The 57,671-nt window shown below is 63.2% G+C and carries 42 protein-coding genes (1 of these 42 running past the window's edge); 37 read left to right on the plus strand and 5 right to left on the minus strand.

The window, feature by feature from the left end; translation table 11 throughout:
• From D9V34_RS09310 to D9V34_RS17535, 12 genes are all read left to right on the plus strand, one after another.
• On the plus strand, positions 1-576 hold a 576-nt coding region (locus D9V34_RS09310; RefSeq protein WP_425454449.1), incomplete at its 5' end, for a methionyl-tRNA formyltransferase.
• Positions 573-2,258 (plus strand): RsmB/NOP family class I SAM-dependent RNA methyltransferase, encoded by a 1,686-nt coding sequence (locus D9V34_RS09315; protein WP_121688570.1) that lies wholly within the window; start codon positions 573-575, stop codon positions 2,256-2,258. The genes D9V34_RS09310 and D9V34_RS09315, both read left to right, overlap by 4 nt.
• Before the next feature lie 87 nt (positions 2,259-2,345).
• Complete coding sequence (locus D9V34_RS09320) at positions 2,346-4,595, plus strand: immunoglobulin domain-containing protein (RefSeq protein ID WP_147441668.1); 2,250 nt, start codon at positions 2,346-2,348, stop codon at positions 4,593-4,595.
• 427 nt (positions 4,596-5,022) lie between these two features.
• A complete protein-coding gene (locus tag D9V34_RS09325; RefSeq protein WP_121688572.1) occupies positions 5,023-6,105 on the plus strand; it encodes a BMP family lipoprotein in 1,083 nt (360 codons plus the stop codon).
• 128 nt (positions 6,106-6,233) lie between these two features.
• Complete coding sequence (locus D9V34_RS09330; protein ID WP_121688573.1) at positions 6,234-7,769, plus strand: ABC transporter ATP-binding protein; 1,536 nt, start codon at positions 6,234-6,236, stop codon at positions 7,767-7,769.
• Entirely contained in the window at positions 7,766-9,274 is a 1,509-nt protein-coding gene (locus D9V34_RS09335; RefSeq protein WP_245991985.1) for an ABC transporter permease, read from the plus strand. Before D9V34_RS09330 ends, D9V34_RS09335 begins: the two co-directional genes overlap by 4 nt.
• Positions 9,271-10,602 carry an ABC transporter permease gene (locus D9V34_RS09340; RefSeq protein ID WP_121688575.1) on the plus strand — a complete coding sequence of 444 codons (1,332 nt, stop codon included), beginning with the start codon at positions 9,271-9,273 and terminating at the stop codon, positions 10,600-10,602. Before D9V34_RS09335 ends, D9V34_RS09340 begins: the two co-directional genes overlap by 4 nt.
• Positions 10,603-10,604: 2 nt before the next feature.
• Entirely contained in the window at positions 10,605-11,012 is a 408-nt protein-coding gene (locus D9V34_RS09345) for a cytidine deaminase (protein WP_121688576.1), read from the plus strand.
• 111 nt (positions 11,013-11,123) lie between these two features.
• Entirely contained in the window at positions 11,124-12,428 is a 1,305-nt protein-coding gene (locus tag D9V34_RS09350; protein ID WP_121688577.1) for a thymidine phosphorylase, read from the plus strand.
• A 310-nt stretch (positions 12,429-12,738) separates the two neighbouring features.
• Entirely contained in the window at positions 12,739-13,290 is a 552-nt protein-coding gene (locus D9V34_RS09355) for an FHA domain-containing protein (protein WP_121688578.1), read from the plus strand.
• A 216-nt stretch (positions 13,291-13,506) separates the two neighbouring features.
• Positions 13,507-14,181, plus strand: coding sequence for a DUF4352 domain-containing protein (locus D9V34_RS09360; RefSeq protein ID WP_183091933.1), 675 nt, complete (start codon positions 13,507-13,509; stop codon positions 14,179-14,181).
• Between the two features lie 203 nt (positions 14,182-14,384).
• Entirely contained in the window at positions 14,385-15,167 is a 783-nt protein-coding gene (locus D9V34_RS17535; protein ID WP_147441669.1) for a DUF4190 domain-containing protein, read from the plus strand.
• Positions 15,168-16,243: 1,076 nt separating this feature from the next.
• Here the strand turns inward: D9V34_RS17535 and D9V34_RS09370 are convergent.
• Both D9V34_RS09370 and D9V34_RS09375 read right to left on the minus strand, forming a co-directional pair.
• Positions 16,244-16,654 (minus strand): hypothetical protein, encoded by a 411-nt coding sequence (locus D9V34_RS09370; RefSeq protein WP_121688581.1) that lies wholly within the window; start codon positions 16,652-16,654, stop codon positions 16,244-16,246.
• 62 nt (positions 16,655-16,716) lie between these two features.
• Entirely contained in the window at positions 16,717-18,033 is a 1,317-nt protein-coding gene (locus D9V34_RS09375) for a hypothetical protein (RefSeq protein WP_121688582.1), read from the minus strand.
• A gap of 299 nt (positions 18,034-18,332) precedes the next feature.
• Here D9V34_RS09375 and D9V34_RS09380 point away from each other — a divergent pair, with 299 nt between their 5' ends.
• The 9 genes from D9V34_RS09380 (at position 18,333) to D9V34_RS09420 (ending at position 34,366) form a co-directional block, all read left to right on the plus strand.
• Positions 18,333-19,451, plus strand: coding sequence for an adenosine deaminase (locus D9V34_RS09380; protein ID WP_121688583.1), 1,119 nt, complete (start codon positions 18,333-18,335; stop codon positions 19,449-19,451).
• 201 nt (positions 19,452-19,652) lie between these two features.
• Positions 19,653-20,804, plus strand: coding sequence for a serine/threonine-protein kinase (locus D9V34_RS09385; protein WP_121688584.1), 1,152 nt, complete (start codon positions 19,653-19,655; stop codon positions 20,802-20,804).
• The gene (locus D9V34_RS09390) at positions 20,804-26,965 is read left to right on the plus strand and encodes an Ig-like domain-containing protein (RefSeq protein WP_121688585.1); all 6,162 of its coding nucleotides are present in this window, start codon (positions 20,804-20,806) and stop codon (positions 26,963-26,965) included. Before D9V34_RS09385 ends, D9V34_RS09390 begins: the two co-directional genes overlap by 1 nt.
• Complete coding sequence (locus tag D9V34_RS09395) at positions 26,962-27,933, plus strand: AAA family ATPase (RefSeq protein ID WP_121688586.1); 972 nt, start codon at positions 26,962-26,964, stop codon at positions 27,931-27,933. Before D9V34_RS09390 ends, D9V34_RS09395 begins: the two co-directional genes overlap by 4 nt.
• Entirely contained in the window at positions 27,933-29,303 is a 1,371-nt protein-coding gene (locus tag D9V34_RS09400) for a DUF58 domain-containing protein (protein ID WP_121688587.1), read from the plus strand. The genes D9V34_RS09395 and D9V34_RS09400 overlap by 1 nt, the downstream gene beginning before the upstream one ends.
• On the plus strand, positions 29,300-32,071 hold the full coding sequence (locus D9V34_RS09405; protein WP_121688588.1) for a transglutaminase domain-containing protein: 2,772 nt from the start codon (positions 29,300-29,302) through the stop codon (positions 32,069-32,071). The genes D9V34_RS09400 and D9V34_RS09405 overlap by 4 nt, the downstream gene beginning before the upstream one ends.
• Positions 32,068-32,643 (plus strand): FHA domain-containing protein, encoded by a 576-nt coding sequence (locus D9V34_RS09410; protein ID WP_121688589.1) that lies wholly within the window; start codon positions 32,068-32,070, stop codon positions 32,641-32,643. Before D9V34_RS09405 ends, D9V34_RS09410 begins: the two co-directional genes overlap by 4 nt.
• A gap of 17 nt (positions 32,644-32,660) precedes the next feature.
• Entirely contained in the window at positions 32,661-33,521 is an 861-nt protein-coding gene (locus D9V34_RS09415) for a PP2C family protein-serine/threonine phosphatase (protein ID WP_121688590.1), read from the plus strand.
• On the plus strand, positions 33,518-34,366 hold the full coding sequence (locus D9V34_RS09420; protein ID WP_121688591.1) for a hypothetical protein: 849 nt from the start codon (positions 33,518-33,520) through the stop codon (positions 34,364-34,366). Before D9V34_RS09415 ends, D9V34_RS09420 begins: the two co-directional genes overlap by 4 nt.
• On the opposite strand, the gene D9V34_RS09425 is transcribed toward D9V34_RS09420, so the two are convergent.
• From D9V34_RS09425 to eccD, 3 genes are all read right to left on the minus strand, one after another.
• Positions 34,335-35,459 carry a S8 family serine peptidase gene (locus D9V34_RS09425; protein WP_183091934.1) on the minus strand — a complete coding sequence of 375 codons (1,125 nt, stop codon included), beginning with the start codon at positions 35,457-35,459 and terminating at the stop codon, positions 34,335-34,337. The genes D9V34_RS09420 and D9V34_RS09425 overlap by 32 nt on opposite strands.
• Before the next feature lie 266 nt (positions 35,460-35,725).
• The gene (gene eccB, locus D9V34_RS09430; protein ID WP_121688593.1) at positions 35,726-37,060 is read right to left on the minus strand and encodes a type VII secretion protein EccB; all 1,335 of its coding nucleotides are present in this window, start codon (positions 37,058-37,060) and stop codon (positions 35,726-35,728) included.
• Between the two features lie 2 nt (positions 37,061-37,062).
• The gene (eccD, locus tag D9V34_RS09435; protein WP_121688594.1) at positions 37,063-38,403 is read right to left on the minus strand and encodes a type VII secretion integral membrane protein EccD; all 1,341 of its coding nucleotides are present in this window, start codon (positions 38,401-38,403) and stop codon (positions 37,063-37,065) included.
• Between the two features lie 227 nt (positions 38,404-38,630).
• Here eccD and D9V34_RS09440 point away from each other — a divergent pair, with 227 nt between their 5' ends.
• The 16 genes from D9V34_RS09440 to eccCa form a co-directional block, all read left to right on the plus strand.
• Entirely contained in the window at positions 38,631-38,945 is a 315-nt protein-coding gene (locus tag D9V34_RS09440; RefSeq protein ID WP_121688595.1) for a WXG100 family type VII secretion target, read from the plus strand.
• Positions 38,946-38,977: 32 nt separating this feature from the next.
• Positions 38,978-39,271, plus strand: a complete 294-nt coding sequence (locus D9V34_RS09445; RefSeq protein ID WP_245991986.1) for a WXG100 family type VII secretion target — start codon at positions 38,978-38,980, stop codon at positions 39,269-39,271.
• A gap of 451 nt (positions 39,272-39,722) precedes the next feature.
• Complete coding sequence (locus tag D9V34_RS17540; RefSeq protein ID WP_147441670.1) at positions 39,723-40,208, plus strand: hypothetical protein; 486 nt, start codon at positions 39,723-39,725, stop codon at positions 40,206-40,208.
• The gene (locus D9V34_RS09450) at positions 40,209-41,636 is read left to right on the plus strand and encodes a S8 family peptidase (protein ID WP_121688596.1); all 1,428 of its coding nucleotides are present in this window, start codon (positions 40,209-40,211) and stop codon (positions 41,634-41,636) included. It abuts the gene before it with no gap.
• Between the two features lie 31 nt (positions 41,637-41,667).
• On the plus strand, positions 41,668-43,119 hold the full coding sequence (locus tag D9V34_RS17545; RefSeq protein WP_147441671.1) for a hypothetical protein: 1,452 nt from the start codon (positions 41,668-41,670) through the stop codon (positions 43,117-43,119).
• A 635-nt stretch (positions 43,120-43,754) separates the two neighbouring features.
• Entirely contained in the window at positions 43,755-45,404 is a 1,650-nt protein-coding gene (locus D9V34_RS09465) for a S8 family peptidase (RefSeq protein ID WP_147441672.1), read from the plus strand.
• On the plus strand, positions 45,404-46,051 hold the full coding sequence (locus D9V34_RS17550; protein WP_147441673.1) for a hypothetical protein: 648 nt from the start codon (positions 45,404-45,406) through the stop codon (positions 46,049-46,051). Before D9V34_RS09465 ends, D9V34_RS17550 begins: the two co-directional genes overlap by 1 nt.
• A 4-nt stretch (positions 46,052-46,055) precedes the next feature.
• Positions 46,056-47,681 carry a S8 family peptidase gene (locus tag D9V34_RS09470; protein ID WP_183091935.1) on the plus strand — a complete coding sequence of 542 codons (1,626 nt, stop codon included), beginning with the start codon at positions 46,056-46,058 and terminating at the stop codon, positions 47,679-47,681.
• A 157-nt stretch (positions 47,682-47,838) separates the two neighbouring features.
• Positions 47,839-48,030: a hypothetical protein gene (locus D9V34_RS17555; protein WP_147441674.1), complete on the plus strand. Its 192-nt coding sequence runs from the start codon at positions 47,839-47,841 to the stop codon at positions 48,028-48,030.
• Between the two features lie 30 nt (positions 48,031-48,060).
• Positions 48,061-49,269, plus strand: a complete 1,209-nt coding sequence (locus tag D9V34_RS09475; protein ID WP_121688601.1) for a S8 family peptidase — start codon at positions 48,061-48,063, stop codon at positions 49,267-49,269.
• Between the two features lie 357 nt (positions 49,270-49,626).
• The gene (locus tag D9V34_RS17810; RefSeq protein ID WP_183091936.1) at positions 49,627-50,817 is read left to right on the plus strand and encodes a hypothetical protein; all 1,191 of its coding nucleotides are present in this window, start codon (positions 49,627-49,629) and stop codon (positions 50,815-50,817) included.
• Positions 50,814-51,599 (plus strand): hypothetical protein, encoded by a 786-nt coding sequence (locus D9V34_RS09490; protein ID WP_121688603.1) that lies wholly within the window; start codon positions 50,814-50,816, stop codon positions 51,597-51,599. Before D9V34_RS17810 ends, D9V34_RS09490 begins: the two co-directional genes overlap by 4 nt.
• A gap of 58 nt (positions 51,600-51,657) precedes the next feature.
• Positions 51,658-52,062, plus strand: coding sequence for a hypothetical protein (locus tag D9V34_RS09495; RefSeq protein WP_121688604.1), 405 nt, complete (start codon positions 51,658-51,660; stop codon positions 52,060-52,062).
• Between the two features lie 87 nt (positions 52,063-52,149).
• Positions 52,150-53,508, plus strand: coding sequence for a hypothetical protein (locus D9V34_RS09500; RefSeq protein WP_121688605.1), 1,359 nt, complete (start codon positions 52,150-52,152; stop codon positions 53,506-53,508).
• A gap of 91 nt (positions 53,509-53,599) precedes the next feature.
• Positions 53,600-55,591 carry an RDD family protein gene (locus tag D9V34_RS09505; RefSeq protein WP_121688606.1) on the plus strand — a complete coding sequence of 664 codons (1,992 nt, stop codon included), beginning with the start codon at positions 53,600-53,602 and terminating at the stop codon, positions 55,589-55,591.
• Positions 55,584-57,671, plus strand: the 5' portion of a protein-coding gene (gene eccCa, locus D9V34_RS09510; RefSeq protein ID WP_121688607.1) for a type VII secretion protein EccCa. 1,899 nt of this gene lie beyond the right edge of the window; 2,088 of the gene's 3,987 nt are visible here — the first part of the coding sequence; the start codon lies at positions 55,584-55,586; its stop codon lies off the right edge, out of view. The genes D9V34_RS09505 and eccCa overlap by 8 nt, the downstream gene beginning before the upstream one ends.

Raw genomic sequence — 57,671 nt, forward strand, 5'->3', positions numbered from 1 at the left:
GGCACCGACATCTTTAAACTCGTCGCAGAACTCGACGCGGGCGAGATCATCTCCATCGAGGTGCACCCGGTGGATCCCGACATCACCGCCGGCGAGCTGCTGGCGGCCCTCGCCGAGACCGGCGCCGCCCAGCTGGCGCGCACGGTTGATGCCATCGCCGACGGTAGCGCGACCTCCGCGGTCCAGCAGGGCGAGCCGAGCTTTGCCGGCAAGCTCGGCCTGGACGATGCGCTGCTGACCTTCGATACTCCGGCGCACGAACTTTACAACCGCTATCGCGGGGTCACTCCCGAGCCCGGCGCCTACACCCTGGTGGATGGCGCACGCTTCAAGATCCTGCGCGCGGCCCGGGCCACCGAAACCGCCCTGGACGCCGGAGTTATCCGCCTGGTCGGCAAGCGCGTGCTGGTGGGTACCCTCGACGGTGCCCTGGAACTGCTGCGGGTCCAGCCCGCCGGGAAACAGGCGATGGACGCGGGCTCCTGGTGGCGCGGCCTCGGTGCCGATCCCACACCGCGCGCAGCGCTTTCCTCAGACCTTTCTGCAACCACTTCTACCGAGGGGGAAACCCGATGAGCGAGTACGACGGACGCCCAGGCTCCACCCCCGAGGGCCGCGGCCCCGAGCGACGCGGACCCCGCGGCACCGGGCCCGCCCGCCGCGGGCCGAATTCCGGCAAGCCCACCCGTGCGGGGGAGGGCAGTGGCAACGGTTCCGGTTCCGGCGAGCGTCGCGGACCCGTTCGTGAATCCGGTTCCGGCGGCGAGCGTCGCGGATCGAGTACCGGTGAGCGTGGCGGAGAGCGTCGCGGACCCCGCGGCGGCGGCCAGCGTCGCCCCGGGCACGCACCGGCCCGCGATGAGCGCGCCGGGGACGCCGTCCAGCCCGCCCGCCGGGTCGCCTATGACGTGATCGTGGCCGTGCGCTCGGATGACGCGTACGCCAACCTGTTGCTGCCCGTGGCGATTCGCCGCGCGGCCCTCAGCTCGGCCGACGCGGGCCTCGCGACCGAACTCTGCTACGGCAGCCTGCGCCTGCGCGGCTACTACGACCGGGTGATCGAGCTTGCGGCCAACCGTGCGGCCGACCAGATCGATCCCGAAATCCTCGACGTGCTGCGCCTGGGTGTGCACCAGATCCTCGGCACCCGCGTGGCCGCCCACGCGGCGGTCAACGAGTCGGTGTCGCTGGCTCGCGAGGTCGGTTCACGCTCCTCCACCGGATTTGTTAACGGCGTACTGCGCGGGATCACCCGCACCTCGCCCGAGGAGTGGCGTGAGCGCGTGGCCGCGTCGGCCACCAGCGAGGATGAGCGCCTGAGCCTGCTGCACTCGCACCCCGAGTGGATCGTGCGTGCGCTGCGCCAGTCGCTGCGCGCCGAGGGTCGGGTCGACGAGCTGGAGGCGGCCCTGGCCGCCGACAATGAGGCCCCGAAGGTCACCTATATTGCGCTGCCCGAGCGGGTCGAGAAGCCGGCCGAGGCCGAGCCCGCCGCCTACTCGCCGCTGGCGTTTACGCTGGGCGGGGGAGATCCCGAGGCCGTGATTCGTGCCGCCGCCGGGCTGATCCGGGTTCAGGATGAGGGCTCGCAGCTCGCGGCCCTGACCCTGACCCGGACGCGCGAGATCGCCGCCGGGGAAACGTGGAGTGACCTGTGTGCCGGGCCCGGAGGCAAGGCCGTGCTGCTGGCCACCGAGGCCTTGAACGCCGGCGCAACGCTGATTGCCAACGAGGTGGTGCCCGCCCGCGCCGACCTCGTGCGCCGTGCCCTCTCGGTGCTCCCCGAAGAGGTTGAGGTTAGCCGTTCGGATGCCCGCGACTGGGGTGAGCGTCACCCGCAGGGCTTCGATCGCATCCTGGTGGATGCCCCGTGTACCGGACTCGGCGCGCTGCGTCGTCGTCCCGAGGCGCGTTGGCGCAAGACCCCCAAGGACCTCGCCGAACTCGGCGTGATCCAGCTGGACCTGGTGAATTCCGCGGTGGCCGGTACCAAGCCCGGCGGCCTGCTGGCCTATGTGACCTGCTCGCCGCACATCGCCGAAACCCGCGGTGTGGTCACCGAGATCCTGCGTCGCCACCCGGAGGTCACCCTGCTGGACACCCAGGCGCTGCTCAACGGTGTGACCAACACCCCGCTGGACCTCGGCGAGGGGCTGATCGTGGGTGACGGATCGACCGTGCAGCTCTGGCCGCACCGCCACGGAACCGACGCGATGTTCATCGCACTGTTCCGCGTGGGGGAGTCTTACACCGCCTAGCAGCAACACGGTATCGTTCCGAGTCGATTAACAGGGTTAGGTTAGGCTACGCTTAACCGTCCCCCGTTATTTGACCCGGAAGTTACCGTGCCAATTTCTCGTACACTTTCCGCGTGGAGCGCCGCCGGCGTTACCCTCGCGCTGCTTGCCGGAGGCGTGGGTGCCGCACCGGCCCTCGCCGCCCCCGGCGAGGAAACCCCCATTACCACCGCAACCTTCGAGTGGGGCGTCAACGCCGTCTCTCAGGGCACCAGCAACAGCGGTGCCTGCTCGTACTTCGTTGCGGGCATTGCCGACGGCACCGATGCCGACTATCGCACCACCGAGGGCAACGTGACCCTGCTTAAGCGTGCGGCAAACGGCGATGCGCTGAAGGTCACCCGCGATAACCGCTGCCTGCCGATGGTGGGCGATGACTCGCGCCAGCGTGCGCTGTTCACCGGCGGAACCGGCCAGCACAACACCGCGACGGGCGAGGCGCACATCGCCTGGACCGGCGCATTTACGATCTACTCCTACGGCGGCCTGGTGCCGTGGTACATCCAGGATCCGGTGCTCGATGTGGATGCCACCGGACACGGCGTGATCCGGGCAACCCTGGGTGGCTCGGCCGGTGACCCCGGAGGGTCCGGTGCGATCACCCCGCTGACCCCGGTGAAAAACGCGACGATCCTGGAGCTTGACGGCGTGAGCATCTCGGGCAATGAGATCCGCTCGATCCCGCACTATGCGGGCACCGACTACTTCCCGTTGACCGATCCGAAAAACCCGGCGTCCCCGCGTAGTAAGGACTCGGCAATCTCCCCGGCAACCAAGGCCGCGAACCCGACCGGCTGGGGATCCTGGCCCACGGACCTGGTGGACTTCCACTACCGGTCGGGCCTCACCACCTACTGGCACTCCAGCGGTGGATCGGGGGATGCCAAGAAGGTTCCCTATGGCGTGACCCTGAGCTTGGCCGGGGGAGTCCCCGACTATGTCGACATCCAGCCGATCAAAATCACTCAGCAGCCGAGTGGCGTGCAGGCGCTGCCCGGCGACACCGTGACCCTCACCGGCGCGGCCACAACCAACATTCCGATGACCTACCAGTGGCAGCGTGCCGACAGCTGGCGCGGTCCCTGGAAAAACGTCGAGGGTGCCACCGAGGCCAGCCTGGTGCTGGCCGATCGCAAGGTCGGAGATGCCGGTTACTATCGCCTGAGCGTGCAGGCGGGATCACTCTCCGCCAACACCTACGACGCGTTCGTGGATGTACAGGCACTCGTGCTGCCCTGGGAGGACTCCAAGCCGCGTAACCGCGTCGTCTACGCCGGCTCTCAGGCGTTTGTCACCTCGGGCTTCACCGGCTACCCCGAGCCCGTCTACGTGCCGCAGCTCAGCCGTGACGGTGGAAAGTCCTGGGCCAATGTCCTGCCCGGCGACGGACTCCTGAACTCGCGTTCGATGGTGGTGGATGCCGTGCCCGCCGACTGGGATGGCGCACAGTACCGGACCCTGGCCCGCAACGGGCACGGTCCCGACGTGGTGAGCAGTATCGGTCACTTCACCGTGCTCCCCGCCCCGACCACACCCACCCTGCGTTTGAACGTCGAGAGCCACCCCGCGGGCACCCGGTTCGACGTGACCAAGAACAACGATATCGACGTGCTCGGGGGCGGTTTTGGCACCCCCAAGACCAACCTGATCTACGGCATCGTGCCCACCGCGAGCTGGAACGCGCGCGGCGCGGACTACCTCGCCGAAGATGCGGTCACTAAGGTCGAGATTGAGCCGGGCTGGAACCTGCGCAACGGGTTCTTTGACCGCTCGGTGCGGCCGTCCGCGGGCACCATGAAGCCCGGTGTGGACTACTCCGTCGTCCTGCTCAGTGCGACGCCGGGGGACCGCAGCCTGGATGCGGCTCTGCCGCTGCCGCTGGTGGCGGCCGTCCCGGACCCGGATCCGTCAACCGAGCCGTCCCCGCAGCCGAGCACAGATCCGAGCACCGACCCGACTACCGAACCGTCCCCGCAGCCAAGCACAAATCCGAGCACCGATCCGTCTACCGATCCGACTATCGACCCGTCCCCGCAGCCGAGCACGGACCCGAGCCTCGAGCCCTCCACGACTCCGACCGGGACCGCCGCTCCGAGTGCCGCGCCTGGAACCGACGGCAAGTCGGGCTCCGGCTCTTCCACGGCCGTCGCCGGAACGACCGTCGGTGACCCGGCGGGGAAGGCCGGCGGACTCGCTCACACCGGGGCCTCGCCTCTCCTTGCACTTGGGGGTGCCGGGCTGCTCCTGGCACTGGGGGCCGTGATGGCTCTGCGCGCCCGGCGTCGGAACATGATCTAGTCTGACCGATCCGCCACCTGACCCGCCGCCCGGCACCCGAGCGGTATCGGACACCTCGCGTGCACCCCGCGACATCCGCCCCGCGTCTCGACCTGGTTCGAGGCGCGGGGCGCCGCTGTCACTACGACCCGCGCTTCCCGAAAGCCCGCTGGGATTGCCCCGAGAATCGGGTGGGTCAAACGAGCCTGTGGATGCGCTCATAACCTGGCGACACGCCGAGAAGTCCCAGATTCGTTCAATGAGGTCGCGTTAAGGGTTTAACGCGCAAAAGTCCCGAAAATTCGCCGCACGGCTACCCACCGTCCATAGCACGGATGTAACACTTGTGTTTCGGCCGCGTGGGGGAAGGCCCAGGGGCCCGAAACATTAGGTAACGTTTGGCACAGACCCTCGCGATCGGCGAGGACGCATTCTGGAGGTCTAACCCGTGACTATTTCCGTTCGTAAGGCGGCCGCCGCCGGTATCGCCGGGCTCGGCGTTATCGCGCTTTTGGCTGGCTGTGGCCAGGCACCCACCAAGCCTGCTGAGGGCGGTGCTGCCGACAGCAAGTTCCTGCCCTGCATCGTTTCCGACTCCGGTGGATTCGACGACAAGTCGTTCAACCAGTCGAGCTTCGAGGGCCTGACTGAGGCTGCGAAGAAGCTGGGCGTGAAGTACAAGGACGTACAGTCGGACAAGGACGACGACTACGCACCCAACATGACCAGCCTGGTTGATCAGAACTGCTCGATCATCTTCTCCGTTGGCTTCAAGCTGTCGGACGCCACCAAGGTTGCCGCTACCGCTAACCCCAAGACCCACTTCGTGACCCTTGACGACAACCAGGTTGACCTGCCCAACGTCAAGCACATGATCTATGACACCGCCGAGGCTTCCTTCCTCGCCGGCTACACCGCCGCCTCCTACTCGAAGACCGGCGTTGTCGGCACCTTCGGTGGTATGCAGCTGCCGACCGTGACCATCTTCATGGATGGCTTCGCCGATGGCGTGAAGTACTTCAACGAGCAGAAGGGCAAGGACGTTCAGGTCCGCGGCTGGAACGTTGACACCCAGAACGGTTCGTTCACCGGTGACTTCGCCGCTAACGACACCGCCAAGCAGGTTGCTGCCGGCCTGATCGAGCAGAACGTCGACGTCATCATGCCCGTGGGTGGCCCGGTCTTCCAGTCCGCAATCACCGCGATCAAGGACTCGAAGAAGGACGTCGCCATGATCGGTGTCGACGCGGACCTCTACGAGACCGCTCCGGCCGACAAGGACCTGTACCTGACCTCGGTGCTGAAGCAGATGAAGTCGGGAACCGATGACATCGTGACCCAGGCCGGTAAGGGCAAGTTCGACGCTACCGCCTACATCGGTACCCTGGAGAACAACGGCGTTGGCCTGGCTCCGTTCCACGACTTCGCCAGCAAGGTTGACCCCAAGCTGCAGGACGAGCTGGACACCATCAAGAAGGGCATCATCGACGGCTCGATCGTCGTGAAGTCCCCCTCGTCGCCGAAGAAGTAATTTTCGGCACGTAGTACAGCCGCGTCCGGGGGAGCGAAACACCATTCGTTCCCCCGGACGCGTGCCCCGTTATTCGACCAGACCCCGGTCGAATTCGCTTTGTACCCCGCTGTACTGAGAAGGACAGAATGAAACTCGAACTTCGCGGGATCACCAAGAAATTTGGTGCCTTTACCGCAAACGACCGGATCGACCTGGTGGTTGAGCCCGGTCAGATTCACTGCTTGCTCGGCGAAAATGGCGCCGGCAAGTCCACCCTGATGAACGTGCTCTACGGCCTGTATCAGGCCGATGGTGGCGAAATCCTGCTGGACGATGAGGTTCAGCAGTTTGCCGGTCCCGGTGACGCCATGCGCGCCGGCATCGGCATGGTGCACCAGCACTTCATGCTGGTGCCGGTCTTCACCGTCGCCGAGAACGTCATCCTGGGTCACGAGCAGGCCGGGTTCGCCGGTGTGCTCAAGATGAAGGAGGCGCGCGCCCGCGTGCGCGAGATCTCCGCTCGCTTCGGATTCGATGTGGACCCCGACGCCCGAGTGGGAGACCTCCCGGTTGGTGTGCAGCAGCGTGTGGAAATCATCAAGGCACTCTCCCAGGACGCCCGCGTGCTGGTCTTCGATGAGCCCACGGCCGTGCTGACCCCGCAGGAAACCGACGAGCTCATGGCGATCATGCAGCAGCTGCGTGCCGAGGGACGCTCGATCGTGTTCATCACCCACAAGCTGCGCGAGGTGCGCGAGGTGGCCGACGCTATCACCGTGATCCGCCTCGGCAAGATCGTGGGCGAGGCGGACCCGACCGCGAGCAACGCCGAGCTGGCCGCGCTGATGGTGGGCCGTTCGGTGGACCTCACCGTGCACAAGGAGCCCGCCAAGCCGGGCAACGAGGTGCTCAAGATTTCCGGCCTGACCGTGCTGGACGAGAACGGACTCAAGGTTGTCAACGACGTGTCCTTCTCGCTGCGTCAGGGCGAGATCCTCGCCATCGCCGGCGTGCAGGGCAACGGCCAGACCGAGCTCACCGAGGCACTGCTGGGCCTCCAGAACAAGGTGTCCGGCAGCATCACGCTGAACGGCAGCGAGATCCTGGGCAGCAGCGTGCGCAGCATCCTGGATGCCGGCGTGGGCTTTGTCCCCGAGGACCGCAACCGGGATGGCCTGATCGCCGAGTTCACGATCGCCGAAAACCTGATGCTTGACCGCTCCACCGGTGCCCCCTTTGTGAAGGCCGGCAACGTGCAGCGCGAATTCCGCGATGCCTTCGCGACCGAGAAGCGCACCGAGTTTGATATCCGTTCGGGCAGCATCACCTCGTTTGCGAGCGAGCTGTCCGGTGGTAACCAGCAGAAGGTTGTGCTGGCGCGCGAGCTCAGCCGCGACCTGGCCCTGTTTGTGGCCGCGCAGCCGACCCGCGGTATCGACGTGGGTTCGATCGAGTTTGTCCACAAGCGGATGGTTGCCACCCGTGATGCCGGTGTGCCGGTGATCGTGGTCTCAACCGAGCTGGACGAGGTGGTGGCCCTGGCCGACCGCATCGCCGTGATGTATCGGGGCGAGATCGTGGGCATCGTGCCCGCGAACACCCCGCGTGAGGTTCTCGGCCTGATGATGGCCGGCGAACGTCACGCCGAAGCAACCGACGCGAGCGCCGAGGTGACCGCGTGAACGAGGAGCCCATGAACCCCGAAAACGAGGCCGAGCAGCCCGCGACGCGCGCCGAGCGCCGTCGTCAGGAAGCCGAGCACACCGAGGCGCACAACCGCCACGTGGAAGAGGTGGAGGATGCAATCCTCGCCGCCACCGAAACCGAGGCTGTTCCCTCCGATTCGGCCTCCGCTCCCGTGGAGCCGTCTCCGGAAGCTGCCCCTGCAGCCCAGGCTGAGGCCAAGGCTGCGACCAAGGCACAGCAGAAGGCGGCGGCCAAGGCCGTTGCCGAGGGGGAGGCTAAGCCCTCCGCCGATGAGCCGGCCACCAACCGCGTGCTGCGCGAGATCATGAACGGCCCGATCGTTCTGACGCTGCTGGCCGTGCTGGTCTCCTTCATCATCGGTGGCATCCTGATCGCGCTGACCAACAGCGACGTGCAGGAAACCGCCGGATACTTCTTCGCCCAGCCCGGAGACTTCTTCGGTGCCGTGTGGAGTTCGGTCTCCGGTGCCTACAGCTCGCTGTTCCAGGGTGCGATCTACAACTTCGGTCGGGATGACTTCGCCAGCGGTATTCGTCCGCTGACCGACACCCTGACCTACGCAACCCCGCTGATCGCGGCCGGTCTGGGTGTGGGCCTCGCCTTCCGCGTGGGCCTGTTCAACATCGGTGGTCGTGGCCAGATGCTGGTTGCCGCCGCTGCCGCCGGCTGGGTCGGATTCTCCTTCCCGATGCCGATGTGGATCCACCTGCCCGTCGCAATCCTCGCGGGTCTCGCGGCCGGTGCGATCTGGGGTGGAATCGTCGGATTCCTCAAGGCGCGCACCGGTGCGCACGAGGTGATCCTGACGATCATGCTCAACTACATCGCCTTCTACCTGATCTCCTTCATGCTGCGTACCCAGGGCCTGCTGCAGGCACCGGGATCGGTCAACCCGAAGTCGCCGCCGATGCTGGAGACCGCGGTTCTGCCCGCGATCCTCGGACCGAACTACAAGCTGCACGCCGGCTTCATCATCGTGGTGCTCGCCACCGCGGGTGTGTGGTGGCTGCTGAACCGTTCAAGCACCGGATTCCGGTTCCGCGCGGTGGGTACCAACCCCAACGCAGCCCTGGTTGCCGGTGTCAACGTTAAGTCCACGTACGTGTGGGCGATGGCGCTTGCCGGTGGGCTGGTTGGTCTGGCCGGTGTGATGCAGATCCTCGGTACCACCCCGGATGGTCTGACCTCCGGCATCGATGCCGGTATCGGTTTCGATGCGATCACCGTGGCCCTGCTGGGCCGCTCGCGTCCGTGGGGCATCTTCGCCGCCGGTATCCTCTTTGGTGCCTTCAAGGCCGGTGGATTCGCCATGCAGGCCGCCGAGGGTGTCTCGGTGGACATCGTGGGTGTGGTTCAGTCCCTTATCGTGCTGTTCATCGCCGCCCCGCCGCTGATCCGCGCCATCTTCTTCATCCCCTCGGCCGACGGCAAGCTCAAGCGCCGTCCGCTGCGTCGCAACTCTAAGGCGGTTTCGGCATGAGCGCACACAACGACAACACCCGGGTCGTGACTCCCGCGGCCGATGCCGCGATCAGTGAGGTCCTGGAAAAGAAGGAGCTGCGCAGCTGGAAGGCCGCGATCGCGCTGGCCGTGTTCAGCGTCGTGTCGATCCTGCTGTTTGTGGTCTTCCCGCGGGAGGGAAAGACCGGCTTCCGCTGGTCAAACCCCGATGACATGATCAGCCTGCCGACCTGGGAAACCGACGCCGCCGTCACCGGCCGTGTGGTCACCGTACTGCTGATTGTCCTCACCGCCCTGGTCATCTGGGCAACCCTGAAGACCGGCACCCTGATCCCGCGCACCCGCCGCATCATCGTCACCGCCTCGGTGGTTGTGTTCGCGGTGGCCTTCATGGTGGCCTTCCTGGCCTGGGCCATGGTGGGCAACAATGTGCCGGTGACCGGTCTGCTGCTGGGAACCGTGAGCCTCAGCGTGCCGCTGATCTTCGGCGCGATGGGTGGCGTGATCTCCGAGCGTGTGGGTGTGGTCAACGTCGCGATCGAGGGCCAGCTGCTGGCCGGAGCGTTCTGCTCGGCCATGGTTGCCTCGCTGACCGGCAGCCCCTGGGTTGGTCTGGTCGCCGCAATGGTCGCCGGTGTGCTGGTGAGCTTTGTGCTCGCCGCCTTCGCGATCAAGTACCTGGTGGATCAGGTCATCGTTGGTGTGGTGCTGAACGTGCTGGTCACCGGCCTCACCTCGTTCCTCTACTCCTCGGTCCTGACCAAGGATGCCGCGACGCTGAACACCGCGCCGCGTCTGGCTCCGGTGGCGATCCCCGGGCTGAGCGAGATTCCGGTCATCGGACCGGTGCTGTTCAACCAGTCGGCCCTCGTCTACGTCATGTACGTGGTGGTGGCGCTGGTCTTCCTTGGCCTGTTCAAGACCCGCTGGGGTCTGCGTCTGCGCGCCGTGGGTGAGCACCCCAAGGCCGCCGACACCGTGGGTATCAACGTGGCTCGCACCCGGTTCTGGAACGTCTCGCTGGCCGGTGCAATCGCCGGTCTGGGCGGTGCCTACTTCACCCTGGTGTCGGTGGGATCGTTCCAGAAGGAAATGGTTGCCGGTGCCGGATTCATCGCCCTCGCGGCCGTGATCTTCGGTCGCTGGGACCCGATCCGGGCCACCCTGGCCGCGCTGCTGTTCGGGTTCGCCTCGAACCTGCAGAATGTGCTGGCGGCGGTGGGATCCCCGGTGCCCAGCGAGTTCATGCTCATGCTGCCCTACGTGGTGACCATCCTGGCGGTGGCCGGTCTCGTGGGCCAATCGGTGGGCCCGGCCGCGTCCGGCAAGCCCTACATTAAGGGATAGTCATGTCTGACGTTATTGACTGGGATGCCCTGCACGCACACGCGGTGGCGGCGATGGAGCGCTCCTACAGCCCGTATTCGAAGTTCCCGGTGGGGGCCGCGGCCATCACCGATGGTGGCCGGATCGTCTCCGGCTGCAACATCGAGAACGCCAGCTACGGGGTGACCCTGTGCGCCGAGTGCTCGCTGGTCTCCGACCTGATCATGGGCGGCGGCGGCAAGCTCGTCGCGTTTGCCTGTGTGGACGGAAACGGCGCTGTCCTGATGCCCTGTGGTCGCTGCCGGCAGCTGCTGTTTGAGCACTCCGCCGAGGGTATGCTGCTGAACACCCTTTCGGGGATTCGCACGATCGAGGAGGTTCTGCCCGACGCGTTCGGGCCGCGCACCCTGGTTGAGTACGCCGGCGAATAGCCCCCGAGTCTCACCATAATTTCACAGTGCCTCCAGCGGCGATCCGACATAATCGGGTCGCCGCTGTGTGGCATCCGGGCCGAAATAATCGGCACAAATAGAGGAGCGAAGATGACCATCAACAACGCCGTAGAGGCCTTCGACGCGGTAGACCTGATTCGCCAGAAGCGAGATTCGGGCATCCTGAGCACCGCCCAGATCGACTGGCTGGTGGACGCGTTCACCCGTGGGTATGTGGGCCAGGAGCAGATGGCCGCGATGGCCATGGCAATCTTCCTGAACGGCATGGACCGCACCGAGATTCGCGATCTCACCCACGCGATGATCAACTCGGGGGAGCGGATGAGCTTCGAGGGTCTGGGTAAGGTCACCACCGATAAGCACTCGACCGGGGGAGTCGGAGACAAGATCACCCTTCCGCTGATGCCGCTGGTGGCCAGTTTCGGCGTGGCCGTCCCGCAGCTCTCGGGTCGTGGCCTCGGCCACACCGGCGGGACCCTGGACAAGCTTGAGGCGATCCCCGGCTGGCGGGCCGACCTTGAGCCCGAAGAGATGATCCGCTTGCTGCGTGAGGTGGGTGGCGTGATCTGCGCCGCCGGTGCCGACCTCGCCCCGGCCGATAAGAAGCTGTATGCGCTGCGCGATATCACCGGAACCGTGGACTCGATCCCGCTGATCGCCTCGAGCATCATGTCCAAGAAGATCGCCGAGGGGACCGCCTCGCTGGTGCTCGATGTGAAGTTCGGAGGCGGCGCATTCATGCGCGACTTCGATCGCGCGCGTGAGCTGGCCCAGACGATGGTGGACCTCGGCCGTGACTCGGGTGTGAACACCACCGCGCTGCTGACCCGGATGGACACCCCGCTGGGGCTGGCGATCGGAAATGCCAACGAGGTGCGTGAGTCGATCGAGGTACTGGCCGGCGGTGGCCCCGCCGACATCGTGGAGCTGACCATCGCGCTGGCCAAGGAAATGCTGGCCCTCGCCGGTCAGCCCGACGCGGACGTGGAGGCCGCGCTGCGCGATGGCCGGGCGATGGATACCTGGCGCGCATTTGTCGCCGGTCAGGGCGGGGACCCGGATGCGGCCCTGCCCGTGGCCAACGAAACCCACACCGTGTACGCCGAGACCGCCGGTGTGCTGACCCGGCAGGACGCACTGCCGTTCGGCATCGCCGCCTGGCGCCTGGGTGCCGGACGCGCCCGCGCCCAGGATCCGGTGCAGCACGCGGCCGGCGTGGACCTGCACGCCAAGCCCGGCGACACCGTGCAGGTGGGCGACCCGCTGTTCACCCTCTCCGCCGACGAGCCCGCCCGCTTCGCCCGCGCCCTCGAGGCGATCGACGGCGCCTTCGAAATCTCCGCCGACGCCACCGGCTGGACCCCGCCCGCGCTGATCGCCGAGAAGATCGGGTAGGTTGCCGAAGTTCCACGGCGTCTGAAATGGCCGCTGCTCTTGTTGTTGACCGCGCAGCGTCGGCGACAAGGGCAGCGGCCTTGGCCGTCACGGCAGAGCTGAGGGCCGGTGAACGCGCTACACTGTGGATGCGTGGTGACTGTGCGTAATAGCGACGGTCGTTCGGGTGCGCAACGGGGATGAACGCGCTTGTAGGGGTGCTCGCAAGCACGGCAGGGGGGATTTTGCCAGGAAGAATGCACGGGGGAATACGTTCGCGACGCGTGGTTTACCGCGACGGCGCAGCCCACACTCCCGAGGGAGGAGCGGCATGGGCGATTTTGTAGACCCTTTTGCAGACGCTCCAACCTGGGAACAGCTTTCTCAACGGCGGGCCTCTCAAGTACTTCCGGGAATGGCCGGGGTTGTCATCGAGCCCGCGATAGAACCAATTGAAGAACAGCCTTTTTCTGACGCGTACGGCGAATCGGGTGCCGTTGTGGAAGATCTTGACAAAACAATATTTGTGCGTCGAGCGTCCCCAGATCTTTGGTGCCTTGTGCCAGATGGGGGCATTCCGATCATGTTAGAGGGCGATGCGTTCGTCATCGGCAGAAACCCGCTCAGTGATCAAGCCCTTAACCATGTGCGGATCGCAGATCCCGGGAGAACCGTGTCCCGCACTCATGCTTTTCTGCGACGTGTCGAGTCTTCCTGGTATATCACTGATCTGGACTCTACAAATGGCATTGTTGTTTCAGCCTCGAATGGTACTCAACTCTTACTGCCCTCACAGACCGAGATTCTCGTGAACGATACGTTTGTACTTGGGAGTCTCTGCATGACGTTACGCCCATTTCATGATGTGCCAGACCACTCATGATTCTTGGCAGTTGTTCGCGAAGCTATCGACAGCCGTGGTCAGTTACCCGCGGAAAACCAAACATTTCTCACTTATCCACCCAAATCCAGCTTGCGGAGGTAAATCATGAGTATTCCTCAACCGGCACGGGACGCTCCGGTCGATCCTCACGGTCAGAGCTTGCGCGGGGCCGCCACCGATCTAGAGCGATCGATTCGGATACGTCGCCTCGCAACGGTGTCCCTGATTCTTGCATTTCTTGCCCTGTGTGCTGCTGTCTTGCCGGTGGCCGGGGTTATCCTGGGGGCGGTAGCGGTCTGCTTGGGGATCTGGTCCTGGAAGCCTACAGCTGGTAAGCGGCGCTCTGTGGCAGCGGTGAGTATCGGCGGATTCGCACTGGTGCTCGGGATAGTCTCTACATCGCTGCCGGGTGGTTTGATCGGGATTGGCGTTACGTCGCTCGCGCAGCGCAGCGATTCTTCGCTCGGGAGCGTGGGGAATCCGGCCGCGGTGAACGACCAGATTCAGTTGACGACGCTGTCAGTGCGCATTAACTCGATTGATCCTGACGCGACCGCGAAGGTGCTCGCTGAATCGAAAAGCTCGCTGGAACCAAAGAGCGGGTTTGTCTACGCGATTGTGAACTACACCGTCACCAATTCGAGCTCGTCGGACGCCACCGACCAAAGCGCGCAGTCTGTGCGGATTGGCTTTAGAAGCGAAGATGGAACAGAGCTGAAGAACCTGACCTTGGGTCCGCAACTCGGGGAAGGGCTTGCCGGTGGCATGCTCCGTCAGGGGGGAAGCGCAACGGGAAACGTTGTTTTGGAAATCCCAAAGGAGTCCCCGGGTCTCTTGACCATCTGGGAACGCGGAGGAATTGGGGACCCGGTTTATGTGTCGTATGAGTGATCGCGCCATTCTCAGGGTCTCGTGGGGACATACAGAATTGTTAGTTTTGCACGCGTATCTTGAGTCGACTCCAACACTGAAAACTATCGAGTTCAAGAGGATGGACAAACCGTTCAATTCTCCATCTGGAAGGCCACTTAACGCTCATGTCAGTTAGTCCTCATTCGAACGGTCAGCCGTCGTTCCCTTCGGGGGCCTCGACGGTGAGTTCTCACGCATCGAACGCGCTTGCTGTGTCCGCTCTGGTTCTTGGTGGTATCGCGTTTTTGATTGGGTTTGTTCCTATCGGTGGGATCTTGATGGGGATGGGCGCATCGGTCCTGGCTGTCTTAGCGCTAAAGAAACATCAGCGAACGGGCCTTGCAGTCACCGGTTTGATACTTGGCGCAGTTGCCTTGCTGGTGAGCACTGGGGCCACGGCTCTCGTACTGGGGGTCGGTATTTTCAGGACTCAGTACTTCGCGCCGCAGGCAGCGTATTCGGTCATCGCGCACGGGGAAAATAGCTCAACGAAGCCTTCGGTTGGGGACGCTCCCGGTAGTACCGCTCAGAACCCAGCTGAATCCGGAACCGAGGTAACCGTTGGAGACTACCGCGTAAAGGTGACATCGGTATCTGTGTTGAGTGTGGATGAGCTACGAAAGCTGAACCCCCTGGTCCCGCGTATGGAGCAGGAAAAACGATTTGCGCTCGTTGACTATTCGATCACGTTTACCGGCTCGTCAACTGGCACCGCGAGCGATGTCGGTTTTCGGTACGTCACCGCACGAGGTGACCTGATCAATAATCGCGATGGAACCATCCCTGGCAATCCAGGCTCTGCGCCCGCGGGAGCCACCCTGCCAACCGGGGCGAGCTACGAAGCACAGGTTACGGTAGAGATACCAGATGACGGCGGTGGTCTGCTTCGAATTACGGAGGGTGGCCGCGCCGAATTCGGAATCGTGGAGCAGGGAGATGAAACCGCGTACATCAAGGTGCGCTGACGTTCGTCGAGGCGGTCCCTGAAAGGATCGGAACCGGTCTGTTTGCGGGTTTTGGAATTCCACTGATGATGGCGTCAGTGCTGGATCAGTCGTCCCGATGCTGTTTTCTAGCTCCGCGCCCTGCGGCGTACAAATCTTTCGACGCGGCAGCTAAGCCGCCGTCCCCGCGCTGGCCGCGGGAACGCTGGCGCTGCTCGTGAGTACCACTGGTTTAGCCACAAGCTCCCTGGGATCCACATTCGGCGATCGGCCGATTGCGCCCGAACCATTCATGGAGCGACAAGCTCTGGTCAAGGTCAAGGTCAAGGTCAAGGTCAAGGTCAAGGTCAAGGTCACGAATACGCCGACAGACTCAACGTGAGTGAATAGCGTCTTTGTAGCCGCTCACCACGACATCTCATCGTGCATTTGAGGTATTACAGTTTCGCTTCGCGCGCCGCGAAACTAGGATCGGCGATTATGACTCAGTCAGCGGTAGTCGAGGAGTCGTCGCATCGCCTTGTGGTGGCGGGCCACTGGGGTGCCCTGGCCTGCCTTGCTTTCAGCGCCGCGCTCTTCCCTTTGTTGGTGATTCCTGTGCCGTGGCTCCTCCCCATCGTGTTAACCGGGGCGATGGCAGGGGTGATCGCGTTGATGTTGAGTATCCAGGCTCGGAGGTCAGGTTTTCCTCGACGCCTTGGACGGCGGGCGTTGGTCATTGCACTTAGCGGAATCCTCACTAATGCTCTGTTAATTGGGTGTGTAATAGTCTCCGTGGCGATGACGTCGGAAAAAATCAGCCGAGTTGCACTCAGCGCGCGGGGAGAGAGTCCACTCTCGGTTGAGTACTCCGACGGCAGAAAGACATATACGGAGAACTGGCCCTCGGTCGGCCTTGCCACATTCAATTCAAAACAATCATGGGCGAAGATTGCGGTTACCACGCAGGACCGTCGTGGAGGATCTTCGGTGAGCTGTGAGATCAGATGGGATGGTGTCGTTGTGGTCTCCAAAACATCCGACTCCGGTGCGGTTTTGTGTCGCTATGACGCCGACTAGCGGTATCTGAGGCGGGTTTGTTGAGTTTTCGTCCAACGTCATCGCCGCGCGGGTAGTAGCTCGGGGCCGGTGCGTTCGAGGAACTGGACTGTTATGCGAGGACTGATCTGTATCGGTGACTGGTATTCAAGCTCAATCCGAACGCGATTAGTGCGGCCACCATCGGGGTACAGCCTGATACCGCTGAGAACCAGCTCGTCCATGAAATCCTGCGGTGACGGTGCGGAGCTGGTGGATTGCCGGAGCCACTGGCGAAATACTGTTGCGGGAGTGGATGAGCTGTGAGTGAGTGCACCTCTAATGGTGTTACGCGCCATTGTGTCGATCAGGTTCAGGTTCTCCAGCATCTGATCAATGTCCTGAACGACTGTTTCATCAAAACGCAGCGGGAAATCAATCTCTAATCGAACGTCAACCGTTCTGTTCAGAATCCGAGTGCTTGTATCCATGGTGCCTCCACCGGGACCACCATCTAGTGAAATTGGTCCCAGCACACGACTTATCAACCCCGTCACCGGTCAAACCTTTCGGTCAGTGCCTCTGCTGCCATGATTTCTGCCACGATTCTTGCTGCCTCCGCGTCGGCCTGAAAGAAATCCTCAACAGTTGCCTGAAAAAGGCTCGTTCCACGCTCGTACTCGCTCGTGGTGAGCGCGAGGCATCGCGAAGCCCGGTTCCATAGCTCGCTCGCGGCCGTATGCGTGCCATTTGATCCGCTTCCGAGACTCCCGTCGCGCGGCGTAGGGTTTCTCGCTGGGGCGTTCTGAAGGGTGGAAACCGCCTGGGTCAGCGAATCAGCAATTCGTTTCATATTGTTTACGATGATCTGCGTATCCGAGCGTTCCATCCGCATGGTTCCGTCTGAAATCGGGTAGGAACCCAGCACGAATGCGTCGAGATTGAATCGCGACATGTCGCTGTACATCATGGCGAGTGTGTCCCTCAGCATTTTGTTAAGTGCGTGTTCTTGGGATTTGAGGACTGAATCGAGTTTTTCAAATCCCTCGGTCAGGGACTGGAAGATTTCTTGATACGAGCCGCCGCGCACGTCGACGTCGGAAGAGATTCCCTGGATTGCAATCGTCGCGCTTCCGGCGATCGCACTAAGTGCCGTGACACTAGCAATCGTTTCCGCACCCGCCGTCGCTAACGATGTGACCACGCCAGCGACCGCACTGACCGTCGTGAGCGCCATCGTGGCGTTGACATCTGACTCTTGTTCCTGCTGCGCGATCCAAGCCTGAAGTGCCCGTTCGCACAGCTTGGAGGCATCTACGCGCGCTGCTGGCCACATTTCGCGTTCTGCACCATAGTTGGTCTGCAGAATCATGCAGGCCGCCGCAAGCTCGCCCTGTACCGTTGAAAACTGAGTGAAGTATTTGTCAAGGAACGGCGCTCTGAAGCTACCGACCAGTTTGTTGATCGTGACCTCATGTACCGTGTTGTTTGCGGTAGAAATATCTCCGGTACTCTCTCCGGAGCCCGGGCCCCCCGAGGCTCCTAGGGTGTTGGCCGTTGTTTTAGCTCTCTGCAGGGGATCATCGCACTCGGATCCATCGGGCAAATCTAGCCACCGGTCAACGAGAGCGTCTATCGCCCTGCGGATTGCATCAAATTCAGCCTCCACACTGGCCGTGACGCCATTCCCGTCCCCGCCGCCTCGTCCGTTTTCATCGGGGCGATTGTAGAAGTTCAACATCCAGCCCCATTTTGCATAGATCTTGCTATTGCCGATGTGTGGGTAAAAGCCGGTATCGGCCATCCAGCAGTCAATTGCGGCCCTCTTCATTTTTCCCTTGAGCTCCGACAGGTCTCGATCGTTCGCCATTTTCTGTCCTCACGTCGTTGCTGGACAAGATAGTGGTATCGGCCGGGGTAGCTCGGAGCGCTCGGAACGATGCCGAGCGCAGAGGTGTTCCGGGCTCGACGCCTCCTCCGCTGCAAATGACATTTTCCTGCGGAATGCCGCGATTCTTGTCGCGCCAAATACGAGACATGTTGAAAAATCCCCAGTGGGAACTAAGACGGACTAAGCGGACAAACGCATTCCGAAGTCACCCCGTAACACAACCCAAAAACGGCGGGTCTCGGTGGGGACGTCAGGGCGCGCGCAAGTAGACTGAGCGGGTGACTAACACTACTATTCCCTCGCTTGATGGTGTCGACCTTTCTCGGTTGCCCAAGGTTTCGCTGCACGATCACCTCGACGGCGGCCTGCGTCCCCAGACCATCATCGACCTCGCCCGCGAGATCGATCTTGAACTTCCCGCCGACAACGCCGAAGACCTCGGCCAGTGGTTCCTGGACCAGTGCAACGCCGGCAACCTGGTTGACTACCTGAAGACCTTCGACCTCTCCACCGCCGTAATGCAGACCGAGGCCGGCCTGCGCCGGGTCGCACACGAATTTGTGCTGGATCTCGCCGCCGACGGCGTCATCTACGGTGAAATCCGCTGGGCACCCGAGCAGCACCTGACCCGCGGTCTGACCCTGGACCAGGTTGTCGAGGCCGTGCAGGCCGGGCTGGAAGCCGGCGTCACCGAGGTGCGCGAGTCTGGCCGTGAGATCGAGGTGGGTCAGCTGATCACCGCGATGCGCCACGCCGACCGTGCGCTGGAGATCGCCGAGCTGGCCGTGCGTCACCGCGACCGCGGCGTCTCCGGTTTCGACATTGCCGGGGCCGAGGACGGCTTCCTGCCCTCGCGCCACCGCGCAGCCTTCGACTACCTCGCCGCCAACTTCTTCCCCGTGACCGTGCACGCCGGTGAGGCCGCCGGCCTGGACTCGATCACCTCGGCGATCATCGATGGTCGCGCCCTGCGTCTGGGCCACGGTGTGCGCCTGGCCGAGGATGTCACCGTTGAGCGCAGCGATGACGACGAGGTCTATGTGAACATCGGACGCCTGTCCGAGTGGGTCAAGGACCGCGAGATCGTGCTCGAGCTGAGCCCCTCCTCGAACCTGCAGACCGGCGCCATCGCCGCCTGGGGCGAGGACCTGGCTGACCACCCGTTCGACATGCTGCACCAGCTGGGCTTCCGGGTCAGCGTGAACGTGGATAACCGCACCATGAGCGGCACCTCGCTGACTCGCGAACTGGGTCTGCTGGTCGAAACGTTCGGCTATGACCTCGATGATCTGGAGACCTTCCAGCTCAACGCCGCCGCCGGTGCCTTCCTGCCGCTGGAGGACCGTGAGTACCTGGTTGAGCAGATTCAGGCCGGCTTCGACGCCGTGCGCGGATAGGGTACATACGCCATAAATGGCGGCCGTTGTCACTGCGGTGACGACGGCCGCCATCGTATTTAACGCCCGGAGTGGCCAATCAGGCGTTCCAGTCATGCAAAGATGGACTAGCGGGGGCTTTACGGGGGTATTAATTCTCAGTGCTTTGTTGCGGGATCATGTTTGTGCGTCCAGCCCCGGCAGCAACTGAGGAGGATCAGAGTGACACAGCGCGCCGCCACACAGCGCACCCCGAGCAGCCCGCCGGTGATTCCCGGCTACAGCTATGTCCGCCCGCTGGGATCCGGTGGTTTTGCCGAGGTGTACCTGTACGAGCAGGACATGCCGCACCGTGTGGTCGCGGTGAAGGTGCTCAACGGCGTGGGATCGACAGCTCAGACGCGCCGTGGTTTTGAGGCCGAGGCCGACGTCATGGCCCGGCTCAGCGTGCATCCATCGATCGTCTCGATCTATCAGGCCAGCATCTCGGCCGATGGTCGCGCCTATATCGCCATGGAATACTGCCCCGACTCGATGCGCTCACGCATGCGCAGCGCCACCCCGCTCACTCTGGAACAGGTACTCGATGCCGGTGTCCGTCTCGCCGGCGCCCTGGAAACCGCTCACCGTAGCGGCGTACTGCACCGCGACCTCAAGCCCTCCAACGTCCTGGTGACCACCCTGGGCCGGCCGGTCCTGGCCGACTTCGGAATCGCCGAGGTGCGCGGAGAGGTCGAGCCCGGTGCCCAGATCGCGCTGTCCTATCCGTGGGCGGCCCCCGAGGTGGTTCAGACGTCCACCTCCGGCACCATTGCCAGCGAGATCTGGTCGCTGGCCGCCACCCTATACACGTTTGCCGCGGGACGCTCCCCGTTTGAATCAGCTGAGCGCGCGCAGAACGTGCGCGAAAAACTCGCCGCGCGGATCACCAAGGCCATCTATATCGGGCTGCCCGGCGGAATGGGAAACGGCCGACTGGACGATGTGCTCTCGCGCGCGCTACGCAAGAATCCAGATGAACGCTATTCCTCGATGCTCGAGCTAGCCGAGGCCCTGCGTGATCTTCAGCGAGAGTTCGGATACGACCTGACCCCGCTCGAGGTTATGTCCGCCGAGTGGGCCGGGGCGCTGCCCTCGGTCAACACCGACCGTCAGCGTGGACCGGTTGTCAGCACCGTGCGTTCAACCTCGCGCAAGACCGAGCGGGCCGCTCTGCGGGCCGAGCACTCCCGCACCGATCGATCCGCATCGCTCCAGCGCCAGGACGCGCGTCCAATGTCCCCGATGACCGCAATGCTGATCGGAATCGGTGGGACCGTGGTGGTTGGCGGCATCATTACCGGCATCGTGATGATGCTCCAGGGGGCGCTCTGATGGGAATCCGAGCCACGCTCTCGGCGAGCTGGGGGATCGGCGGCGCAGAGCGACGCTCGCGCCGTCAGCGTGGAAAGGTGATCGCCTGGGTGGCCGGCGGCACCGCGGTCGCCGTGGTTGCGACCCTCGCGGTGTTCAGCGAGGGATACCAAGCCCAGGAGCTCCCGCGCACCGAAACTGCCGTATGGGTCAGCCGCGATGCCGGCCAGTATGCGCGGGTGAACACCGAAACCGGTGAGCTCGATACCGTTCGTAAGGCTACCGAGCCTGCTCAGGTGATCCAGGCCGGCCGTTCCAGTGTGCTCTTTGGGGCGGGTCTGAGCCGAGCCTGGGCGATTAATGCGGCGTTCCCCGAGGATCTGGTGGCCGGAGACGGTCCCGGCAAGGCTGCCGGCGAAGATGCGACTGCGGATCAGAATGCGGATCCTGCGGCGACCCCCGAACCCTCGGGGGCGAAGGATTCGAGCGGTCCCGCCGCTGAGTCGACCCCATCGGGTACGAGGGAGGTCCTCTCGGCCGGAAACTTCTTTGCCTTCCGCACCGAGTCCGGTGAGGTGTTTGCCGGAACGTTGGCCGAGAGCGACGCGGAGGCCTCCCTGGCCGGGACCAGCGCTCCGGCACCGGCAACCGGACGTATCACCGGCGCCTCGCCCGTCGACCCGCTCGCCGGGAACGCCACCGCGGGGCCGTCACCCAGTGCCGATGCCGAGGGGAAACCCGCAGCCCGCCCGCACTATGAGGCCACCCAGATTGCACTCGCCGCGGACGGCACGCTGAAGATGTTCTCGGCGGGGGAGTCGCGGGTGCGATCCTTCAACATTGCCCGCTCGGAATTCGAGGGCAACGGGGACAAAGTTCCCGCCGCCGCGGCCAAGGCCAAGGAGCCGCAGCTGACCACCTCGGGTGGACGCTGGGCCCTGCTGGATCCCACCACCGGAGACCTGTGGCGTCAGGGCGAGGGCAGCGTGACCAAACTGGAAATCGGCACCGACGCGCTGCTCCAAGCGGGGGATGCTCAGACCGGGGACGACATTCTCATCGCCGATGATGCGGGCCTCTGGTCCGTAGCGGAGGACGGCAAGGTGACCCGAACCGTGACCGCCCGCGGAACCCCCGCCCAGCCCACCCGCGTCGACGGCACCGGTTACGGTGCCTGGCTGGACACGGGTGCCGGCACGCTCTGGACCGGAGGATCGAAGACGATCGACCTGGCCTATGATGCGGCTTCCGGAGCGGCCGACCGCCGGCTTGACCCGGTCATCCAAACCAACGGAACCCGAGCGGTTCTTAGCGAACGCCAAACGGGCATGCTCTGGATGCTGCCCGATGGCACACCGATTCCGCTCTCGCAGTGGACCCTCAACCAGCCCCCGCGTCAGGACACCGGAACCGTGGTGGTCGACGATGCGACCGAGGAAATGCCCCCGATCGCAGTCCCCGACAGCTTCGGCGTGCGTGCCGGCGGACAGACTGAGTTACCGGTGATGCTCAACGATTACGATCCCAATAAAAAGGACGTCCTGAGCATCGTGCCGGAATCCGTAACCGGGGTCGAACCCGCCGGCTTTGGGCAGGTCAGCGTGCTTCCGGGTAATCAGCGTCTGGCGATCCAGGTGGCCGATTCGGCGACCGGAACGGCCACGTTTAGCTATAAAATCACCGACGGCACGATGGAATCCGAAACTGCCTCGGTCACGCTCACCGTGCGCGCCCCGGAGGAAAACAGTGCCCCCGTCTGGTGTGGCGTGGAGGGATGTCAGCTGAGCTGGCCGACCCCGCAGGTCACCCCGGGCGGTACGCTTTCGCTGCCTATTATGGAGGGCTGGGTTGACCCCGAGGGCGACCCGATCACCCTGCTCTCGGCGCGCAGCACAGACCCGGCAGCCCCGATTCGCGCGGTAGCCACCGAGGATGGTCGGATTGTCCTGCGGCACACCGATCAGAATGCTCCCGATGGGCAGGTTCCGGTCGAGGTGACCGTGGCCGATTCCCAGGGAATCGAGACCACACGAACGCTCAACGTCACGGTTTCGAGCTCGGCTGCGCCGGTCGTGGAACCGATGGTGGTCACGGTGCCGGTCGGGCAGAGCCTGGACGTGAACGCCCTGGAGCGAGTCAGCGGTGGATCCGGGTCGTTTGAACTCGTGGATGCCGTCCAGCCGCAGGGTTCCTCCGCGGGTTTGCAAACGGTGCCGCAACAGGCCCGAGGCGTGGTCGCCGTGACCCCCTCACAGCCGGGATCATATGTGATTCAAACCTCGGTGCGCGATAGCGTGACCTCCACCGAACAGACCGGTGTGATTCGCGTGGTGGCACCCGAGACGGTGCCCGCGCTGACCCTGCCGCCCACGCGCGCCTACGTGCGTCCGCTCCAGGACACCGTGGTGAGCGTGCTGGATGTGATTCCCGCCCTGGCGGATCGCGTGGTCACGGTGGACCAGGCCACGGTGCTCACCGGCACCCTTAATGTGGCACCGATCGAACGTGAATCGCTGCGCATTTCGGGCACCACGGATACCGGTGCCGCGGGCCTGGTGGGGACCGCTCGGATCACCGTATCCGATGGCCAAGGCCAGAGTGCAACCGGCCAGCTGACAGTATTCCAGGTTCCCGAGACGGGTACCGATCCGGTCATCGCCCTGCCCGACCGCGCGACCGTGCGGGCGGGGAACGTGGTGGACATCAACGTGCTGGAAAACGACGTGGTGGGGAGCGGGGAACGCCTCAACCTCGATCCGACGATCACCGGGTCCGGGGCCGATGGCGAGCTCGCATTCGCCTCGGGGAATACGCTGCGCTACCTGGCCCCCAAGGCCCCCGGAACCTATACGGTGAGCTACACCGCCTATCAGGAAAGCGCCCCGGAGAAATCCGATATCGGTCGCGTCCAAATCACCGTCCTGCCCGAGGGGAACAACCGCCCGCCGACCCCCGCCGCGCTCACCGCCCGGGTGCTGCCCGGGCAGGAGTCGCGCGTCCGGGTCCCGCTGAGTGGAGTGGACCCGGACGGCGATCGGGTCCGTCTGGTCTCGGTGGAATCTAAGGACGCGGTGTCCTCCACCGTGGCCACCTCAGGAAATGAGATTGTGCTCTCGATTGCCGAGACTGCCAAGCCTGGCCTGGTCACCGTCGGCTACACCGTTCGGGATCCGGAGGGGGCCGATGGAACCGGCACCATTCGTGTGTCGATCGGAGAGATCGCGGCGGACCCCGGTGCCCCGATCACCATCTCCGACTCGGTCCGACTGGTGCGCGGTTCGAACGCAGTCACCACGGTGGAGCCACTGCTCAACGATGTGGATCCCGCGCAGGGCAAGCTTGAACTACTCACGGTGGTCCCCGAAACCGGGGCCGACCCGCAGAGTCCCGAATACCGCGCGCTCGCAGACCTCCTGGACCTCTCGGAGATCAAGCGCGGGCGGGTGGGAATCCATTCCACGCCGAACGGCGGAAGCTTCTCGTTCCGCTACACGGTGCGATCCTCGGCGAGTAAGAGTACCGCCGAGGGACGGATCAGCGTGTTTGTCTCCGACCGCGTGGGCACCCAGGCACCGGTGGTTGTTGATACCACCCTCACCGCCCGCGACCGTGCGGTCCTGGCCACCACGGGTGTGGATGTGCGCACCGACCGCGTGCGCTGGGCCGCCGGAGATCCCGGCAAACTAGAACTCAGCCCCTGGGGTGCGGGAGCCGATCGCTTTACCGCGTCCGGCCCCAAGCTCATCGGGGAATACCGTCCCGAGGGCGGTGTGGTGCCCTTCAAGCTTGCCGGCCCCGACAATGACGGGGGTCAGACGGTTGCCTACGGGCTCCTGATCATGCCGTCCTTGGATGAGCTACAGGTCACGCTGCGCCCGGGCCTGGCCCCGATCGGAGTGGATGAAAATAAGTCCGTGGCGACCTCGGTGGATGACGTGATCGAGCGCATTCCGGGTGAGCGGATCGAGCTGAGAGCGGGCGATCTGCCCACTCAGCGTTCCCAGGCCACGTGTTCGGCCGCCGGCAACGAGATCCGTTATTCGGCGGGAGCCGAAGCGCCCTGGCAGGATCGGTGCATGATCGAGGTGCGCGTGCAGGGGCAGAAGATCTGGACCAAGCTTGCGGTCCCGTATCTGATCGTGCCGCGTGAGCCCAAGGTTGAGTTGACGCCGCTGAGCCGGGTGGTGCGTCCCGGATCGGATGAGACGATCAACGTCGCCACCGACATGATCCGCTGGCAGGGGGACCGCGCCGGCGATCTGGGCAAGCTGCGCTTCGCCCTGGGCGGCGCCGGCCGGGTGTTCCAGGTAAGCCAGGACGGAAGCCAGATCAGGGTGACCGCGCGTGCCGATGCGCCGCCGGGAACCGAGGAGCGCTTTAACATCGACGTGAGTGGTGCCGGGGAAGCGCGGGCGACCCTGACGCTGCGCGTCGGCGATGTTCCGCGGGAGCTCCCGCGCGGTGCCACGGTGAACAAACAGTGCACGGTGGGATCCGGTGGATGCCGGGTCACCGCGGTGGGGATCCCCGGAGAGTTCGATCCGTTTGCCGGCAAGGTGGGCGGCGGTCTTGTCCTCGACTCGATCAGCGCTAGCGCCTGCCCGCTGGCTCGGTTTGGACGTTCGGGTACCTCGGATATTGACATCACCTGGCCCGCGGGCCAGACCGCCGGCGGAACCTGCACCGTCCCGTTCCAGGTGCGCGACGCGCAGGGCCGACTGGGTGAGGGAAGGCTGGAATTCGACGCCCAGGGCTTGCCCGCGGCCCCCACCAGTATCACCACGGTGGCATATACGGGCACCAGCGTGAGCCTGGAGGTTGCCCTGGGTGAGGCGCAGGCCGCGCACCCCGCGGTCACCGGTGTGAGCCTGAGTGCCGATGGGCGCGGCGGTGCCGGACGCTGTGCACCGAGTACCCCCGGAAGCTATCGCTGCGAGGTGAGTGGACTGACCAACGGAACCAAACAGCGGTTCAGTGCCCGCGCGGTCAACGCGGTGGGGGAGTCTCCGGAAACCACGCCGGTCACCTCCTGGGCCTACCAGGTACCCACCGTGACCAGTGTTGGTGCGACTACGCGCTATGACGCTCAGGGGACAACACCGAGTTCGGGGATCGCGGTGGTCACCATCGCCGCCGCCGCGGATGCGCGTGCCTTCCGGATCGAGGGGCAGCAGAATGAGATTGTTCGCTCGGGTGCCACCACCCAGGTTGAACTGACCCTACCCGCGGGTCCGCAGACCATTCGGGTCACCCCGCTCAGCACCTTTGAACCACCCATCCCCGGTGGCCCTACCGAGGGTACCCGCGGCGAGGCGACGGTTTCGGTTGCCGGTCAGCCTGCGGTTTCTGGCCGGCTAGCCCTTCGCCCCGCCGATCCGACAACCCTGATCGCCAGCGGTGTCCAGGTGAACATGAACGGTGCACCCGGCAGTGGCACCGTGGTGTACCGGTACAAGGTGCGCTGGATGGGCGAGCCCGCCGCGTGTGCGGTGGATGGGGCGGGAAACCTGGTTCGTGAAAATGGGGATTCCACCAGCGGGCAACTCTCGGGGCTCAACCGGTTCTTCACCTACAACGTGCGTGCATGCGTGAGTAACGGGTTTGGTGTGGCCAGCAGTGATGTTGTGGCGCTGAGCCCCGGCGGCGAACTGCCTCCGCCCGAGATCGTCAGCGGCTATGAGGTCAACCCGGACTCGGTGAAGACCCCGTCCGGTGATTTTGAATACCGCCTGCGTACCCAGCCAAATGTTCTGGCTCAGGACGGCATGTTCCTGATGTATCAGACCAATGGCGGCTCCCCGAGTCGAACCTTTAGCCTCGACCCCACCCGGATCATCACCGAGGCCAGCGTCTATCAGTGCCTCAATGATGAACCCAACAACTGCTCGCGACCGGCGCGCATTGCGCCGATCACGGCGACCAACGAGGTCACCGTCACCAAGGTGCCTGCGTGCCTTCCCGCTGATACGAAGGATGCCGGCACCCTGGAAATCAGCGGGAGCGCGCGGGGGTCGTTCACCGTCAAGATCGTTCCCCCCACCGCGGAAGCCCCCACCCTGATGTCACTGGTCATCTCCTGGACCGGTAACTTCCAAAAGCTCAAAGAACTCGCCATCCCGGTGAAGGTGTGTGGCGGCGCACCGCCCGCCGGCGATTCCACTACCGAAAGGACCACCCCATGACTAGCGCAGCACTAACCCCCGAGCAGGCAGTGTGGGTGCGGGATGTGAGCCGTGCCGTGGTGGACAATATGGAGGAGGCCATCCACGGCAAGCGCCGCATCCTGGAGCTGGTTTTTGCCACCTCGCTGGCCGGAGGCCACGTCCTGTTGGAGGATGTGCCGGGCACCGGTAAGACCGCGCTTGCCCGCGCGCTGGCGCAGTCGGTGGAGGGTGTGGATTCGCGGATTCAGTTCACCCCCGACCTGCTGCCCGGGGACGTGACCGGCATCACCGTGTTTGATCAGAAGACCGCAAGTTTTGAGTTCCACCCGGGGCCGATCTTTGCCAACGTGGTGCTCGCCGATGAGATCAACCGTGCCAGCCCGAAGACCCAGTCTGCCTTGCTGGAGGTAATGGCCGAGGGTAGCGTCACCGTGGACGGAAATACCCGTGCGGTGGACCAGCCCTTCCTGGTGATCGCCACCCAAAACCCGGTGGAGCAGGCCGGTACCTACCGGCTACCCGAGGCTCAGCTTGACCGCTTTATGATCAAGACCTCGATCGGCTATCCCGACGCGGCGGCCATGATGCGGATTCTGCAGGGCCTCACCGACGATAACGGACCCCTGCGTCCGGTCGTTGACACCGAGACCATGATTCGTGCCGCCGATCTTGCCCGGCACACCCACATGAGCCCGCTGATCGCCGACTATGTGATGCGTTTGGTGGATGCAACCCGTCTGGCCTCCGAGGTGCGCCTGGGCGCATCGGTGCGTGGAGGCATCGCGCTTTCTCGCCTGGCCATGGCGTGGGCGGCGACCCGCGGGCGCGAGTATGTGCTCCCCGAGGACGTTCGTGACCTGGCCGTACCGGTGCTCGCGCACCGACTGGTGCTGGAGCCCGAGGCCGAGTTTGAGGGTGTGCGTCCCGAGGACGTGGTGGGCCAGGTGCTGCTGGATGTTCCCGTCCCCGAGGAGAACCGGGTCTAGTGAGCACCGAAACCGGAAGAAATACCGGGACCAGTCAGCGGACGTATACCCGTCATACTGAGCTGGGGTCCACGGTCACCAGCACCAGCTTTGAGCGGCCGACGCGTCGCACTCGGCTGCGCCGCAGCCTGCGGCGTAGCACCCGGCGGTGGCGTCGACGCCTGTTGCGTGCCCGGCGCTGGCTGGGCGAAACCATCACCGCGACCGGATGGCTGATTCTCGGAGCGGGGGTGGCCGGCGTGATTGCCGGTGGCCTGCTGGGCTGGGTTGAGGGCTGGTATCTGCTGTGTATCTCGGTGATCCTGGTGGTCTGCGCGAGTCCGTTCCTGTTTGGGGTGCGGGCCTATCGGATGACGATCTCCACCGATCGCGAGCGGGTGTTCGCCGGCTCCGAGGTGGCGGTGGCGCTGCGTGCCGAGAACCTGGTGAACCGTCCCGCGCTGCCCTCGGTGGCCGAGTTGACCGTGGGCGACGCCGTGGTCGAGGTGCCGATTCCGCTGCTGGGTCCGAAGGCGGAGCGGAAGATTCCGCTACCGCTCACGGCCCCCAACCGTGGTGTGATCTGGCTGGGGCCGGTGACCGTGTCCAAGCGTGACCCGATCGGACTGTTTCGTCGGGAGATGACCTGGCGCAAACGGCTGCGCCTGTGGGTGCACCCGCGGATCGTGATGCTTCCCCAACACACCGCGGGGATGGTGCGCGACCTGGATGGCCAGTCCAGCCGTGTGCTGACCGACTCGGACCTCTCCTTCCACGCGGTGCGCGACTACGCTCGGGGAGATTCCTACCGTCACGTGCACTGGCGGTCGACGGCAAAAACCGGTGCCCTGATGGTGCGACAGTATGAGGAGAGCCGCCTGGCCCGGGTGGCCCTGGTTTTTGACGCGCTGCGCTCGGAGTACGTGGATAATCAAGAATTCGAGCTGGCCGTGAGTGCCGCCGCCTCGATTTCCGTGCAGGCCATTCGCGATGGACGTGAACGCTATATCGCCTCCGCCTGGCATCCCGAGGGGTCACGAGCGGGTGTGGGTGAGCTCAGCGAGCTCCCGTCCCGCACCAGCACGATGATGCTGGATGCGTGGGCCGAGCTCGAGGCGCTCAGCGAGGGCCCGAGCCTGGAATACCTGGCCCACCGGGTATCACACACCCGCGATCAGCTGTCGATTGTTTATCTGGTGGTGGGTTCTCAGACCGACATGCTGCGTCTGCGCCGCGCGGCCTCGCTGTTTCCCGCAACGGTGCGGGTCATGGTGGTGCGTGCCGAACGTCTTGCCGATCCGCGCAGCGTGGTCTCCGGTGAAACCGTGGTGCTGACCGTGGGAGCGCTGGGCGATCTGCCGCAGCTGCTGGTGCGGGGGAGTAAGGGATGAGCGACATCACTCCCGAACGGGAAAATCGCGGCGGCGCTGCAGAGACCGCTGCCTCGCGCCCTGCGCACACCGGATTTACCCCGAGTGCCCTGGCTGGTCTGGCGCCGGCGCTGGTATTTGGGTTGTTGAGTGTCGCCGCGGTGTGGCCGATTTATCGCACGCCGCGGGTCTGGCTGGTATTCGGCGTGGCCCTGGCGATCGCGGTCCTGCTCTGGGCAGTGCGGATCGCGCTGCGCTGGAGTGGTACCCGAGTCTTTCTGCTCTGGCTGGGACTGTTTGTGCTCAGCGTGGTCCCGGTGGCGACCCCGCGACTCGTGGGCGGGAATCCGGCCCGAATCCTGAGCGCCGAACGTGACGCCCTGGCCGCGGTGGTGACCGGGTGGAAGCAGCTGCTCACGCTTTCCCTTCCAGTGGGGGACTATCAGGCCATGCTGGTGCCCTTCTATCTGCTGCTCTCGCTGTCGATGCTGATCTCCGTCCTGCTGGTAACGGGGAGGCGTCGTTTCCTGCAGTGGGCGGTCGCGCCCCTGGTAGCACCCCTGCTGTTTGGTTTGATCTGGGGTCCTGGGCAGGTGAGTGCGCCGCTGAGCGTGCCGCTTGTGGGGTGGACCCTGGTCGCACCGATCGAGCTGATGATCTGGTCGGCGGCCCTGCTGGCCGCCCTGATCTGGGTGCGCTGGGGTGCCGATGCGGATCGTCGTGCGGCGCTTAAGCGTGGACGCGGCCTGAGCATGGGAACCGGCGTGACCATTCAGACCCGCGCCGCCGAGGGGGATGTCACACCCGCGGTTCCCCGCCGTTCTCGCTGGGGTCGGCGTGTGATTGGTGGGGTGTTGCTGGTGGCCGCGCTGATTGGATCCGCGATTGGTGCCCCGAGCCTGGCCGCGCTGGGGCAGCGGGAGGTTCCGCGAGCCTATGTGGACCCAAATCTGATCATCCAGGCCGAACCAAGCCCGCTGGGCAGCTACCGGCAGTGGAAGCGAGACACCACCTTTAATGAGGGTCTGTTTCGGGTGAGCGCTCCCGGGAAGGGCCCCGAACGACTCGGGCTCGCAGTTCTCGATGGATATGACGGAACCGACTTCCACGTCGCGTCGCCGACGGAACAGGGAACCCGGTTTACCCGGTTTCCGGGCGCGGTGGGGGCGGGGGATACCCAGCGAGTGCGGGTGGAAATCGAGCGGGGTTACACGCAGCTGTGGCTGCCCCTGCCCGCCCAGATCGCCCAACCTCCACGCTTTTCCGGAGCTCGGGCGGACGTCCTGGAAGACTCCTTCTACCTCAACCGCGACACCGGGACCGGCGTGGTGACCCCGCCCGCAGATCCACTTGATCGCACCGGTAACGTGGGGGTGCGTGCCGGCGACGCTTACGAGGTGGAGTTTCCCGCAAACCCGGTTGATACCGGCGCACCGGCGGACCCGGCCACACAGCCGCCGCGTTTCCCCACCCGGGAGATGCCCGAGCTGACGGCTTGGCTGCGCACCCAGGCTCAGCCGCAGAACGCGGCCGGGTTCGAAACCCTGGTCAAGCGGCTACGGGATCGCGGCTATCTCTCGCACGGTTTGGCCGACGACCAGGCCAACTCCGCCTGGATCACCCAGCTGCGCGAGGGAGGCGGATACCAGTTCAGCCCCAGCTCTGCCGGGCACAGCGGTGCGCGCATCGAACAAATGTTCGAAGACCTGAATCGGCAGCAGCGTGCGGCCGGTCCCGAGGCCGACGAGCGTGCGCTAATCGCCGCCGTGGGAGATGACGAGCAGTTTGCCGCCGCGGTCGCGATCATCGCCGACACGTTTGGATACGACGCTCGCGTGGTGGTGGGGGTGCGCCTCGGTGCGGATAACGATATCCCCGGGGTGCCCGCATGTCGGGATACGTGTACCGGCGCCAACCTGGCGGCCTGGGTGGAGGTGCGCGGCGCAAACGATGTGTGGCATGCGGTGGATGTGACCCCGCAGAGCGCGAACCTTCCCACCGATCTGGTGGAGGGACAGCAGCTTCCCGAGTATGCAACCCGGCCGCAGGATCTTGGCGCACGCAGCGATGACCCGCAGTTGAACGTGGGTGAGGGCGAGAGTGTCGACAACCCGGATCAGGACGAGGCCGCCTGGGTCGAGATCCTCTGGACCGTGCTGCGGATTGTGGGGCTGAGCCTTGGCGCGCTGATTCTGCTCGCCCTGCCGATTCTTTACCTCCCTGTGGCCAAGCGGCTGCGGCGCACCCGTCGGTACGCGCCGGCCCCGGCGGAGACCCGAGCCCTGGGGGCCTGGGGTGAGCTGCTGGATGGCTATCGCGACGCGGGAAGACGCGTACCCTGGGGTGTCCCGCGGATGGACCAGGCGATCGCATTGGCCCACGAGGGCCTGGGCGACGATACCGGTGAGTACGGCGAGGCCGAGCGCGACCAGGAGCGGTTGCTGTGCTCGATTGCCTCCCGCGTGGACCGGGCTGTGTTTGCGCGTGGACTCTCCACGGATGAGGACGTTGAGCGCATCTGGGAGGACGTCGCGGTGGCGCTGGAGACGCTGCGGGTATCCGAACCCGGGCGCTGGCGACGACTGCGCATCCGGTGGAGTTTGCGGTCGCTGCTGGCCGATGTATCCGTCCGGGGGATCGGAGCTCAGCTTTCTCGCTGGGGCCGTTCCGCTTCCCGTACCCTCACTACCCCCGCGCGCCGGCTCTCTGTGCGCGCATCCCAGAAGGGACGCGGTCGCGACAGCACCGACACGTCCACCCATCTCACTCAGGAGAAGACCCAGCGATGAGCTATTCAGGATTTGTTCCCGTCCCACCCGGATCCGAACCGCTTGCCGGTCCGCCTCCGCTGCCGCCGATCCCCGACCAGTGGGCGCCCCAGCCCGGCTTTGAGCCGGTGGCACCCGATGAGGGAACGGTGATGATCACCCCGGTCGCGGCCCCCGTCGAACCCGAATACGATCCTGAGCTGGATGGGGCCACGGTGGTGGTGGATCGTACGCCGCCCACACGCTGGTTCCTGATGCTCGCCGAGGGGATCGAGGTGGAACTGCCCGCTGCGGACGTCGTGGTCGGGCGCAACCCCACGGGCTCGCCCGAGCAGCCCGGTGTACGTGTGCCCGATACCGGGAAGACCATTTCGAAGACTCACGCGCGGCTACGCCGGGTGGACGAAAACTGGTTTGTCACCGACCTGAACTCGACCAACGGGGTGCTGTTTTTTGCGCCCGATGGTCAGGAAGCACTGTTGCCGGCGGGGGTGGAGACCCTGATTCAGGGAGACTTCATCCTGGGCACGGTTCGGGCATCCCTCGAGTCGCGCGTCGGCGAACCCGCCGTTCGCGCCTGGGCCGCGCAGTAGCGCATGGGGGAGCAGGTATGAGCGAGGGCGGTTGGCGATGGAGCGGTGTGATCACCGAACCTGCGGGCCTGCACTGTGAGGTTGCCGCGCAGACCGACCGCGGTCTGACACGCACCCGCAACGAGGACGCCGTGGTGGTGGGTGGCTCAAGCTTCCTGGTGGCCGACGGGATGGGTGGTTATGACGCGGGTGACCGGGCCAGCCACGCGGTGGTCAGTGCGTTCCAATCACAGCTGCCCCCGTCAGATCCGGCGACGCTGGAACAGGTGCAAATGGCTCTTGAGCACGCCCGCGCCGGGGTGGCCGCGGTGGCCGCGGAAACCGAACGCGGTGCGGGCAGCACGGTGTCGGGGATTTTGCTGGTCTCCGTCGAGGGGGTCCTGCAGTGGCTGTTGCTGAATATCGGAGATTCGCGTGTGTACCAGCACGTGGGCAGCGAGCTCACTCAGCTGACGGTGGACCATTCGCTGTGGGAGGAGGAGAATGCACGCCGGTTACCCGGGGATACCTCGCCGATGCCCGCGCGCAACGTGATCACCCGCGCGGTGGGAGCGGCCGAGAGCGAGCCGGATACCTGGCTGATGCCACTCACCTCGGGGGTGCGCTATCTGATCTGTACCGATGGTCTGCACGGGCTGGTTTCGGATGAGCGAATCCGTGCGGTGCTGACGGTGGCCGGGCGTCCCGAGTCCGCGGCTGCCGAGCTGATCCGTTCCGCCAACGAGGCCGGCGGTAAGGACAACATCACGGTGATCGTGCTGGATGTGCTCCAGGTGATGGACTCGGAGCAGTCGCGCAGCGTCTTTGCCGATGATCCGCTTCCCTTTGACCTGTCCGAATCCGTGACCGCAACCATTCGCACCGGAAGGAAATCATGAGCATCCCGACCGATGACGCCGAACCGTTTGATGAGGCCCAACCGCCCACACGTCGTGCCCGTCGCGCGCGGGAGGAGGAAAAAGAGGACGCAGCCGCGGAAGAAATCGTGGATGAGACCGTGGTCGTTGTCCGTACGGGATTGACCCGGGCGGCTCACACCTCCGAGGACACATCGGTTCCCGAAGACGCCACGGTGGTTGTGGAGCGTCAGGTGAAGCGTCACACGGGTGTCACCGAAGTTCCGGAGGATGCCACGGTGGTTGTGGAGCGTCATGTGGAGCGTCACACGGGTGTCGACGAGGTTCCGGAAGATGCCACCGTGGTTGTTGACCGCGGGGCGTCGCCAACTCGGGTGAGCTCCAACGATCAGGATGATGCCACCGTTGTGGTGAATCGTCCGGCCCCGGCCGAACAGCCCGCCCCATCGGAACAGCTCACCCCATCGGAACAGCCGGCCCCGCCTGAACAGCTCACCCCATCTGAAAACCCCACCACCGCGGAACGTCTCACCCCGCCCGAAAAGCTAACCCCTCGCGATACTTCTGCCCCCGTGGCGGAGGTGGCTGGGGCGGAGGTGGCCGGGGCGGCCCTGTTGCCGGAGGGGAACCCGTTCCGTCCCGATGCAACCGTCACCGCGTCGGCACCCGAGCGGCGGATTATCCAGCGTCAGTACGGCGCAGAGCCGCCCGCGGGTGTGCCAATGGAGGCGGCCGAACGGATCGGCCTGCTCCCCACCGCGGAGCGGGATCGCCGTTTCCGCCTGGGTGCCGTGGCCGGGTTTGCCGCGAGCATCGTGGTTGCCGTGGTGGGGCTCAGCGTGCTGGCGTTTCTCGCCTTCTCCTGACTAACACCCATCCGAGGCCCGCAATCGCGAGCACCGCGAGCACAATCGATCCACCCACAGCGGCCGACGACAGCGCCGTCTTCAGCGGGGTTTCGCTGGCATGCACGGCGAGCTGCGCTGTGGGTTTCTGAGCCGCTGGTCGGCTGGTCTCCACAAACGGGCTCGCAGGTCCGCGCGTGTCGGTGTCGGGGTGCAGGGCGATCGCATCGAACGGCCTGATCATGCCCCACCCGCGTAGGCTGTCGGGCTTATCCGCGTTGGGTCGGTCGGCCGTGGCCATGAGCCGGTATGCCCATTCGCGCGGGGTCTCCTGCGGGTAGGCCTGCGCGACCAGTGCGGCCGCCGCGGCGGCATAGCCGGTGGCAAAGCTGGTGGAGGGTGCGTCCACCGAGTAGCGGCAGTCTCCGGCGCCGGTCGCGGTGGTCAGTACGTCTTGGCCGGGGGCCGCGACCTCGATGTGGTCCCCGTGAATGGAGCTGTCATTTGGAGCTCCCACGGCGTCCACCGCGGTGACCGCAAGCGCTTCGGGATAGGCAGCGGGGAATCGTGGACTGTCGGTCACGTTCTGGGTGGTCGCTCGGTTTCCGGCACTGGCGACCACGAGGGCACCGGCAGCGGAGGCCTCGGTGACCGCCGAACGCAGGTCCGGGGTGTCCACATCGTCGCTGAGTGAGACGCTGATGATCTGAGCACCGTGCTGGGCGGCCCAGCGGATTCCCGCGGCCAGTCGTCCGGCATCGGGTCCGAACCCGTCCTTCTCCGCCTGGTCATCGGTCGCGCGGTAAACGCGAACCGAGAGGAGTTTGGCTTCGGGGGCGAGCCCGATCACTCCGGATCCGGGGGCGGGTCGCGCGGCGATCAGCCCGGCAATCGCGGTGCCGTGACCATTGGGATCACCATAACCGTCGGGGCGTTCTCCGTCATTGATCAACGAGATCCCGCCAACCAGTGCGTCGGACAGCTGTGGTCGGGTCGCGTCGATTCCCGAATCCACCACGGCGATGGTGACACCGGCACCGGTCCGGCCGGGTACCGCGGGGGAGGCTTCGAGCTGCAACAGTGCCGACGGTGGCCCGGCGATCCGCCCGATCACGCCCGGTTTGCACGCGTCCTCGGCAAATGCTGGCGTGCTTGGTCCCGCCACGGGGAGCACGACCAGTCCGGTTCCGATGAGGGCGGCGGCGCCGGCACCGGCGATCCATCGGCGTACCGGTGATGCGCGCCGATCACGCCGTTCGCGGGTGTGTGGGCTCGATGGTTCAGCGATATCTGGTTGCGCGCTGACTGGTTCAGCGAGTACTGGTTCAGCGCTGATTGCTGCTGCGTGATGCGCAACGCGAGACGTATTCATGCGCGCGCTCATCCGCCCGATACCGGGGTGGTGGCTGCGGCCTGGGCGCTGAGCTCCGGGCCGGAGGGGATCATACGCAACCACGGTGCGGGGATGGTTGTGACATCCTTATCCTCATATCCCAGTTGGGCAATAATGTCGCTGGTTGCCCCGGGGACCGCATAGGCGATGCCGGTGGAGTCCACCACCGTCACCGTTCCCGCGCGCCCACCGCGTACCAGCGCACCGCTGCCGCGCGCGACGCTCACGCTGGATTCCACCCGGTCGGCGTCGCGGGCCGAGGGCGCGGGCCCGGGCTGTGCGAGAACGGTTGAGCGTCCGTCGCGGCTCGCGAGGAAGGTGGCCTGCACGGTGCCCTGCTCGATTCCGGCGAGCGGAGTCAGTACCCGCGATGGCCAGACCTGACCGCCGGCGTTTTTGGCGGTGGGCAGCCCAGCCAGATCGGCGGGCGGACGCTGGACCTCCTCGCCATAGGCGGCCGCGTTCCCCAGCAGGGCGAGCCTGTAGGCGATCGGTGTGAGCGGGGCCAGCGTCCCATTGTCCAGCAGGAGATAGCGGTCGTCTGACGCCGCCCCCATCTGACGGATCACGCTGCCCGCGGGCAGATTGATACCCGGCACAAGGGTGCCGGCACCCTCCACGTTGAGCGGGGCCAGGGGGTCACCCGCGGCAAACAGGTTGAGCCAGTCTCCGGTCACCGGCAGCGGGGTCTGGGTATCCAACCCGACCGCGCGCAGGACCGAGGTGCTCTGCGCAGGATCCACCGGATACCGGGTGCCTCCGGCGATGACAAACAGATCCTGGTCACGGCTGACCACGATGCCCTCGGTTTCTTTCGCCGGCTTAGCGGTGCGATCGCCGATGGTGAGCTCGGTTCCCTGCCCCACAACGCGTGCAGTCCAGGCATCGACCTCGAGGGACTTGCGCGAGGGGAGGACGTCCGGTCCGCCGGGGATCCCGATTGTTGATCCGACCGGGATCTTATTTAGAGCCCCCTGATCCACGGTGAGCACGCTAAATTCCTTGGCGGGAATCAGGAGGCGCGCACTGACGGTGTTGATCACCGGGTGCAGCGTTCCATCTACCGACAGGTAGCGGGCACCGGAGTCCTTGGCGACGATGAGCCGGTTGTTCTCCCATCCCTGGGGCAGTCCCGGGCGGACCAGGCCAAAAAAGAGCCCACCGAGGATCACCATGGCCGACAGGGTGATGCCGGCGATGACCGCACGCAGCGGCTTGGCCGGTTCCAGCTCCTTCCCGCCGGGGGCCCCGCCGCTGAACGCAGACAGGAGGCGACGCCTGCTGAACCCCTGAGCTTCAACCAGATCCTTCTTGGTTGCCATGTTTATGCCAGCCCAACGATGATCACGCCGAGGGGGAGCAGCGCGGTGAGGAGAAGAATTTCGATGCCGTCGGCATACACGCTGAGACGGATGCGGACCCGCTCACTGAGCAGTGTCAGGATGAGCGTGACGGTGGTGGCCACCAGCAGTGCGACGAGCAGCACGACCGCGTTGTCCGGGTGGGCGACCAGGCTGACCCAGCCGGTCAAACCGACGATTGCGGTACCGCAGGCGAGCAGGGTCAGCACCGATCCCCGAGCTCCGGCCTGCCGAGACTGGAACATGAGGACGGCTCCACACAGCGCGCTGAGGATTGCGCCGAGCCAGGATCCGCCGGCGACGATCGGGATCGAGGTGAGGATGGTGAGTCCCAGCGCGAGGCGCAGCGCGATCAGGGTGCGCTGACCACGAGCGACGCGGTCGGCCACACGTTCGGAATCGATCGGGTCGGGGTCATCAAACATTTCCTGTTCGCTCTGCGGCGTCAGGATCGTGATCCGGGTGCTGGCGAGTGCGAGCCAGGGGAGTGCGCCAGCGAGTGCTCCACAAACCGCTATCGCAATCGCGAAACTGGCCATCGGCGGCACGTTAAACAGCGCGCTCACCGTTGCCGGGACCGCCAGCGCAAATCCCAGAGCAATGGGGGCGAACAGGTATTCAATCGGTCGGATGGCAACCACGATCGCGATTGCCCCAATCACCATCGTGCCCAGGCCAGCGGCGGCCAGCGGCCAGCCCCAGAGAATTCCGGCCGGCGTTAACAGGTATCCGGAGACGCCACCGAACACGGCCGCGGCGATACCAAAGGCAATTCCGGCCCCCTTTTGTCCTAGACGTCCCAGTGCGGCGCACAGCGCGAGGAGAACAATTGCCCCCGCTCCGGCAACGAGAGCCGCCAGGAGATTGTTGGGGCCGAGCGAGGCCAGCGCGAGTCCGCTCAGTCCAAGCAGGGTCAGGCTGACGGCGGTGGCGGTACGGGCCGCGTCCTCGGGCTTCCAGCCGCCGTGTTGGTCGGCGCTGGCGTCAATGACCGCTTCTACGACGTCGTCGTAGACCTTGATCGCCGACACGTTCTCCCCGCGGGTCAGCGTGAGCACTTCCCCCTGGGTGATTCCCTGTGGGAGTGCGCCTTCTGTCGGTGTCAGTGACGCACCGTTGGCGCGGGTCAGACGGTATCCGCCGTGCACCATCGTGGGATCGAGCACCCCGAGGCTGCGAGCGATCCCAGGGATCAGCTCGATGAGTGGCAATCGTCCCGGAATGGCCAGGTCGATGCGTCGATCGTCGTGTACAACGGACACCCGCACGATGGTGTCCGCATTGGATTGTGTGGCCTGTGGCATGGCAATTATTCCCCCGGTTATTCCTAAAAGAATCTACACCCCTGAACGCGGGACGAAAAGAATATCCAATGTGTGGTGCTTTCGGGGGACTTTTTTTATGTAGGCTGTTGGGAGATGGCGGGACCATTTGGGCTTTGAGAGGGAATTCAGGCCTGGATGGAGGGGGGTAATTCTCGTTGCTTCTTCGGTCATCGAATCCATTCGAAAAATCTACGAAGGAGGCAAAGATGGCTGAAACCATCTCCGCAGAAGAAGGAGCCCTGCGCCGCGGAGCGCAGGCTGTAAACACCGCGAAGTCTGGAATTGACCAGCAGGTGAAGAAGGTTCGTGGCGAGATTGAGCAGCTGCGCGGTTTTTGGACCGGTGCCGCGGCCACCTCGTTCACCACGATGATGAACCGTTGGGACGAGGAAGCTCGTAACCTCAACAATGTTCTGGTCACGTTGGAGAACGCTCTGGCTGGTACCGAGCGTGACCAGGCGGCTACCGAAGAGCAGCACCAGCAGACCATTTCTGGTCTGGGTGCGATGATGGCCGGCTAAGCCCGGTTCTGAGACGATAAGGAGAAAATCTCATGATGGAATCAATGTCGGTCCAGACCGCGCAGGTCGGAGCATTGTCGCAGCAGATCCGTGGTGGTGCTCAGGGCATTAAGTCCGAGCTCGACCGTCTCGAGTCCGAGGTGGGTCGTCTTCGTGCGTCCTGGAGTGGTGAGGCTCAGAACGCTTACGATGACGCGCAGCGTCGTTGGAATGCGTCGTTGACCGAGATGCAGCAGCTGTTGGAGCGTATCTCGTCGAGCACCGATCAGATTGCTCAGACCTACACTCAGACGGACAAGAGTGCAGCCGGGCGGTTCGCCGGCTAACTGGCACCGTGTTCTCGGGCCGGGACGCGCGTGCGTTCCGGCTCGGGACACCCCGGGCGGGGTGGTGGAGTTGGCATCTAAGTGTCGGCCTCTGAAGTGACTCCGGGGCGTGACTCCGCGGTTACCAAATTTAGGTGTGCATTCATTTCTCGGGGCTGGTGTGGCCGGTGAAGGTGTGACGGTTGAGCTTCGCCGTAGTGGAGCTTTGCCGTAATGATAATCGGATCAAGAATTCGAACTAGAAAAGTAGAAATCTTTTCAAACCAAAGTGGCTTTATCGCTTTCCCTAACTCATTCCCGGGCTCCGAGGATGATGAGAAGTAACTAATGAATTCAGGGGCAAGCGCAGGTTTGCGGAACCAAGAATGACTCGTGAAGTTTAGTCGGCAGCGCAAGCAGCCTGGAGAGACGGCCTCGCCATGTACGTGTAGTTGTCGGTGAGCAATTGTTTGTGGTCAGTTTCGTCGAAGGCGCGTTGACCAATATGAAAGGGGAGATGTTGGACAACACAGAGATTTCAGTCGGCGTCGACAGCAAAGCATTGAGCGCCCAATTGGTTAAGATCCTCGATGACCTACCAAGCATCGGCGAGATAGTTGAGCACAGTGGCGTCAGCGTAGACGTCGCAAGACGATATCGTAACGCCATGGATGAAGTGCTGCACAGAGTGGCCAATGCCGTGAGTAATTCGGCGAGTGAATTTGAGAAGTTCTCTAAGAACGTTGAAGGGGCCATCTCTGCCCTTCAAGATGCTGATGCTGATGCCGAAGAACGTGCGCGGCAGCTCTTTTCAACAATGAGTGAATCGACCGGAAGCGCCGGGTCAACCTTGCCTCTTGCGAAATCATCGTCAAATCGAAGCATTCCTTCGTCTGGATCTAATGCAGGTGCAGGACGAGCGATCGGTTCCGCTGGCACGGAAACGGAAAACGAGTAGATGAAAAAATCGAATGTCAGACTTCGTGGAATTGCCCTCGGGCTGGCTGCGTTTTGTTCGGTGACGACCCTGTCAGCGGGGCTCGTCAGTGGTGCGGATTCAGCTTCAGCTGCTCCCACATCCGTTTTGGATGACTCTGATCGGGCCGCAGGGTTGTGGTACTTGGAGGCGATGAGCATGCCCTTGGCGAAGCAGGAGGGGCTAACGGGTAAAGGCATCAGAATCGCTGTGGTTGACGATGGTATTAACCTTAAAGCTTCGGAGCTACAGGGTGCTGACATAACGGTTCACGGTGGATATTGCCTTGATAGGGATACTGGCAAGGAAGTTCCAGCGGATTCTGAAATTGCTGCCAATTCACAACATGGTACGAGCGTTGTCGCCGCCCTAGTTGGAAATGGAAAGTCTCGCGATGGAGGGCTCGGCGCAACAGGCATCGTGCCAGACGCGAAAATCGATTTCTATGCAACTGGACCTGTACCGGCAAGTGGACCTTTCGACATAGGTAAAAACCAAGCATGTCCTAGCAATCGCGATCAAGATGGTTCGTTCTCAGGAAACTCGTGGGAGCCTGCAATCCAGGATGCAGTAAGGTCTGGGGCTGGAATAGTGTCGATTTCGATGTCAGGAGCTGTGGGCTTTATGGATAAGTCACTGGCTGAGGCAGCGAGCCGTGGCGTAGTCGTTGTGGGCTCGGCCGATAATCCTGGGACAGATTCACTAGGCGCAGGAGGATTTCCGGCAGCTGGCAACGGCACGGTTGCGGTAAACGCGGTGGGCAGCGATTCGAACGTGATCGGGACGAGCGCGGGCTACGAGCAGATGGTACCTGCGAGTGCGACAAACATGGCTGTTAGCGCGCCGGGGGTTCGCATACTCTCGGTTGGTCCCGATTGGGGACCTACTATCGAGCATGGCACTTCCTACGCGACGCCGCTGATTGCAGGTGCTTTGGCATTAGTGAAAGAAAAATACCCAGACGCCACGTTATATCAAGCCGTACAGGCGCTTATTCATACAACAGACCAAAACAAGCGGCAAGGGGCGTTGCAATGGGATAACCGTTACGGTTACGGCATCGTCTCTGTAGCAGACATGCTGAAGTCGGATCCAAGTACATACCCGAATGAAAATCCGCTTTTTATTTCGAGTGCTGATGACCCTCGCTGCAAGGCACCGGACGAGTCGGTGTCTCCTTCATCCGTTTCAGATTGTAACTGGGCTCGGGTTCCGAGCCCTCAAGACGTAGCGAAAGCAACGCCAACATCGAGCAAACCTAGCATCGCTCCTGATGCGCAAACAGGCGCTGTTTTCCCGGCCTGGCTTGCTGTAGCAGTCGTCTCAGGGGTTGTCGCTGCAATTCTCGTCGCAACCGCAATCATTGTGATTCTTGTGCGACGCAGGGCCAGAAAACCTAATCACCTATGAATTAGACATGGCTTCGTAGTCGTATGGCCCGGTGAACTCAGTTTCACTATGTGTAGGTATTCGGCAGATAAGAGTTAAGTTAGAAAGGAAGATGGTCATGGGAACGCAGGGGGAATCCGAGCGGACACTTCGAGAGTTGGCGACTGGGCGGGACTGGTTTGCACCAGGCTTGCGCAAACTCCGCACGACTCTGGAGATGTCCCGATCTACTTTTACATCGCAATCTCGTGAACTCTTTTCTAATTGGACTGGAGAGGCGGCTGCCGCTGCGCGGGTAGAAGCCTCAAATCTAATAGATTACGTCGCAACAATCGAGGCTTACTGCCAAGGTATTGAAACGGCAATCGAATCAGATAACATTCGGAGACAAGACAATGGTGAAGCAGCCTTAGGTCGTCTACCTGATGGGGAAATATCCGATCCCACTTTGCGGGCGCTTGCTCAGGGCGCAAGCATTGCGTCTCCGCTAACCGGCGGACTGATCACGTTTGCGACGAAGGGTTTATTGGATGCCTATCTGGCAAACCAACGTGACGAGGCAGCAAAGCGCGAGCTTCGGAAGCTTGCGAAAGTCATCCAATCGTCTGCCGATGACCTGGTTACGTTAAAGACGGAGCATGTGTCTCTCAATGAGAATTTTGACCCTCAGGGCGAAGGTGCTGGACCAGAATCTAGTCAACCTATTGGACGGCGGTTCCCGGCACCGTGGACACCTGACGGTAGTCGTGATTCCTTAAGCGGTGTCAACGGTAATGGTGCCGGAAGCCTTAATATTGGCATACCGGGGCATGCCGGAATTGTAACAAGTGGTTCTGAAAATGGCTCTGGTTCGGCTGAATCTGGAGCAGGCTCTCGCCCCGCTGGCGGAGGGAGCAGCCAAGAAAACCCGTCGAGGCCTCCGATTTCGGGCGGTTCGGATGTTCGCCCGATACCGGGCGGCGGTGGTAACGGTAACGGGCCTGGTGGTGGTATCGGGGGTCCTGGCGTTGATGTTGGTCGTGGGCCGAGTCAGGATTCGTCGCTGAACGGAATTGGCGGTGGTCCTGGTGTGGGGTTGCGTGGTGGTCTTGCTGGTGCTGTTGGTTTGGCTGCCGGAGCAAAACTTGCCGGGGGCAGTGGCGGTGCGTTAGGTGCTGGTGGTGTCGCCGGTGTGGGCGGTGGCGTTGGTGGGCTTGGCGGTGGTGCCGGTGTTTCCGGTAGTGGCGGGCTTCTTGGCGGGAATGGTGCAGCGGGGGCCGGTTCTGGTTCTGCCGGTGCTAGTGCGGCGGGCAAGGCAGCTGGGGCATCAGCAGGTGCCGGGCGTCCTGGGGGGAGCGGTCTTCTCGGTGGCGGTCAGGGTGCTGGCGGCGCGAATGCCGAGAAGAAGCGTTCTGGTTCTGGGGGATATATTGCGCCGAAGTTTGAGGAGGATCCCGAGCGAGGTCCGGCATCTCTTGCCGCGGGGCCGGGCAAGCGTGTGAAGAAGAAGCCTGCGGAGCAGTGATGGATCGGCCGCCTGGAGCGTTGTGGTATTACGTTTCCGGCGGCCGATTTGTTGGAAGTGAGGGAGTGCTTCGGGCCGTTGGGTGTTTCTTATCGAGTATCGATCAGATTGCTCAGACCTGCGCCCAGACGGACAAGCGTGCCGCTGGGCGTTTCGCGGGCTCGCTGGTGCCGTGATCCCGGGCCGGGATGCGGGTGCGTCCCGGCTCGGGTCACCCCGAACGGGTTGGTGGAGCCGGCCTCATTATGTGAGTCTCTGAAGTAACTCCGGAACGGGAATCCGGGGATACCTAATTATTCGGAAACTACTGCGAAGCAAGTCGCCGATGTTGTCACTGATCCATTAGATAGCGATTCAATTAGCGAGCACTCGGGAGTGAGCGTCGGCAAAGCGAAGGATTATCGAGAAGCCATGAGCGTGGTCTTAGCCCAGCTAAGTGCACAGGTAGACCAGCTTGTCGAGAGGATCAGTTGTTTCTCAGGAAATGCTACTGCAGCAATCGCCGCAATTCGAGCCACAGACAACGCGGCAGAAGAGACGAGCCGACAGTTTTTCTTAGAACTTGAAAATACCGAGAAGGCAAGCTTTTCAGAACCTTCTGAAACTAAGGGTTCCTCGTCAAATACCGACTCTGAGTGAAAGTATCCAGCGGAATGCATCCAAAAAGAGAATATATTAAGCGTCTCCAAGCGTCGATCCAGGTGAAAGGTTTCGTGACCACGGCCTTGACCGTTGCTTTGCTTTCTGTACCTCCAATGGCTGCACACGCAGCTTCCCCATCTGGGGAGGAGCGTACGGCAGCACTTTGGTATGTAGATGCATTGGGAATTCCTGCAGCGAAAGCCGAGGGGCTGACTGGCAAGGGCATGCGTATAGCAGTAGTGGACGATGGCATCAATCTCCAAGCCTCAGAGCTACAAGGTGCGAACATTAACGTTCATGGGAACTACTGCTTAAATCAAGACACAGGTAAGCCGATACCGGCAGATTCCCCGGATGGTGCGATTTCGCAGCATGGCACGAGTGTCGTGGCCATGCTTGTGGGAAACGGTCGTGCGTCTGATGGTGGGCTTGGAACCGTAGGAATTGTGCCTGATGCTCAAATTGATTTTTACGCTGCAGGCCCACTCGTCACTGAAGAACAAGAGGCGGCCGGCTGGGATAAGATTTGTCCTTCCAGCCAAGGAAGCGATGGGGCTTTCAGCGGCGATGCATGGAGAAACGCAATGAATGATGCGGTTTCTTCAGGGGCGTCATTTGTTTCCGTCTCCCTTGCCGGCTCGGTGACCACTTTCAAACAAGGGCTTGTTGACGCCGGGCGACTTGGAGTAACAGTAGTTGCATCTGCTTTGAACCCTGGGAATGATTCTCTTGGAGTCGGTGCTTTTCCCGCAGCGGGCAACGGAACGGTGGCAGTCAACGCCGTCGGTCGTGACAATAAAGTCATTGGACGTAGCGATGGGTTTGGCGGTGGCTTACAGGTTGGCAATGGAAACATGACCGTGGGGGCTCCTGGAGTGCGAATCTTGTCCATGAATGCACAATGGCAACCTACGATTGAGCATGGGACCTCTTATGCTGCACCGTTGCTCACAGGCGCGTTGGTGTTGACGTCGCAGAAATATCCGAAAGCTACGCATAACCAGCTCTTGCAGTCGCTTATTAACACCACGGACAAGAGTCTTCGTGACGGAGCGTTGTCGTGGGAGAACGACCTTGGCTATGGAATTGCTTCACTGCCCGAGATGCTGAGCCGAGATCCCTCCGGATTTCCGGATGTGAACCCGATATTCGTCGATGATCCAAGCGATCCTCGTTGCAAGGGGCCACGTTCCTCAGCTCAACCGACAACTATGGAAAAATGCCGATGGGCGCAGTATCCGACAGCTCAAGAGATCAAGGACGCTAAGTCCTCGTCCAACCCGATCGCAAAGCCTGAAGACAACACGAAAAAGAGTCAATCGTCTGGCTTTCTAACCCTGATATCTGCTATCGGTGCAGGGATCGTTGTTTTGGTCGCAGCTGGTGTCTCGATCCCTATGTTAGTTCGCCGCCGCCGACGACGTAGTGCGACATTTGTACAGGTCGAAGGTGCTGGTCTTCAGCAAACAGGTCCCAACTATCCGGTGACAGGACCTGGCGCTGGAGATCCCAAAAATGCTGGTGTTCAGAAAGCACCTATCCACCCGGGTTCGGCACCAATTAGGCCAGCGCATGGACAGGGAACAAACACTCTGTCAGATGCCCCAGATTCAACCCGAAAAACTGAACGAAACGAGGAGTAATGGCCAATCAGGGGGACGCTGAAGCACAACTAAAGGATTTTGTTCAGGGTAAAAGCTGGGTAGCACCAAACCTTGCGATACTTCGGGGAAAACTTCTCGAGGCGCGGGGCCAACTTGTCACGCGGGGCATCGATCTTTTCGGTTCTTGGAATGGAGAATCTTCGGAAGCTGCACGAGCCGCGGCATCTGTTCTCGTGGAAACGATTGCCACTCTAGAACAACAGTGTGCAGATATTGAAAAAGCCATCGATCAGGATGACTTGGAGCGCAGAGCGTCTGCTGAGTCTGCTCTGAAGAAGCTCCCCAAGGATGCAATTCCTGATTCCACACTCCGCGCGGTACTTCAAGGTGCGACGATCGTGAACCCTATCGGAGGCGGGCTTCTCACGATGGCGACAATCGCACTTTTCGCGAATCAACTTTCCGAGGAACGAAATAGGGTTGCGCAAGCTGAGCTATCGAAAATCGAATCCAAAATAGATCGCGCCGCGAATTCCCTTGTCGAGCGTCGCACGGAGCATATCGCTCTGAATGAGCGATTTGGTAAAAGCGACTTTGGGATTACCGAAGGATCGGAATCTCGGCCACCTCGGACTGCGACACTTCCTTGGGGCGGCCCGAATGTCTGCGGACGAGATGGGAACTAATCGAATGCATTCACGTAAGCGCCGCGAGCATTCACACGCCTACGGGTACCTGGGCAAGGGCTTGGCGGCCGCAGGAGCGGTTGCAGCTTTGGTGGTTGGGGTTTCGCTTCCCGCGCACGCCACCGCTCCGTCCTCTGACCAACGTACCGCTGGCTTGTGGTATGTGGACGCGATGGGGATTCCTGCGGCGAAAGCCGAGGGGTTGACGGGTAAAGGCATCCGGATCGCGGTTGTTGATGATGGGATCAATCTGAAGGCTGCGGAGCTTCAGGGGGCGAACATTACTGTTCACGGCAACTACTGCCTGAACCAGGATACGGGGAAACCGATACCGGCCGACTCTACTGATGGTTCGATTTCTCAGCATGGTACAAGTGTGGTGGCGATGCTTGTCGGAAATGGCCGTGCATCTGACGGGGGGCCGGGAACAGTAGGTATTGTTCCTGATGCTCAAATCGATTTCTATGCCGCAGGACCGATTGTTTCTAAAGAGCAGGAAGCTGCGGGGTGGGACCAGATCTGTCCGACGGGTCGCGATGATGATGGAACCTTCACCGGCGACTCGTGGGAAGATGCGATGAACGACGCTGTGGACTCAGGCGCGTCGTTTGTGTCTGTTTCGCTCGCTGGCTCTGGCCTCTCATTCATAGACGGCTTGACTCAAGCTGCGAGTCGAGGGGTTACGGTGGTGGCCTCGGCACGAAATCCCGGGAACGATTCGAGTGGGGTGGGGGATTTTCCTGCCGCGGGAAACGGTACTGTGTCGGTTAATGCCGTTGGGCGGGACAATAAGGTCATTGGCCAGAGCGATGGTTTTGGCGGTGGTTTGCAAGTGGGTAGTGGAAACACGGCCGTGGGGGCTCCCGGCGTGCGAATTCTATCGATGGATGCGCAGTGGCAGCCCACGATTGAGCATGGTACGTCGTATGCGACACCGCTGGTAACCGGTGCGCTGGCGTTAGCGTCTCAAAAATATCCGAAGGCGACCCACAATCAGTTGTTGCAGTCCCTGATTAACACTACGGATAGGTCTCTGCGTGATGGTGCTCTCTCCTGGGAGAGTGATCTTGGCTACGGTATTGCCTCGTTACCTGATCTGTTGAGCCGGGATCCGTCTTCGTTTCCGGATGAAAACCCGCTATTTGTGAACGATCCCAGTGACCCTCGCTGTATGTGGCCGCGCTCATCGACCCAGCCGACCACGATGGAGAAGTGCCGGTGGGCTCAGAATCCGACTCTTGAAGAAGTCAAAGCGGCCAGTGCTTCGGCGCGGCCTTCGACCCAATCGCCGCTACCTGGTGAAAACGCTATGGGGATGCCATTGCCCTGGGTGATTCTTGGTGCCGTGTTTGGAATCGTGGTCATTGCCGCTGCTGGGGTACTTGTTCCGGTCCTTATCGTCCGCAATCGCAGGGCGAAACTCGCAGAAGCAAGCCGTCAGAGTAATTCTCATCACGTTATGCCGCATGAGCAGGGGAGCCGGTTGGGCATGCAGAATGGCTCTGATTCTAGGCATCTGCCTCAGGCACCTCAGAACTGGGGCTCACCGAATCAGGTGGGACAGCCTGTCCGAGATGACAGCAGTCAAAACATTACTCATAACGATGAGCGCAAAAAGGAGGCTGAATAAAAATGGCTCAGCAGGGGGAAGCTGAAAAGAAGCTTGTGGAACTTGCTTCCGGTAGGAGTTGGGCTGCGCCAACCCTGGCTAAACGCCGAGACAAAGCCCACTCACAGTGGATCAGGTCGAAAAGGCACGTGCTCAGAGAAACTAGAGGTACGTCCGAGTGAGGGTTAAAATTCAAAGCCTCTCGATTGGTCGTCGGCGAATTGGTATGACGGTATTGGCGGCCTTCTTTACCACGGCGATGGTTATTGGTTCAGCGGCAACTCAGCAGGATTCAGTTTTCGCGATGCCTTCTACCAACGAAGCTCAAGCCCAAGGACTCTGGTATTTGAACAAAACTGGCGTGGCGTAGGCACACTCGGAGGGCCTCAGCGGAAAAGGAATCCGCATTGCGGTAGTTGATGATGGAATCAATTCACGTGCTGCCGAGCTGCAGGGCGCAAACATCAAGGTTCACGGAGGATTTTGTCTGGACCAAGGCTCGGGAGCTCCCATACCCGCAGATTCAACGGATCCCCTGATCTCTCAGCATGGAACTAGCGTTGTAGCGATGCTTGTCGGGAACGGCCAGTCGTCGGATGGCGGCCCTGGCGCTCAGGGAGTTGCTCCTGATGCACAAATCGATTTTTTTGCGACGGGTCCGGTCACTTCGAAACAAGAAGAAGCTGAGGGCAAGTCTAAGGTTTGTCCTTCTGAGAAGAATGCTGATGGCGAATTCAGCGGCGACTCCTGGGAAAGCGCGATGAATGCTGCGGCATCATCTGGAGCAGATTTTGTTTCAGTCTCGTTGGCCGGGCAGTATCTGACATTTAAAGCGGGCATGATTGATGCGATGAAACGAGGCGTTACAGTCGTGGGATCCGCGCTGAACCCAGGTGATGACTCCATAGGTATTGGTGCCTTCCCCGCCGCGGGGAACGGAACTCTGGCTGTAAACGCGGTTGGCGATGATGCGAAAGTTATTGGTGAGAGCGCGGGTTTCAGGCAAGAGATTCCGATTGGAAGGCCAAACATGGGAATCAGTGCGCCTGGAGTAGGTATTCTCTCAATTGGCGCTGACTGGAAACCCGCTATTGAGAACGGGACTTCTCTTGCGACTCCATATGTCACCGGCGTATTGGCGCTGGCTGCTCAGAAATACCCGAAAGCATCTAAGAACCAGCTCATTCAGGCTCTCCTCCATACTACGGATGACAACTCTCACGCTGGAAAACTGGAATGGGACGAGCTTTTCGGATACGGTATCGTGTCGCTTCCTGATTTTCTCGGGACGGATCCGTCCAGCTACCCAGACGTAAATCCCCTGTTCGTCACCGCCCCATCTGATCCTCGATGTAAAGCGGAAGACCAAACGTCGCAGCCGTCTTCCATGGAACAGTGTGCATGGGCCAAATTTCCCACAACTGCCGATATTTCAGGTGCCCCGACGCAACCTAGCCAAAGCGCAGGAGACACATCCGACAACGCTAAAGAAAATGGCGCTCAATTGGAATTGGTTTACGCCTTCGCTGTCGGAGCCTTGGTCATTCTTGGCGGCGCAGTTTGGATCTTCGCCTACTCGCGAAGGCGCAGAAGGTCACAGTCTAACTAGGTCATAAAATCGATCAGTTTCAATAGCGGAGGCAACGCGATCCTCCACAAGCTGTTTACAAGGACGCAATTAGACACGAATGTGCAGCATGCGCGAGATGATGTGAAATTTGCGCTGTAGATGGCGTTATTCTGCCCCGCAAAGAGGGTAGGCTAGCGGAGACGCATTTATGCGTCTGGATCTCAGTGTTCATCGTGGGGCGATGCCTGGGATTTCGGAAAGTGCGAATTTCGTGCCGCCCGGGGGAGCTTTCTGAGGGATTCGGATATGGATGGTTGGTTCTCCCTCCCCAATCACAACACGGTGTTCACCGTCTGAACGCCAAGAAAACGATCCCAGCACTACGGAGGAGTATCGATGGCAAGCAACAAGATTGTTGTGGTCCCGCAGACCCTGATGGATGCGGAACAGTATCAGGGCGATTTTGCCCGGGCTCTTGAAGCAAACTACGGATATTTGCAGACGCACTGCCGACTCGACGGGGCGTTTGGGGTGCTGATGCTGCCGATGCAGAACTACCATAATCAGGCTCGAGACTTGATTCTGAAAAACTTTGAAGCGCTCAAAAACATTGCGATCGCGAGCCAGAATGGGCTGCGGCAGGCACTCAAGGACTATAGCGATCACGAACAAAAAGTCATCGATGAAACGTGCAAACTCGGCACGCAAATCAACGGTGATTTTTCTGGCAACAGTGGCGTGCAGATTAACGGTCCGGTGACCATCAACGGCAACGGGAACTCCATCGGCGGTGCCGGCGGCGGGGGTAATCCCGGTGGCGGATCCGCCGGAGGAAGATACGGCGGAGGCTCTGCCGCCGGTGGTGGCGGTGCCGGGGGTTCAGCAGCTGCCGGAGGTAGCGGCGGCGCAGGTGGTGCCGGAGGTGCTGGAGGCGCTGGAGGCGCTGGAGGCGCTGGCGGATCCGCGCCGTATACCCCTCCGGTTGTTGACCAGACTCTGCCCGATTTCCCGGATGCTCCCACCCCGCCCACTCTCGGCGGCGGAGCCGGTGGCGTCGGAGGTAGCGGTGGTGCCGGTGGTGCCGGTGGAGACGGCGGCGCTGGTGGCGGTGTCGACAGTTCGGGCGGCAGCGGTGGAGACGGCGGTGCTGGTGGATCGGGCGGAGCTGGGGGAGCCGGGGGAGCTGGGGGAGCCGGCGGCGACGGAAACCATGTCTCACTACCCGGTGCACCCACACATCCGGTAGATCCGACACATCTCGGTGAGCCGGTAGATCCTACCGACCCCGGTGCCGTTGTGTCGCCGGTTGACCCCGCCGTGCCGGTGGATCTCAACGAGGGATTGCCACGAAACTGGGACGAGATCGTCGCCAAGGATCCGCTGGGGCGCACCGATGCGGAGCTGCGGGAACTGTGGCTCAACCGAGAGGCCGTCGTAATTATCGCACCGCCGAAATCGCACATCGGGTTTGGCTACCCCGAAGAGATCAACCTCAACGTCAACGTGGTGTCCAACGTCAATGTGAACATCAACCTCGACAGTCTCCTGCGTGAGGCCCTCGGGACCAGCGAACGGAGCAACGCATGAGCTCGATCACCCCGGTAGCGGATCCGGCCTCGGTCCTCACCACCCCATCGGTGTCCAAGGAGTCCCTGGACAAGGTGATGCAGGCGCGCGGTAACTCAATATTTGGTCAGTTTGATAACATCGCCCGTCAGCTCTTCAACTTCAGTCCTCTCGATGAGTGGGTATTCAACCCGTTTATTGGTGACTGGCAGCGCATGGATAAGGCGGCTGCCGCGTGGACAAACACGGCTACGGCGCTGGAGATGTTCGGGCAGAACGCCCAGCATCTCACCGAGGTTGTGGGCGACGACTGGGAGGGCGAGGGATTTGATGCTTTCAAAGCGTCCCAGGCCAGTTTCGCCGAGAAGCTCCCGCCACTGGCGCAGCAATGCACCAATGCAGCCGAACTGAACCTCGCCTTTGTGGACTATGCCTCCCAGGTCGCCGGGCTGATTCTCGACATTCTGGATATCCTCGCGCAGAAGCTCATTCGAATGTCCGCCGAAGCGGCGGTGCCGGTTGCCGGATGGGTAGCCGCCGGAATCGAAGTCGCAGATCTGGTTGCCAAGGTGTGCGACTGGTCGGTTCGAATCCTCGACCTGATCAACAGCGTGGTGCGCATCGCTCAGGCCTACATCGCCATCATGACGGGGTTCCAGAATTCGCTGAGCGCGATCACGTCGTTGCTGGACACCTGGACTTCCGTGGCCTCCAACGTGGGCGCGGTTGCCAGCCTCGCCAGCGAGGTGCTCAACAAGGCACCCAAACAGCCCGCCGCGACGAAGCCGGCACCGATCGGGTAGCGCGCTGCGCCCCGAGACCGTTTGAGTATACGTCGACATCACCGACGAAAGGACCATCATGAGCGACGACTTCGCCGCCACACTGGAAAACATTCGCCAGCAAACCGCGGCAATTCAGCGCGAGCGTGACGAGCTGCGTAAGGAAATCGAAGCCGAGCGCGAGGCCAACGCCGAGCTCAAGGAAAAGCTGATCGCGGCACGCCGCTCCGGGGAGCTCGGACCCGAGTGGCGCGTACTGCAGCAGCGAATCGACATCTTCCAAACCACCGAGGAAGACATCTACAACGGTATCGATCTGTCCCCGGAGGCACGTTTTGTGCGGAAAACCATGGGGGAGTACTACGGCCGGGCACAGCAGGAAATGCAGGAGGGTGAGGGAAGTGAAGAACTCGCCGAATCCAACGCTCGTCTTGCTCGTGAGCGCGAAAAACTCGTTGAAACCCTGCGGGACCTCCTCACCTAAATTCGTCAAGCCCATCCTCACTTACGCCACGAGCGCCGAGGAGACACACCCCTAGCATCCAACCGGGTGCCGGAAAGAAAGAACCGAATGACCGAGTCCACCAAGGCTGCCCCCGCGCTGCGGCGAATTGCCGTTCGTGATGCGGATCGTCGGCATGACCTGGTTGTCCCACTGGGGCAAACACTCGCACACGCGCTCTCGGTGTTTGGCTCTGACCCGGTGTCCGGTGGACGAGTATTTGGACCCGGGGGAGAAGAGATAGCGGTACGCACACCCGTTGCCGATCTGCGCGAGGGTGGGCTCTACACCATCGCCCGCGAACGACCACTGAGCGCGCGTGAGCGACGCCGGGCTGCCGTGCCCCGCGGATTTGCCCGGGTCGGACCGTGGTGGGTACTGCTGGGATGCGCGGTGCTGGTGGGACTCCTCTCAATCAGCCTGGACCAACTGCGTATGCCGGGCGCAATCCTGCTCGGATTCGGCGCGATTCTTGGTGTGTTTATCGCCGAGCTGCGTCCCGAAATGGGCGAGCACGGTCGTCTCGGAATCTCGTTTTACACGCCGCTCGCGCTGTCCGCTTTGGCCGCACTGGTCGGGGTGCCACAAACCTTCGACGGTTCCGCCCAGCTGGCCATCGCCGCGGCGGCGGCCGCCGCTGCCCTGGTATGCGCACTGACCATGGTGATCAACACCGACACCCCGCGCCGTGCCGCAGCCTCGGCCCTGGTGGTGGTGTTTGCCGGGCTCGCTGTGCTGTGGGGGCTCAGCATTTTGGTCGGCTACGGCGTGACCCAGACCGCGCTGGTCACCCTCGGATTTATCCCTTTGCTCCTGCGTGCCCTGCCGAGCGCCTTGTTCACGGTGGATGAGGGGTATCAGATCGACTTCGGCCGGTTTATGACCGCACGCTGGACCGTCCGCGGACGCGTGCCCGAGTACCGCCCCACCGTGTCGGTGCCCGAAATTGAACACGTGGTTGCTGAAGCCCTCGCTCGGCTGCGAGCCCTGACGCTCGTTTTTTCGCTGATCGCCGCCCTGTGCTTGCCCGCGATCGGTGAACCGCTGCTCGGTGATTCGCCGATCGAACGATGGTCGGCCCTGGCGCTACTGGTATTTATCCCGCTCGCTCTGCTCCTGGGTGGACGTCGGGTGTCCGGGGCTGCGCAGCGCACCCCGCCGCGGGTCGCGGTAATGGTCGGGCTGATCGTGCTGGCCGTGCCTGTTGTTATCCACCTCACCGGGATGCTCGCCCTGGGGATTGCCGCCGGACTTCTGCTGGGGGCCCTGCTCGCAGCAGCACTGATCGTCCCCTTCTCTCGCAATGCGCGTTCGCTGGGCTGGTCTCGTACCGGGGACATTGCGGAAAGCTTTGCCCTGGCGTTCTCCCCGGTGGCCGCCCTGCTCGCAGCCGGAACGCTGACCCTGCTGCAGGGGGCGCTTTCCTGATGGCCGCCACACAGCCCATATCTCTTTGCTCCGCGGGATCCCGATTCCCGCTCCGGGGCATGTTCACCCCGCCACAAGGAGCGTATCTCGGATGAGTATGTCCAGCACCTCGCAGACCCGCCGTCGTGGCGGCGGTGGAACCACCGAGCAAACGCGTCCACAATCCGGCCCCGCGCCCACCCGAACTCGTAGTCGTGGATCGAGCGTCGACCCCGGGCTCACCGGCGACGCCCGCCTCGAAGCCGCCCTGCGGGCCTCACGCTCCTGGGCGCACACCGCATCGGTGGGGAAACGTCTGTTGGCATACACGATCGATGTCGCGGCCGTGCTGATTCTGGCCACCGTCGCCGCGATCCTGACCCGAAGCGCGCTGGTTGGCGCCGTTGTTGCCCTCGAACTGGGCATCGTACAGTGCGTCATCGAGGCGCGCACCGGCATCACCCTCGGCAACGCCTGCCTGCGTCTGCGGACGGTACGCGATGATGCGCCGCGCTCTCCCGGAGTGCGGGCGGCAGCGATTCGGGGAGTGATCCTGCTGGGTGGATTCCTGGTTGCCGGTATCGGCGGTTGGTTGATCGTTGCCACGGCCGCACTCGATCCGCGCCGTGCTGGACGGACCTGGGCCGACCGCGCCGGACACACCCTGGTGGTGGCCGTCCCGACCCGGGCCGAGCGTGAGTACCGCGCCAGCGTACCCACCGACAGTTGGGAGGTCGCGGCACCTCGCGCCACGCCGACCCCTCCTCCGGGTATCGCTCCCGCTCAGGGAACCAACCTGCTGCACAACCATCCGCCCGCACCCGAGGTTCAGGACGTCGCGGGAATCGGGTCATCCCGACCGAGCCCGGGGCTCGGTACCCCCACGCCGATCCCGACGCCCAGTGCCGGGAACGGCGTGGCCTCCGTAGCGTCGCCCGCCCCGCACGGGACCGCTCATGCAGATGTGGCCGGTGCCGGGTCTCGCTGGGCTGCCCAGCGTGGTGCCGCGCCCGCGTCCTCGGCGCCTGCGTCCTCAGTGCCCGCAGCGGCGACGCCTGTTCCCGCGGCTCCTGCTGCCGTTCCCCTTCCCGCGGCTGCCGCGCCCGTGGACACTCCGCCCAGTGTGCCCGCACTGGCTGCTCACAACGCGGAGGTGCCCGCGCGGCCCTCGTCCAGCACGTCGGCCGCGGCGCAGCAGCCAGCGGTCGGAGCATCTACTCCCGGTACAGGCGGTGCGCCCGTCATATCGCCCGCTCCACACGGCTCGGACTCACGGCCCGAGGTGCCGCCCGCATCCGCTCAGGGTGCCCCGCCCATCTCCGAGCGTAGGGCGTCCTCCGGTCATCGTGCGGCGGCTCGGGGCATGGGCGCTCCAACGCCGATTACGCTGCCCTCGACCCAGGGCGTGCCGCAGCCCGATGCGGCGGCCATCGAGCGTGATCGCGCGGCTCGCGCCGCGGCGTTGCACGCGTCGCCCGCACCCGGATTGCCCGCACCTGGATTGCCGGAACCGTCTGCGCCCGCCCGGGCATCCTCGGGCGCGGAGTCTGCCATGCCGTCTGCTCCCTCACCGACCGCGACTCCGGCTCCCGCCGGGGAGACTCCGCCGGTGACCGGGGTGCCCGTCAACGCTCCGGAACCCCGCGTTGCGGCCCAAGCGGAGCCTCCTGTCCGCGAGTCGGCTGATCCGCCCTCGGGTGTGGTGTCGGTCGGTAATCCCGTACCCCGAGCTCGGGTGCCGCGGCCGCGAGAGGGCGAGCTGCTGCTGGTGTTTGACACCGGTCAGCGTGTGCAGCTGCCAATTCCGGTCGTCGCGATCCTCGGACGCAAACCCGACCGCACCTCCGATCTGGACCAGGTCGTGGCGATCGGCGATCCCGAGGGCACCGTCTCCAAGACACACCTTCGAATCGAGTATCAGCGGGGGAGCGTGTGGGTGACCGACCTGGGATCCACCAACGGAACCCACATCATCGACGACGACGGAGACGACGCCCAGCTGCCCGCCGGCGGCCGCGCCCTGGTCAGCCAGGGTGCACGCGTGCGGATCGGAAACCGTGTGTTCACCCTGTCAACAATCATCAGTGGAGGATCGGATGAATAGCCGTCTCGCCCCGCCCCGGGTCCCGACCGGATCCATCTCCGTCCAGGCTCCGCCGGAAATGGAGCCCTCCGACGGAGGCTCCGGGATCCTGACCTCGATGATGCCCATGCTGGGCAGCGTGGGTGCCATCATCATGGTCAGCATCACCAATGCGGGCCCCACCGGATTCCTCACCGGCGGCATGGTGCTGCTCTCCTCGCTGGGATTCGTGTTTGTCAACGGATGGCGTCAGCGTTCGCAGCGCGCCGCCGCAACCCTGACCAGTCGCCGCGAATACCTGGCCTACCTCACCGACCTTCGCAGTACCGTGCGTTCGGCCGCAAAGGCGCAGCGGCAGGAGCGCAACTGGCGCTACCCGGAACCCGCGGTGCTTCCCTTCCTCGCCGAGGAGGGGACCCGGGTGTGGGAGCGTGATCCCTCGGCATCCGATTTTCTCTCGGTCCGAATCGGCACCAACGACCAGCCGCTGTGCATGACCCTGGAGCCTCCGGAGCTGCCGCCGGTAGCGCAGCTCGATCCGGTGTCCACCACCGCCGCGCACCGCTTCATCCTGACCCACGAAACCCAGCGTGATCTCCCTAACTCGCTCGAGCTATCCGCATTTTCCTCGGTGCAGGTTGTCGGCGATGATGAGGATCAGGTGCGTGGCCTGGCCCGCGCGATGATCGCGCACATCGCGACGTTTGAGGCACCCGAAAACGTGCAGATTGTGATCGTCGCGACCCCGGAGAGTTTGCCGCTGTGGGAGTGGGCCAAGTGGCTTCCGCACACCCGATCGACCCGCGCCAGCGACGCGCTGGGCGCCGCGCGGATGATCTCCTCGGACGTGGATGCCCTCACCTCGATGATGCCCGCGGACGTGCGCGAACGCTCACGCTTCAGCCCCGATGCCCCCGGTGGTGCGCAGCCGCACCTGATCGTGGTGGTGGACGGCGCGAGCGTGCCGCCAACCGACCCGGTGTTTGTTGGGGGTTTGCAGGGTGTTACCGTGATCGACCTGCCGGACAGCTGGGACGCCAACGAGGATCCCACCATCGCCCGACTGCGCATCGAGGGCGACACCACCCACGTGCTCGCCGGAACGCTGCAGCACAGCTCGGTGCGTCAGGACGCGCTGAGTATCGTCGAGGCCGAAGCTCTTGCCCGCCGACTCTCTCCGCTGGCCCAGTCCGAGGAACAGGGTGGCGGTGCGGTCGGTACCCGAACCTCTAACCGTCAGCTGGAACTCATCGAACTGCTCAACATGCCCGACGTGCGGGACATGGATCTGGATGCCGCGTGGGCCCTGCGGCCCGAACGCGACCGCCTGCGGGTGCCGATCGGTCAGGACACCGGCGGTGCGCCGCTCATCCTCGACATTAAGGAATCCGCCAAACAGGGTATGGGCCCGCACGGCATCATGATCGGTGCCACCGGTTCGGGTAAGTCCGAGGTGCTGCGCACCCTGGTGCTCTCCCTCGCGCTCACCCACTCGCCGGATGAGCTGAACTTCGTGCTGGTGGACTTCAAGGGTGGTGCAACCTTCGCCGGGATGGCGGATATGCCCCATGTGTCGGCGATCATCACCAACCTGGGGGATGAGATCAGCCTGGTTGACCGCTTCCAGGACGCCCTGACCGGCGAGGTGGTGCGGCGTCAGGAACTGCTGCGTGCGACCGGACCGTTTGCCAATGTCACGGAGTATGAGAAGGCCCGTCGCACCGACCGTCCCGAACTGGCCCCACTGCCGGCGCTGATGATCGTCGCCGACGAGTTCTCCGAACTGCTCAGCGCCAAACCGGAGTTTGTTGAGTCGTTTGTCAACATCGGTCGGGTGGGTCGATCCCTCCACGTACACATGCTGCTGGCGTCGCAACGGCTCGAGGAACACCGCCTCAAGGGCCTCGACACCTACCTGTCCTACCGCATCGGATTGCGCACCTTCTCGGCCGCGGAATCGCGCAGCGTGCTCGGTGTTCCCGACGCCTACCACCTGCCCAGCGAGCCCGGTGGCGGTTACCTCAAGGCCAATACCGATGAGATGGTGCAGTTCCGTGCGGCCTACGTATCCGGACCGCCACGCACCAAGATGCGCGGAAAC

Source organism: Mycetocola lacteus (assembly GCF_003667575.1).
In the GTDB taxonomy this organism is placed as follows: Bacteria; Actinomycetota; Actinomycetes; order Actinomycetales; family Microbacteriaceae; genus Mycetocola; species Mycetocola lacteus.

What these genes read in the sequence shown, in the direction of transcription:
- D9V34_RS09315 (WP_121688570.1), top strand. Translation starts at nt 573, where the DNA reads ATGAGCGAGTACGACGGACGCCCAGGCTCCACCCCCGAGGGCCGCGGC.
- D9V34_RS09330 (WP_121688573.1), top strand. Translation starts at nt 6,234, where the DNA reads ATGAAACTCGAACTTCGCGGGATCACCAAGAAATTTGGTGCCTTTACC.
- D9V34_RS09340 (WP_121688575.1), top strand. Translation starts at nt 9,271, where the DNA reads ATGAGCGCACACAACGACAACACCCGGGTCGTGACTCCCGCGGCCGAT.
- D9V34_RS09345 (WP_121688576.1), top strand. Translation starts at nt 10,605, where the DNA reads ATGTCTGACGTTATTGACTGGGATGCCCTGCACGCACACGCGGTGGCG.
- D9V34_RS09350 (WP_121688577.1), top strand. Translation starts at nt 11,124, where the DNA reads ATGACCATCAACAACGCCGTAGAGGCCTTCGACGCGGTAGACCTGATT.
- D9V34_RS09355 (WP_121688578.1), top strand. Translation starts at nt 12,739, where the DNA reads ATGGGCGATTTTGTAGACCCTTTTGCAGACGCTCCAACCTGGGAACAG.
- D9V34_RS09370 (WP_121688581.1), bottom strand. Translation starts at nt 16,654, where the DNA reads ATGGATACAAGCACTCGGATTCTGAACAGAACGGTTGACGTTCGATTA.
- D9V34_RS09375 (WP_121688582.1), bottom strand. Translation starts at nt 18,033, where the DNA reads ATGGCGAACGATCGAGACCTGTCGGAGCTCAAGGGAAAAATGAAGAGG.
- D9V34_RS09390 (WP_121688585.1), top strand. Translation starts at nt 20,804, where the DNA reads ATGGGAATCCGAGCCACGCTCTCGGCGAGCTGGGGGATCGGCGGCGCA.
- D9V34_RS09395 (WP_121688586.1), top strand. Translation starts at nt 26,962, where the DNA reads ATGACTAGCGCAGCACTAACCCCCGAGCAGGCAGTGTGGGTGCGGGAT.
- D9V34_RS09405 (WP_121688588.1), top strand. Translation starts at nt 29,300, where the DNA reads ATGAGCGACATCACTCCCGAACGGGAAAATCGCGGCGGCGCTGCAGAG.
- D9V34_RS09410 (WP_121688589.1), top strand. Translation starts at nt 32,068, where the DNA reads ATGAGCTATTCAGGATTTGTTCCCGTCCCACCCGGATCCGAACCGCTT.
- D9V34_RS09415 (WP_121688590.1), top strand. Translation starts at nt 32,661, where the DNA reads ATGAGCGAGGGCGGTTGGCGATGGAGCGGTGTGATCACCGAACCTGCG.
- D9V34_RS09420 (WP_121688591.1), top strand. Translation starts at nt 33,518, where the DNA reads ATGAGCATCCCGACCGATGACGCCGAACCGTTTGATGAGGCCCAACCG.
- eccB (WP_121688593.1), bottom strand. Translation starts at nt 37,060, where the DNA reads ATGGCAACCAAGAAGGATCTGGTTGAAGCTCAGGGGTTCAGCAGGCGT.
- eccD (WP_121688594.1), bottom strand. Translation starts at nt 38,403, where the DNA reads ATGCCACAGGCCACACAATCCAATGCGGACACCATCGTGCGGGTGTCC.
- D9V34_RS09440 (WP_121688595.1), top strand. Translation starts at nt 38,631, where the DNA reads ATGGCTGAAACCATCTCCGCAGAAGAAGGAGCCCTGCGCCGCGGAGCG.
- D9V34_RS09445 (WP_245991986.1), top strand. Translation starts at nt 38,978, where the DNA reads ATGATGGAATCAATGTCGGTCCAGACCGCGCAGGTCGGAGCATTGTCG.
- D9V34_RS09450 (WP_121688596.1), top strand. Translation starts at nt 40,209, where the DNA reads ATGAAAAAATCGAATGTCAGACTTCGTGGAATTGCCCTCGGGCTGGCT.
- D9V34_RS17550 (WP_147441673.1), top strand. Translation starts at nt 45,404, where the DNA reads ATGGCCAATCAGGGGGACGCTGAAGCACAACTAAAGGATTTTGTTCAG.
- D9V34_RS09470 (WP_183091935.1), top strand. Translation starts at nt 46,056, where the DNA reads ATGCATTCACGTAAGCGCCGCGAGCATTCACACGCCTACGGGTACCTG.
- D9V34_RS17810 (WP_183091936.1), top strand. Translation starts at nt 49,627, where the DNA reads ATGGCAAGCAACAAGATTGTTGTGGTCCCGCAGACCCTGATGGATGCG.
- D9V34_RS09490 (WP_121688603.1), top strand. Translation starts at nt 50,814, where the DNA reads ATGAGCTCGATCACCCCGGTAGCGGATCCGGCCTCGGTCCTCACCACC.
- D9V34_RS09495 (WP_121688604.1), top strand. Translation starts at nt 51,658, where the DNA reads ATGAGCGACGACTTCGCCGCCACACTGGAAAACATTCGCCAGCAAACC.
- D9V34_RS09500 (WP_121688605.1), top strand. Translation starts at nt 52,150, where the DNA reads ATGACCGAGTCCACCAAGGCTGCCCCCGCGCTGCGGCGAATTGCCGTT.
- D9V34_RS09505 (WP_121688606.1), top strand. Translation starts at nt 53,600, where the DNA reads ATGAGTATGTCCAGCACCTCGCAGACCCGCCGTCGTGGCGGCGGTGGA.